Raw genomic sequence first — 54,990 nt, forward strand, 5'->3', positions numbered from 1 at the left:
CCTTCCATCTCTCCGTGCCGTGCCTGGTCTTCGGCGAGGACAGGACGGCACTTGGGCTACCGCGCTTCGACTTCCGCATCTGCGCGGTCAAGGCCGGCCCAATCCACACCGAGGCCGGCTTGACCGCCGCCGCCCCGCATGGGCTCGAAGGTTTTGACGCTGCCGACATTGTCATCATCCCAAGCTGGCATCGTCTCGGCGAGCCGCCGGCGCCGTTGCTGATGGAGGCGCTGCGCAAGGCACACCGGCGCGGCGCCTTGATTGTCGGACTGTGCCTGGGAACCTTTGCCATAGCCGCAGCCGGGCTATTGTCGGGCCGCCGTGCCGCCACGCACTGGGCCTATTGCGAACAGTTGCAAACACTCCACCCCGATGTCGCCGTCGACGCCACGGTGCTCTATGTCGACAATGGCGATGTCGTTACGTCGGCCGGCGTCGCCGCCGGCCTCGACTGCTGTCTCCACATCGTGCGTGGCCGCTATGGCGCGGAAGCGGCACTGCGGCTGGCCCGCCAGATTGTGCTTTCCCCGCATCGGCAGGGCGGGCAGGCGCAATTCATCGAGCATCCGGTGGCGAGGAGCGCTGATGCCGACCGTTTCGCCCAAGCCCTCGACGCGGTTCGTGCAACGCTCGGCGAGGCGCATAGTCTGGACAGCGTCGCCGAGGCCGCCGGCCTGACCCGGCGCACCTTCACCCGCCGCTTCCAGAAATCGATCGGCACCAGTTTCGGCGAATGGCTGACCGGCCAGCGGGTCGAACTGGCGCAGCGGCTGCTGGAAGCCACGGAGAAACCGATGGATATCGTGGCGTTCGAGGCCGGCTTCGGCAGCGCCACCTCGCTGCGCCAGCATTTCGCCGCTCGGCTCAGGACATCACCGGCGCAATACCGGCGCGAATTTTCCAGGCGGGCCGATCAGAGGGACGAACGTATGGCGCTGTCCTTCTGAGACAGAACGCCGAGGGCGCCGCATCGCGCGGCGCCCTCGGAATTTTGCCGGTTTCTAACTCAGGCAACGTCTTGCGGCGAAGGCGCACGCTTGCGGCCGGTGAGCATGGCGCGAACCAGATTCTCATGATGACGAACGCTGGCCAGCAGCACGCCGCCGACATGAAGTCCGACCAGCACGAGAATTCCATTGCCCAGGATCTTGTGCGTGTCCTCCACCCAGGCCACGCCCCACCAGGCGTCGGTGGTCTGCATCCAGCCGGTAAGCGCAATTCCCGCTACGCAAGCCAGAAGTGCCAGCACCATGGCGCCTCCAGCCGGATTATGGCCGAGATGACGCCTCTCGCGGCCCTTTGCCACGTCGGCGAGATACAGGCTGACGGTTTGCGGTCCGCGCACGAATTGACGAAAGCGCGTATACCCCGAACCCGCAAGCCCGGCGATCAGCCTTGAGGCAATCAGAACCCCAGCGCCATAGCCGGCCAGTTCATGCACCTTCATGATCTCTCCGGAGGAAAGCCAAGCCACCGCAACGCACAGGACCAAGGACCAGTGAAAGAGGCGGACATAGGGGCTCCACACCCTGATCAGGTTTTCTCGTGTCGACTCGACCGAGACTTCTCGTGTCGAATCGACCGAGGCTTCTCGTGTCGAAAAGGTGGCGTTCATGGCGGTCAGCCGTCGTCGGAATCGGCGCCGACCGACTCGAGCGTCTTGGGGTTGAAGACGGCTTCCAGCTTCTTGCCCTTGGCGTCGAGCGCCTTGGCTTCATAGCAGCCGTTTTCCGTCTTGATGCTGCGAACCTTCCAGCCTTCGCTTTCAAGCTTCTTTTGCAGCGCCTCGCGCGGCTGCCACTGGTCGGTCGGCACATCACACTTGTCGGCGGCAAAGGCCGGCCCGGCAAGAGCCATCACCAGCGCGGTCAAGGTCAAGGTCTTCATCTTCTTTTCTCCATCGGCCAATTCCGATGTCACGGACCCTGACCGTGAAACCTGACAGCTGCCTGAACACGCCCGGCGTCGCCCAAAAAGCCGCAGTTGGCTTTCATTCAGCTTCCTGTCAGCCTCATCCCGCATAGACGGGCGGGTTGCTGAACACGGAGGCGAAGTGCGCGTTCTGCTGATCGAGGACGATCCTGTACTGGGCGAAGCGGTGCGCGATCACGTTGCCGCCGACGGCCACGCGGTGGATTGGAGCAGGTCGCTTGGTGAAGCCGGCGATCACCTTCGCGTCGTCTCCTATGAACTCGTTCTCCTCGATCTCCATCTGCCGGATGGCAAGGGGCTCCAATTCCTGAAGCTGCTGCGCCGCGAGAGCAACGACACACCAGTCATCATCCTGACCGCCCGCGACCAGCTCTCCGATCGTATAGAGGGGCTGAACTCCGGAGCGGACGACTATCTGGTCAAGCCGTTTGATCTTGGCGAATTGTCCGCGCGCCTCGCCGCCGTCTCGCGCCGCTATGCGGGAAACCCCAATCCCTTGATCCGTTTCGGGTCTGTCGAGATCGACCAGGCCGCCCGCCGCGTTGTCGTCGGAGGGACGGAGGCGATGCTGACATCGCGCGAATGGGCGGTGCTGGAGCAATTCTTGCGCCGGCCCGGCATGACTGTCGGCAAGAACCAGATCGAGGACGCGCTCTATGCCTTCGGCGCGGAGATCGAAAGCAATACTGTCGAAGTGTATGTCAGTCGTCTGCGCAAGAAGATCGGGCGCGACGCCGTCACGACGGTAAGAGGGCTTGGCTACCGCCTGGCATCCTCATGAGACTGCTCAGCAGCCTTGCCGGTCGCCTCGTCGCTTCGCTGATCCTGGTCACGGTCGCCTTCGGCCTGGTCGCCGCCGGCACGGGAAGCATCACGCTGCATCGTGAAATCAACGAAGCCATGGACAGCTCGATGCAGGAAGCGGCGCGCCGGCTGCTGCCGCTGGTGATCGACGATCTTTTCGGACGCGAGGCGTCGCAATCGCCCCGCAGGCTGGCGGAGGCCGTTTCGGACGATGACGGCGGGCGTCTCATTTTCCAGGTGCGCGACGCCACCGGTCACGTTCTCATTCATTCTTACAACGCTCCGGCCGAGCCGCTCACGGCCGAGCTTGTTCAGGGTTTCTCGGAGGCATCGGGATGGCGCATCTACACAGAGCCCACGGTCAGCGGCACGGTTCTCATCCAGGTCGCCGAGCTTGATGCACGACGCAACGAGGAAACCCTCGAAGCCGCCACCGGCTTCCTGATACCAATGGTCATCCTGATCCCCTTGAGCGCACTTTTCGCATGGCTGACCCTGGCGCGTTTCCTGAGGCCTATCGAAACACTGCGCGGCGAGATCAGCGCCCGTCATGGCGACAATCTCGCTCCGATCCGAACCGAGGACTTGCCCTCAGAACTCGCCGCTATCGCCAAGTCGGTCAACAGCCTGATGCGGCGCCTGCACATGGCGCTTGATGCAGAAAAGGAATTCACAGCAAACGCCGCGCATGAATTGCGCACGCCGATTGCCGGCGCGCTGGCACAGACGGAGCGGCTGATTGCTGAAGCTCCGGACGAGGCGGCAAGAAAACGCCCGCGTCAGATCAAGGTGGCGTTGGGCGAGCTTGCCAGCCTGTCTGAAAAGCTGATGCAGTTGGCGCGCGCTGACGCCGGAGTGGCCGTTGCCGGCAACCCCGCCGACCTCGCCGCGGTCGCTGCACTGGTGGTGGAAGACTTCGAACAGCGCAGCGAAAACAAGGGCCGCCTTCGCCTCGAAACGCCTGACAAAGGCAAGGCGATGGCCGCGATCGACACGGATGCACTGGCCATCGTCCTGCGCAACCTCATCGAGAATGCCTTGCGGCATGGCACCGAAGGCGGAGCGGTGGTCGTGCACATAGACGAGGACGCCCGACTCAGCGTGGTCAGCCAAGGCCCGGTGGTTTCCGCGCCTGCTGGCCTGATCAGGCGGTTCGAACGCGGCGCAACACGTGCCGAGGGATCGGGCCTCGGCCTGGCGATCGTCAACCGGATCCTGCAACAGATCGATGCGTCACTGGCGCTGAATTCACCCGCATCAGGCCGACAAGACGGATTTGAAGCGACGATCCGGTTTCCCAAGGCATAGCATCAGCTGCGCCTGACCGCCCGTGCCGGATTGCCGACCACGGTGGTATTGTCGGGCACGTCGCGCGTCACCACCGCACCGGCGCCGACGATGGCGCCCTCGCCGATGCTGACGCCGCCAAGAATGATGGCACCGCCACCGATCCAGGCATTGGCACCGATCTCGACCGGCCTGGCGATCTCCAGTCCCGCTTGCCGCCCACTGGCCTCTTTGTGATGCTCGGCGCAGTAGATTTGCACATGGGGGCCGAGTAGCGTTCCCCTGCCGATGCGTATGCTTGCCGTGTCGAGGATGGTGCAGCCGGCATTGAGAAAGACGCCGTCGCCGAGAAAGATGTTGAAGCCATAGGCGCAGTGGAACGGCGCCTCGATGCGGGCGCCCTCACCGGCCTTGCCGAGCAACGCCTTCAGGCTTGGCCCGAGATTGCCGCGCTGCCGCGGCGGCAGGCAATTGTGCTCGAACACCGCGTCGCGCGTTGTCGCCCGCAACGCCTCGAGTTCGTCGTCGAGGCACGTGTACCATTGGCCGGCCGCCATCTTTGCGCGCTCGCTTTCAGCCATGACGGTGTCTCCAGTTGACGTCTTTGCCAAAGCACAATTGCAATGGACGGGAAAGTGCCAATGCCTCTGCAACACCGGGCGCAAAAACCATTCCAATTTTCGAAGTCATGCGCTGGCCAAATGCCGGACCTATGCTAGCCTGCTCTTGCCGGAGAGATCGAGGGGATCAACAATGCTCTATATTCTCGCACTCCTGATCGGCGTCATTGCCGGTCTTCGCGCCATGACCGCGCCAGCCGCCGTCGCCTGGGGCGCCTGGCTCGGCTGGCTGCCGGTTGCCGGCACCTGGGCGAGCTTCATGAGCATCGGCGCGACAGGCGGCGCCACCATCGGCGGCCTGATCGCCGGCGCCATCGGCGCGGTCATCGGCACGCTGGGCGGCGCCGAGGCGCGCGGCCGGCTCGCCGCCGCCTTCGGCAAGGATCCGCCCGCCGCCTTCATCGAGGATGCGGTGGCGATCATCGGCGGCCTCCTGATCGTGGCGGCGGTGGCATGACGGCCAAGACGTTCGACGCTATCGTCATCGGCGCCGGACAGGCCGGGCCGCCATTGGCGGGCCAACTGACGGAAGCCGGCATGAGCGTGGCGCTGATCGAGCGCAAGCTGGTCGGCGGCACCTGCGTCAACACCGGCTGCATGCCGACCAAGACCATGGTCGCCAGTGCCTATGCCGCGCAGCTGGCGCGGCGTGCGGCCGACTATGGCGTCACGCTCGGCGGCCCCGTCGGCGTCGACTATGCCAGGATCAAGGCGCGCAAGGACAAGGTGACGATCGACGCCCGCAGCAATCTGGAGAGTTGGATCGGCGGAATGAAGGGCTGCACGCTCTACCGTGGCCATGCGCGTTTCGAATCCTCCAACACGGTGCGCGTCGGCAACGAGCTTCTGACCGCCGAAAAAATCTTCCTCAACACCGGCGGCCGCGCCTCGGTGCCGGATTTGCCCGGCATTCACGACATCGACTATCTGACCAATTCGTCGATGATGGATCTCGACGTGCTGCCGCGCCATCTCGTCGTCGTCGGCGGCAGCTATGTCTCGCTCGAATTCGCGCAGATGTTCCGCCGCTTCGGCAGCGAAGTCACCGTCATCGAGAAGAGCCCCCGCCTGACCGGCCGCGAGGACGAGGATGTCTCGGCCGCCATCCTGTCGATCCTCGAAAACGAAGACATTACAGTCCATGTCGGTGCCGACGACATCAGCTTCGCCAAGCAGGGCAAGGACATCGCAGTGACCTTCTCGGCCGGCAAACCGCCGGCGGTCGGCTCGCATGTACTGCTGGCCCTCGGACGGACGCCCAACACCGACGACCTCGGCCTCGATAGAGCAGGCGTCGAGGTCGACCGGCGCGGCTTCGTCATTGTCGATGACCAACTGCGCACCAGCGTGCCCGGTATCTGGGCGATGGGCGACTGCAACGGCAAGGGTGCCTTCACCCACACCTCCTACAACGACTACGAGATCGTCGCCGCCAACCTGCTCGACAACGATCCGCGCAAGGTCAGCGACCGCATCGAAGCTTATGCGCTCTACATCGACCCCCCGCTCGGCCGCTGCGGCATGACCGAGGCCGCGGTGAAGAAATCCGGCCGTCGCGCACTGGTCGGCCAGCGGCCGATGAGCCGAGTCGGCCGCGCTGTCGAAAAGGGCGAGACGCAAGGCTTCATGAAGATCCTGGTCGATGCACATACCAGGGAAATCCTCGGCTGCTCGGTGCTCGGCCCCGGCGGCGACGAGGCGGTGCATTGCGTGCTTGACCTGATGTACGCCAAGGCGCCCGTCGACACGCTCGCGCGCGCCGTGCACATCCATCCCAACGTCTCGGAATTGCTGCCGACCATTGCCCAGGAGTTGAAGCCGCTGGTTTGAGAGCGCCTGCGGCAACCCATAAGGCCCTTCTTCTTCTGCATTGCTGGATGTGACCGCACGCGTCTTCACCGCCTTCGGCCATGGCGCAGCACTTGCCCTGCTGGCGGTCACCGTCGCTGAGGCTCCCGCAGAGTAACCTCTTGCGCCCATAGCGCGGCCGGCTGGACCAATCGACATCGGCGTCTTCAAACGGGCATGTCTCATACTCTTGATGGAGGACGTCATGCAGAAATCGATCGAGCGCATCGCCGGTGAAAGCGAGGGCGTTTCCTACGAATTCCCGCTGTTCCGCTTTGCGGGCGCGGACAAGGCTGCCCCTTCGGCCTATCTGCAGGCAGCGCTCCATGCCGGTGAATTGCCGGGCGTCGTCGCCATCGACGCGCTGATGCCGATGCTCAACAAGGCGGAGGCTGAAGGCCGCATCAAGGGCAACCTCACCATCGTGCCCTGGGCCAACCCGATCGGTCGCGCGCAGTATCATTTCGGCGAGCATCAAGGCCGCTTCCATCTGGGCACCCGCACCAATTTCAACCGCGGCTTTCCATTGCTCGCCGCGCCAGACATAGCCCTCTTGCACGACACCGCACTTGGGACGGCCGACCAGCGGCTGAAGAGCCGGCTGGTGCAGCTGTCGCTCGGCCATGACATCGTTCTCGACCTGCACTGCGACGACGAGGGCCTCGCCTATCTCTACGTCCACACCAGCCTTTGGCCCGCAATGGCCGATTGCGCCGCCGCCATGGGCGTCGATGCGGTCGTGCTGTGGAGCGAGGACACCGATGGCACCTTCGAAGGCGCGTCGATCATGCCCTACCAAAACGTTCCAGATGATGTGGCCAAGCTCGGCCGCCGCGTCGCCACCACGGTCGAATATCGCGGCATCCTCGATGTCGACGGTGCCTTGGCCGCCTCCGACGCCGAAGGGCTCTACCGGCTGCTGGTGGCGCGCGGCGTGATCGCCGATGCCACGCTGCCCGCGCCTGGCTCGTTCAAAGGGGTCGTCGCGCCGCTGGAAAACATCGATATGATGCCGGCGCCCCGAGCCGGTGCCGTGCTCTATGACGTGAAGCCCGGCGACCGCGTCGCCAAGGGTGCACGCCTTGCCATCATCCTCCATACACCGGGCGAAGCCGATGGCCGCACGGAGGTCTTCGCGCCGCAGGACGGCATCATCCTGACCCGCCGATCGCGGCGCATCATCCGCGCCGGCGAGGATCTGCTGAAGCTGGTCGGTGACAGGAAGAGCGCCGACGCCCGGTCAGGGACGCTGGAAGATTGATCTAGCCAGAAATGGCCTGCCGCGCCTTCGCCTCCAGCCATTCTGCCATCTGCCGGTAGGGCACCGGCCCGTGGCTGATGCGGGCGACGCCGAGTTCGGCCAGCCGCTGGCGCGGCGGCACATGCGCCAGCGCGATGATGTTGACCGGCAACGCGATTGCCTTGCAGAGCGCCTCGATGAGGCCCTCATCACCAAGGCCCGGCGCGAAAAAGCCGCTCGCTCCGGCCTTTTCATAGGCTCGCGCCCGTTCGATCGCCTGATCGAGCAGCGCCTTGTCGTGCGCATCCGGCTTGGCCTTGAGGAAGATATCGGTTCGGGCATTGAGGAAGGCCGGGATGCCGGAGGCCTTGACGGCAGCCGCTGCGGCTTCGATCCGCTTTGCCTGGACAGTGATGTCGTGCAGGCCAGTGCCGCCGACAATCTGGTCCTCGAAATTGAAACCGATGGCACCGGCCTGCAAGGCAAGCGTCACGGTGCGGGCGACGATGTCCGGGTCGACGCCATAACCGCCTTCAAGGTCCATGGTCACCGGCAGGTCGACCGACCCGACGATGCGCCTGATGTTGTCGAGTGCCAGCTCCAGCGGGATCTTCTCGCCATCGGCGTATCCGAACGCGGCCGCCACCGGCCAGCTTCCGGTGGCGATCGCCTTGGCGCCTGCTTTCTCGACGATCTTGGCCGAGCCCGGATCCCATGCATTGTAGAGGACGATTGGGTTTCCCTTGAGGTGGAGGGAATGGAACGTGCGCGCGCGCTCGATTTGCTCGGTCATCGGTGTTTCCCATGTTCCTGCTGTTGGATGACAATCTAGGCCGCGCTGTCGGCTCTGGCGATGTGCCATGAGATGCAGAAGCTGCGGCCACCGGACAGGCTTTTCAAACCTGTTGCGTATCCTCCCTTTCGCAGCTATGGATTTCGCCATGAACATGCGTTCGACCAAGACCATTTGGTGGTGGGCCTGCTGACAGCGGCCTGTTCGAACGCGCGTGCGCGAAAAGAGAGGGTGGCCGCAACGGAAAGTCCGGGCGGCCATTTGTTTTTTCCAAGCCATTCCCGGGTCCGTTGCCCCAAATAAGCTGATGGAGACGGCAATGACGATGAAGGTTCTGGATAACGGGGCGGAAAGTTTCGTGACCGCGGGTGGCGTGACCATCACCCGCGAGCGCCACGACCGGCCCTATGCGGGCGCGATCGACGCTTACGTCGACGGTCTGAATTCGCGCCGCGGCGCCGTGTTTTCCTCGAACTACGAATATCCCGGTCGCTACACGCGCTGGGACACCGCCATCATCGATCCGCCGCTGGTCATCTCGGCACGCGGCCGCGCCATGCGCATTGAGGCGCTGAACCGCCGTGGCGAAGCGCTGTTACCGGTCATCGGCAACGCGCTGGGTGGGCTCGCCGACGTCACCATCGCCGAGACATCGAAAAAGCTCATCCGCCTCGACGTCGCCAAGCCCGGCCGCGTCTTCACCGAGGAGGAGCGCAGCCGCGTTCCTTCGGTGTTCACCGTCCTGCGCGCCATCACTGCCTTGTTCAAGACCGAGGAAGACGCCAATCTCGGTCTCTACGGTGCTTTCGGCTACGACCTCGCCTTCCAGTTCGACCCGGTCGACTACAAGCTCGAGCGCAAGCAAAATCAACGCGACCTGGTGCTGTTCCTGCCCGACGAGATCCTGGTCGTCGACCATTATTCGGCTAAGGCCTGGACCGACCGCTACGACTATGCCGGCGACGGGTTTTCGACGGAGGGATTGCCGCGCGACGAAATCGCCGATCCGTTCAAGAGCCCCGACCGCATCCCGCCGCGCGGCGACCATGAGCCCGGCGAATACGCCAATCTGGTGCGCAAGGCGATGGACAGTTTCAAGCGCGGCGACCTGTTCGAGGTCGTCCCCGGACAGATGTTCTACGAGCGCTGCGAGACGCAGCCATCCGAGATTTCGCGCAAACTGAAGTCGATCAACCCCTCGCCCTATTCCTTCTTCATCAATCTGGGCGAAGGCGAATATCTGATCGGCGCCTCGCCCGAAATGTTCGTGCGCGTCAACGGCCGCCGTGTCGAGACCTGCCCGATCTCGGGCACCATCAAGCGCGGCGACGATGCCATCTCCGACTCCGAGCAGATCCTGAAACTGCTGAACTCCAAGAAGGACGAATCCGAACTGACCATGTGCTCGGACGTCGACCGCAACGACAAGTCGCGGGTCTGCGAGCCGGGTTCGGTGCGCGTTATCGGCCGCCGCCAGATCGAGATGTATTCGCGCCTGATCCACACCGTCGATCACATCGAAGGTCGGCTGCGCGAAGGCATGGATGCCTTCGACGCGTTTCTGTCGCATGCCTGGGCGGTCACCGTCACCGGCGCGCCGAAACTGTGGGCCATGCGCTTCATCGAACAGAACGAAAAGAGCCCGCGCGCCTGGTATGGTGGCGCGATCGGCATGGTCAATTTCAACGGCGACATGAACACCGGCCTCACGCTTCGCACCATCCGCATCAAGGACGGCATTGCCGAAGTGCGCGCCGGCGCCACATTACTCTTCGACAGCGTTCCCGAGGAAGAAGAGGCCGAAACCGAACTGAAGGCATCCGCCATGCTCTCCGCCATTCGCGACGCCAAGACAGGCAATTCCGCCAGCACCGAGCGCACCACCGCGCGCGTTGGCGACGGCGTCAACATCCTGCTTGTCGACCACGAGGACTCGTTCGTCCACACGCTGGCCAATTATTTCCGCCAGACCGGAGCCAATGTCTCGACCGTGCGCACGCCGGTGCCGGAGGAAGTGTTCGACCGGCTGAAGCCCGACCTCGTCGTGCTGTCGCCAGGACCGGGCACGCCGAAGGACTTCGATTGCGCCGCAACCATCAGACGAGCCCGCACCCGCGACCTGCCGATCTTCGGCGTCTGCCTTGGCCTGCAAGCCCTGGCCGAGGCCTATGGCGGCGAACTGCGGCAACTGCACATACCGATGCACGGCAAGCCGTCGCGCATCCGCGTCTCCAAGCCCGGCATCATCTTCTCCGGCCTGCCCAAGGAAGTCACCGTCGGCCGCTATCACTCGATCTTTGCCGACCCGGTGCGGCTGCCCGACGATTTCATCGTCACGGCGGAAACCGAAGATGGCGTCATCATGGCCTTCGAACACCGCAAGGAACCGATCGCGGCGGTGCAGTTCCACCCGGAATCGATCATGACGCTCGGCCACAATGCCGGGATGCGCATCATCGAGAACATAGTCGCCCACCTGCCGCGCAAGGCCAAGGAAAAGGCCGCCTGACAATCATGGCCGAAACCGAGGACACAATGGCGATCGCGGCCAAGGCGGCCGCGAAGCGCAAGGTCGCCAACCTTGCGTTCTGGTCGATCATCATTGCGGCAATCGTGCTCGGCTTGAAGCTCGTCGCCTGGTACGTCACCGGCTCGGTCGCGCTCTATTCGGACGCGCTGGAATCGATCGTCAACGTCATTGCGTCGATCGCCGCTTTCTGGGCGATCCAGGTCAGCTACAGGCCGGCCGATCAAGACCATCCCTTCGGCCACCACAAGGCGGAGTATTTCTCGGCGGTGCTGGAAGGCGTGCTGATCGTGCTCGCCGCACTTTTGATCCTCAACGAGGTCTGGCGCTCCTGGCAGACCCCGGCACCGCTCGAACAGCCCTGGGAAGGTCTTTCCGTCAACGGCGTCGCTACCGTTATCAATGCCTTCTGGGCGTGGACGTTGATCCGCGCCGGCAGGGCGGAGAAGTCACCGGCGCTGGTCGCCGACGGCAACCATATCATGACCGACGTGGTCACCTCGATCGGTGTCTTCGGCGGCCTGGTCGGTGCGGTCCTGACCGGCTGGCAGATCCTCGATCCAGCACTTGCCGTCCTCGTGGCGCTGAACATCCTGTGGCAGGGCTGGCACGTCATCGGCTCGTCGATGAACGGCCTGATGGACCGCGCCGTCGACACGCAGGAACACATGCGCATCCGCGACGTCATCTCGGCCAATTGCAAGGGCGCGATCGAGGTCCACGACCTCAAGACCCGCATCGCCGGCCGCGCCACCTTCATCGAATTCCATCTGGTCGTCGATGCCGACATGTCGGTCGGCGCCAGCCATGTCATCTGCGACCGCATCGAGGACGCCCTGAAGGCCGAAATCCCCTCCGTGCGGGTCACCATCCACGTCGAGCCCGACGACGAAGCCAAGCTGCCCAAGGGCACGACGGCGGTGCCGTTCGCGTGAGGCGGTTCACCAGGTCTCGATTGAGAGATCTTTGATACGCTCGAATTCCCGGACATTGCGGGTCATCAGTGTGAGGTTTCGAGCGCGCGCCTGCCCGCCGATCAACGCATCGTAGGGACCGATCGGAGTTCCCAACGTCGCAAGCGTTGCCCGAATCTCGCCGGCATGTCTCGCGTCTTCCCGGTCAAATTCGAGGACGGGGAACTGCAGAGCTTCTATGCGTGCCAAATTTTCGGGCCTTCGCTGGCTCTTTTCAGCACCATAGTACAATTCGTGCACCACTATCGCCGAGAGGGCAAAGTCCTGCGGCGTGTGCTGTTTGAGTAATGTCAGCAGACCCTCATCGCCCTTGATAACCGCGATAATGGCATTGGTGTCGAGCAGGTAGATCACTTGAAGACGTCATCCAAGGCGGGTCGATCCTGGCCGTCCTGACGTTCCAGCGCTGCCTCGGCGAAATCATTATCAAGCGGTCCGATCACTTGGTCGAGCCACGCCCAATCCTGCGCAAGCGGTTCCAGGATGACGGTTTGCCCGTGACGGCGAATCGAAACCTCATCTGTTTCGAAACGGAACTCCTTGGGCAGACGCACAGCTTGTGACCGGCCCGACCAGAACACTTTTGCCTTGTCCATCATGCTATCCTCAAATGAGATATAGCAAAGATATATCCCTTCATGACGACGTAGACAAGTCCGAACTCAAGGCGCGCAGGCCGATTGCGGCATTGGCTGCAGCCGATAGACCTTGTCGTCGGATTTGGTCTTGCCGTCGGCGGCCTTCGAACACAGGTCGACGATCGCGAGTGCGCTGTTGGGGTTGGCCAGCATCATCGTGCCGTCGGCGCCTCGCTTGAGAAAAATCTCCTTCTGCGCGATATCGCAGGAGAAATTGCTCATCTTCGAGCTCGCCGCGCAGCGCCATTGGTCGGCCTCGCCCTGACAGGAATAGGTCTGCGTCACCTCAGCCGATTTCTGCCGCGTGGTAACCGAGACGGCAATGTCGGCGCCATCAGGCCAGTTGGCTGCATCGCTCCCTGAAGCAAACGACGCCAGTTCGACCGGCCCGCGGAAAACCCGGATCGACTGCGTCAGTTGATCGGGATGCGAGCCGAGATGCGCTGCATCGTAGTCGCGCCCATAGCAGAACGCCTGGTCCGGCTTCAGCCGCTCGCGCAGAGGCAGCCCAAGCGCGGGGTCGACTGGATCGATGCGCGCGAACTCCGCCTTGCAGATCGCGGCCGGCATTGGGTCGAGGCGGAAATTGTCGTCCTCCGAACCCAGCGCCTGCCTGTCATATTCCGCTGCGCCCAACTCCTCTTCCGAATCGGCATCGAGATAGATGTCGGGCTGCAGATCCGAGAGGAGCAGCCGGCCCTTGTCGTCGACCTTCAGCGATGCAAGCGTCCGGTCGCACTCCATACCGCAATGGATGGCGCCTGCCTTGCCGTCCTCCGACGCATGATTGCACCAGCCGCCGGCCCATTCCGGCGCCTTGGCGCCGCGCACGGAGGTGGCGATGAAGGCATTGTAGGAAGTGTCGGAATTCACGGTCGGCTCTTCATTCGGCCGGCTGACCGGATCATGGCCGTAGTAGAAGAAGATCCGCGCCACCTTCTGCTTCGGGTGCGCCTTCAGATGCGCCGCATCATAGACGCGGCCGAAACAGGCATCAGTGTGGCTGGGACTGAGTTCGGTGAGCTTGAGCGCATCGTCCGCGGAGGCCGATCCTGCAAGCACGCCAAGCAGCGCCGCGCCAAACCCGGCGCCGGCGACTGTCTTCCATTCCCCTGCCCTGACCGCCATGTAATCTCTCCCCCGCATCGACAGGACGCAATGTCAATTTATGCTAGTATTGCGGCTGGAGTCACGCAATTCGCGGTGAGCCGCCAAGCGGGGGAGGATGCCATGCGCCGGCGCGATATGTTCCGCGCGATTCTTGCCGGAACCGGAACGGTTCTTGGTCTGCGGGCGGTGCAGGCCGCAGCGGTAACGGAGCCGGCCCGGCAAAAGGTCGCCTATCACTTGAGCGACGTCGACAAGGTCAACTTCGTGCTCGGCAACATCAAGAACCACTATGATGGCACCGGCGGCAATGTCGACATCGTGCTGGTCGTGCATGGTCCTGCGCTCGCCGCCTTCAAGTCGAAAGGCATATCGGCCGCGATTTCCGGGCGCTTCGCCGGCCTGGTGCAGCAGGGGCTGGAACCGCATGCCTGCGCCAACACCATGCAGGGCATGGATATTTCGCTCGCCGACCTGCTCGCCGGCTTCCATGCCGCCGACAAGGGCGGCGTCGTCAAACTCGCCGAACTGCAAGGCCAGGGTTACGCCTATCTGCGCCCGTGAGGCTTGAACACCGGGGTGGCAAGGGCCTACGAAGGGCAGGCAGACATCCCGGAGGAAGAACCGTGCCAGCCACCACACTCAGCATACCCGATCTCGCCGGCAAGGCGGTGCTGGTCACCGGTGCGTCGACCGGTATCGGCGCTGCGCTGGCGCTGGCTTATGCAGCGCAGAAATGCAAGGTGGCGCTGCACTACAATTCGAGCCGCGACGCCGCCGAAAGGCTCGGGTTGACGATCGCCGACAAGGGCGGCGAGGTGTTTCTCGTCCAGGGCGATTTTTCCGTTGCCGCCGATGTCGAACACGTCGTCGAAGAGAGCGCGCAGTATTTCGGCCGCCTCGACGGCCTGATCAACAATGCCGGCGGCATGCTTGGCCGCGTGCCCTACGCAGAGCAGACCGAGGCGCATTACGACGCGGTGATGGACCTCAATGCGCGTTCGGTATTGACCGCCTCGCGCAGGGCGATCCCGTGGCTGAAGAAACAGGGCGGCTTCATCGTCAACACCTCGTCGATCGCCGCGCGCAATGGAGCGGGCGGCGGCGCCGGACTTTACGGCTCGGCCAAGGCATTCGTCTCCAATGTGACGCGCGGCATGGCCAAGGAGCTGATCGGCTTCGGCATCCGCGTCAACGCGGTGGCGCCCGGCACCATTCTGACGCCGTTCCACGAGCGCTATTCGACCGACGACCAGATGAAAGGCATGATCGCCACCATTCCGCAGGGGCGTGCCGGCACGGCTGAGGATTGCGTCGGCGCCTATCTGTTCCTCTCTTCCGATCTTTTGAGCGGCTACATCACCGGCCAGGTGATCGAGGTGAATGGCGGCCAGTTGATGCCTTGAGCGGCTATCGGCATACTGGCTATCTGCATGTTCTTGTCGACAACCTCAAACGGAGACAACGGAATGTACGGACTGATCGGCAAGATGCGGGCGGCGCGCGGCCAGCGTGACGCGGTCATCGACCTCCTGCGCGCCAGCACCGGCGCCCTGCCGGGTTGCCTCAACTACATCATCGCCCGCGACCCCGCGGATGCCGATGCTATCTGGGTCACCGAAGTGTGGATCGACGCCGAAAGTCACAAGGCATCGCTGCAGCTTCCGGAAGTCCAGGCGACGATCGCCAAGGCCCGGCCGTTCATCGCCGGCTTTGAATTCCAGGTCGAAACCCATCCTGTCGGCGGCTTCGGGCTGGCCGACGCCAAGACCGGCTGACCAGGACAGACGGCAAAGCCGCCGCCCCAGAAGCTCAAAACCAAATCGGTCGAATCCGTCAGCAGTGCCGCTCTGCAACAGCCCATGTCAGCTTGGGCCGCTGCGGGAAAAAATACTTGACTCCCATACTCATATTTGAGAACGCGGGGACGCAATCAAGCATGAGACGGTGGAGACGAGTTGATGCGAACAAGGCTGACGACATGGCGCCTGTGGATCTCATTGTTGGGCGGCGCGGCAATGCTCGGCCAGTCCGGCGCTGCACATGCGCAGGACAGCGAAACGTCCACCATGCTCGGCAACATCGAGGTCACCGCGCAGAGCAACGAAATCCTGAAGCAGGATGGCTATGTCGCCAAGAAGGATCGCATCGGCACCAAGACCGACACGCCGCTGGCCAGGATTCCGCAGGCCGTTTCAGTGGTGACGCAGGCGCAGATCGAGGACCAGAAGCCGCGTACGCTGAACGAAACGCTCGGCTACACTGCCAGCGCCAACCCCAACAGTTTCGGCTTCGACACCCGCTACGATGCGTTCTTCCTGCGCGGCTTCCAGGCCTTCTACAACGGCATGTTCCGCGACGGGCTGCGCCAGTACAATGGGCCTTCGGCCTGGTTCAGGACCGAGCCCTACGGGATCGAGGGCGTGACAATCCTGAAAGGCCCGGCATCGTCGCTCTATGGTGTCAGCGGCCCAGGCGGCATCGTCAATGTCGTCACCAAGCGCCCCAAGGATGAGCCGTTCCGCGAGATCGAACTGCTCGCAGGCGAGCACAACCGGTTTCAGGCGGGCCTTGACGCATCCGGACCCGTGAACGAGGACGGCACCGTCCTCTATCGCTTCACCAGCCTCGGCCGCAAAAGCGATACCGAATTGCCTAGCTATCCCGACGACAAAGTCTATCTGGCGCCGGCTGTCACCTTCAAACCGGACGAGGACACCAAGCTCACCATTCTTGGCGAATATTCGAAATCGGTCACCGGTGGCACGGCCGCCTTCTACAATTCAGGCTATGGCGTGCTGTCCAATGTCTATGAGGGCGATCCGGCCTGGAACGATTTCACCCAGAGCCAGGGCCGCATCGGCTACGAGTTCGAGCATCGTTTCAACGATGTGCTGACGGTGCGCCAGAACCTGCGCTACAACGCCGTGGACACCGACATCGAGTACAGCGGCCACTATCCGGACGGTGCCGACTTGAAGCGCTACTGGGGCCACTACACCGAGACCATGAAGAACTTCGTCGTCGACAATATGGCGCAGTTCGAGTTCGACACCGGCGCGGTCAGGCACACCGCCGTCGGCGGCATCGACTATGCCTGGTCGGACTACGACGCCGGCAGCGGTCTGTCCTATGTCTCGGTCGACGACATCAAGGCGATGCCGGTTCCCCACTCCGGCGGACAGGAGATGAACCAGCTCGGCGTCTATCTGCACGACCAGATGGAGTGGAACGATTTCACCCTGTTCACCAGCGGCCGCTACGACTGGGTCGACACAACCTCCACCGCCGCCGACTACAGCACGTCGAAGCAGAAGGACAGCGCCTTTTCCGGCCGTCTCGGCCTGTCCTACCAGACCGAATGGGGCATCACGCCCTACGTCAACTATTCGACCTCGTTCTCGCCCAATATCGGCTTCGTGTATGACGACGTCACCAGCCCTGTCGGCCGTGTCGCCCGGCCGACCATCGCGACGCAGAAGGAGATCGGCGTCAAATACGAGATCCCGAATTACAATGCGACCGTCAGCGCCGCGCTGTTCGACATCGACCAGAAGGACGGCGTCGTCTTCGACGCCTCGACAGGCATCAACAAGCAGCGCCAGCTCGACCTGAATTCGCGCGGTGTCGAACTGGAAGCCAATGCCTCGCTCGACAACGGCTTCAGCTTCATCGCTTCCTATACCTATCTGCGCGTCAGGATCGAGCGTGGCGCCGAAGGAACCGATGGCAAGGAGCTATCAGCGACGCCGAACCACATCCTGTCGCTGTGGGGCCACTACCAGTTCGAGAACGGCACGCTGGAGGGGCTGGGGCTCGGCACTGGAGTGCGCGTCGCCGGCTCGAGCTATGGCGACGACACCAACACTTTCAAGAACAGCGCACGCGCCTTCGTCGACGCCTCGCTCTCCTATGATTTCGGCTATCGCAATCCGAAGTTGGAAGGCGTCAAGCTGCAGGTCAACGCCAAGAACCTGTTCGACAGCCAGAAGACCATCTGCTCGGCGGGCTATTGCTACCGCGACGAGGGCCGCTCACTGTTCGCCGGCCTGCGCTACCGCTTCTGACGAGAGCCTAGCCCGCCCTCGGATGGTGGCAGGCGACGAAGTGGTTCTTGTCGACGAGCGAAAGTACCGGACGCTCGTGGCGGCAGACCGAAGTCGCCGCCACGCAACGCGTATGGAAACGGCAGCCCGACGGCGGGTCGAGCGGGCTCGGCAGATCGCCCTTGAGCATGATCCGCTGGCCTGGCCGGTTGTCGACGTCGGGTACCGGCACTGCCGAGCGAAGCGCTATGGTGTAGTGATGCCGTGGCGCAGAAAAGACAGCGTCGACAGGCCCCGTTTCGACGATCGAACCCATATACATCACCGCCACCCGCGACGAGAACTGCCTGACCACCGAGAGATCGTGGGCGATGAACACATAGGTCAGGTTGAATTCGTCACGCAGGTCGCAGAGCAGGTTGATGATCTGCGCCTGGATCGACACGTCCAGAGCCGACACCGGTTCGTCGGCAACGATCAGCCGCGGCCGCAGCGCCAGCGCGCGGGCGATGCCGATCCGCTGGCGCTGTCCGCCGGAGAATTCATGCGGGAAGCGCTGGGCATGCTCGGGAAGCAGTTCGACGCGGACCAGCAATTCCTCGACGCGATCCGCCATTTCCGATCGCGCCAGTCTTTCATGCACGCGGAACGGGTCCGCCAGCAGATCGCCGACGCGGCGGCGCGGATTGAGCGAAGCGGCGGGATCCTGAAACACCATCTGCATCTGGCGCCGTATCGGCCGAAGCTGCCGTTGCGAGGCTTTGGTGATATCGCGGCCTTCGAATTCCAGTGATCCGGAACTGATTTCCGTGAGCCGGACGAGGCAGCGCCCCAGCGTCGATTTTCCGCAGCCGGACTCGCCGACGATGCCAAGCGTCTCGCCCGCGAAGATGTCGAGCGAGATCTGCTCCACCGCGTGGACGATCCGCCGCTGAAAGGGCGAGCGCCCGACCGGATAGTGTTTCGACAGATCGCTGGTCCGCACCAGCGGTTTCGGCCTGGTTTCGCTCATGCCGGCACGGCTCTGCCAGCCAGCGTCGGCCGCAGATCCTGTCGGCCGTCCCGCGGAAGAAAGCATGCCGACCGGTGCCCGCCCGCCCCACCAAGCGCAGGCTGGGCGGCACAGGCTTCGTGGCGGAATGTGCACCGCGGCCCGAACGCGCAGCCCTGCGGCATCTGGCTCAGTTTCGGCGGGCTGCCGGGAATGGCCGTCAGTCGCGCGGGACGCGGACCTTGCATCGGCGGGATCGAGCCGAAAAGCCCCCACGCGTAAGGGTGAAGCGGCTCGCGGAAGAGCTGCCCCTTGCTGCCCTCCTCGACAACCCGCCCGGCATACATCACCAGCACGCGGTCGGCGACTTCGGCGACCACGCCGAGATCATGGGTGACCAGGATGACGGCGGATCCGAACTCGTTGCGCAATCGGCCGATCAGCTCCAGGATTTGCGCCTGCACCGTCACGTCGAGCGCCGTCGTCGGCTCATCGGCGATCAGCAGTGCCGGATTGCACGACAGCGCCATGGCGATAACGGCGCGCTGGCGCATGCCGCCGGACAGCTGGTGGGGATAGCGGTCGACCGCGTTGTCGGGGCTCGGCAATCCAACCGCGTCGAGCAAGTCCACCGCCCGCTTGCGCGCAGCAGCGCGCGACACCCGCTCATGCGCGCGGATCTGCTCGATGATCTGGTCGCCGATCGTATGTACGGGCGTCAGCGCCGTCATCGGATCCTGGAAGATCATCCCGATCTGCCGGCCGCGAATGGCATCGAGGGCTCGGCGCTTGAGACCCAGCAACTCCTGGCCGAGAAAACGCACCGACCCGGTGACGACGACATTGGGACTGCTGATCAAGCCCAGAATGGCGAGCAAGGTCTGGCTCTTGCCCGAACCGCTTTCACCCACGACGCCGAGGATCTCGCGCTGCGCGAGCGAGAACGAGACGCCGCTGACGGCAGGCACCACACCGCCCTCGGTGCGGAACGAGACGCACAGATTCTCAACGACCAGCAGCGGCCTGTCGGGGGGCATCTTGTCAATGGGCATCTCTAACCCTCGGATCGATGAAGACAAAGACAACGTCGACGATGAAATTCGCCATCACCACGAAGAACGAGGCGTAGATGACCGTCGCCAGGATCATCGGCAGATCGAGCGTCTGCAAGGCGCCGTAGGTGAGCTTGCCGACCCCTTGCAGGCCGAACACCACCTCCGTCAGCAAGGCGCCGCCGCCGACCAAGGCTCCAAAATCCAGCCCGAACATGGTGACGAAGGCGACGAGCGAGGTTCTTAGGCCGTGATGCAGCAGCACCCGCCGCTCGCCGATGCCCTTGGCGCGCGCGGTGCGGATGAAATCCTCCTGCATGGTCTCGATGATCGAGGCCCGAAGCACGCGGCCGTAAAGTCCGATATAGAGCGTGGCGAGCGTGAACCAGGGAATGACAAGTGCCTTGAACCAGCCCCAGGGATCCTCGGTGAAAGGGATATAGCCGAGCGGCGGCACCCATGAGAACAGCCAGCTGTCATGCCAGCGGCTTTGCGTGACCAGATTGGCGACCTCGCCCAGCCAGAAGACCGGTATCGACACGCCGATCAGGCTGAGGATCATCAGCGTCCGGTCGAGCCACGTACCGCGCGTCGCGCCGGCGACAACACCGACGATCAACCCGCCGAGAACCCAGAAGACGGCAGCGCCAAGCACCAGCGACAGAGTGATCGGGATCGCCTCGAGCACCGTTGGAACGACCTTCTGGCCGCGATTGACGAAGGAGGTGAGGTCGCGGCTGATGAAGAGCCGCTTCATCATCAGCGCGTATTGCACAGGCAGCGGCCGGTCGAGGCCGAAATCGTGCCGCACCTGGGCCAGCGTTTCCTGTGATGCGTTGCGCCCGGCGATGCGCGCCGACGGGTCGGCGCCCGGGGTGGCGAAAAAGATCAAGAAGGCGACGACGCTGATGCCGAACATCACCAGCACCATCTGGCCGAGCCTGGAAATGAGCGCCGTCAGCATCAGACGACCCTGATCGACGACTTCGGGTCGAGCGCGTCGCGCACGCCGTCGCCCAATATGTTCAGTGCCAGCACCGTGATGACGATCGCCAACCCCGGCGCCAGGGCGACGATTGGACGTGAATAGAGAAGCCCCTGCCCGTCCTGGATGATGGTACCCCAGCTCGCATCGGGCGGCTGCACGCCGATGGACAGGAATGACAGCGAGGATTCGGTCATCATGTTCAGCGCCAGGATGAGCGGCACGAAGACGATGACCCGGGTGATCACATTGGGGAGGATATCGTAGAGCAGGATACGCCAGGGCGATGCGCCAATGCCGATCGCGGCCGTGACGAACTCGGCCTGCATCAACGACAGGACATGACCGCGAATGGGCCTGGCGACGTAAGGCACGTAGACGATGCCGATGATGAAGATCGGCAGCCAGAGACTGCCGGAGCGGATTTCGATCGGGCCGATGATGATGCTTTGGGTGATCAGGACGATCGACAGCGAAATCGCCAGCAGGAAGACGGGAAACGCCCACAGCACATCGAGAATGCGCGACAGCAAGATGTCGACCAGACCGCCGAAAAAGCCGGAGACGACGCCGAGCAATGTCGCCAGGCCAAGGCATATCAACGCCGCGGCGCCGGCGATCAGCAACGAATTACGACCGCCGTAAAGCAGGCGAGCGGCAACGTCGCGGCCCTGATTGTCAGCACCCAGCATATAGGGTCCGAAATCCCAGGTCGGGCCAAGCGGCGTGAACCCTAGGCCAAGGCCTTCGGTCGAAGGCTCCAGCACCTGCCTGGTCTGACCGTCTATGACGATCTCGCCATTGAGGTTGGTAGCGAAAGGATCGGTCTGCGCCACATGGCGGGCGTAGAGAGGGGCTGCCAGCGAAGCGGCGGTGATCAGCACCAGAACGCCGAACGCCATGATGGCAGCCCGGTCGGCCCTGAGCTTGCGCCATGCCGTCCGCCATGGCCCCTCGGCGCCCCGGCGGGTCCGAACCAGCACTTGCCCGCCAATGGAATTGTCCATGATGAGTATGAATTTCAGATCGGCGGGAAAAGCAACCGCGGCGGAGGATTGCGCATCGTTCCGCCGCGGATCGGACAGGGCCTGATCACTCAACCACTGATCACTCGACCCACGACTGACTCATGATCCAGTAGAATTGCGGGCTGAAGACGAAATTCTTCAGCCGCGGTGAGATCAGGTCGACGCGCTTCGGCGTGAACAGCACGGCCACGGGCGCGGCGTCGGTGACTGCCTTGTCGACGGCGGTCCACAGTTGCGCGCCCTTGGCAGGATCGGCGATCGTGGCGGCCTGAGCCTCGCCCATCTTCTTGTCGATCGACTTGTCGCAGAAGCCGGAAATGTTGATCGAGGCGTCCGAGCCGGGTGTGAACGAGGCGCAGCTGAACAGCACCTGCAGGAAGTCCGAAGGCGCGGGATAGTCCTGGAACCACTGCGAGATGGAAATCTGCACCTTATTGTTGGTGTTCTGGATGTAGGTGAACTGGATGTTCTGCGAGATCGGCTTGATCGAGGTCTTGTAGCCCAGCCCGTTCAGCACATCCTGCAGGTACACGCCGATCGACTTCGACACTTCGGTGTCCTCGGTGATGATCGTCACCTCCTGTCCGGCTGTTCCCGAGGCGGCGACCAACGCTTTGGCTTTCTCCAGGTCAGGCGCCGACCACTTTTCGCCGGGATTGGCCGTGAACGGGCAATAAGGCGCGTAGGACGGGAAATCCGGCGGCAGGATCTGGCAGGAAGGCTGCGCCAGATTGCTGCCGCCGAACAGCTTGACGATGGCCGCCCGGTCGATGGCGTAGTTGACCGCCTGCCGCACCCGGATGTCGTTGAACGGCGCGAGATTGGTGTTCATCGGCACATACCACATCGCCGTCAGAGGATGGACGGACACCTGCTTGGCATATTTCGTGCCCAGTTCCGCCAACCGGTCCGCCGGCGGTGGATCGAACATCCAATCAGCCTGGCCGTTTTCCACGGCGGTGACCGCCGCCTCGTCGGTGAGACCGAAGCTATAGTCTATCTCGTCGGGATAGCCGGCCGGCTGCGCCTCCTTGCTCCATTCCTTGAAATGCGGATTGCGCACCATCTTGAGCAGGCTGTTGGGATCGTAGCTGGCGATCATGTAGGGCCCGGTGCCCGGAATGGGCGCGGTCCCCGAATCCTTGAGGGGCGCCTCGGCGGGCAGGATCGCGGCGTGCGGGATCGAGATCTTCTGCAGGAAGTCCGGATCGGGCGCCACCAGATTGAAGGTGACGGTGCTCGCCGCCTCATCGGCGACGACCCCGCCCTCGAGCGTGCAGGTCGCCGGCGTCTTGAGGCATGTGTCGGCGCCGACAATGCCATTGTAGAGCGTGCCCGTCGTCGGGCCGCTGATCTTGAACATGCGCTGGAACGACGCCACGACATCGGCCGTCGTCAGGTCCGATCCGTCGGCGAACTTGATGCCCTTGCGCAGCTTGAAGACATATTTCTTGCCGCCGTCTTCCGGCTTGGGCAAGCTCTCGGCCAGGTCCGCCACCACCTCGAAACCGGTCTTGTCGCCGGTCTTGCGGAAGGTCACCAGCCCATCATAGAGGACATAGTTGATCTGGAAATATTGCAGCGTGTAGTTGATGTGCGGATCGATCGTGCCGGCAGCGGCGTTGGCGAGAAGCTTCAGCGTCCCGCCAGCCTTGCCTTCTTGCGCGGCCGCGCCTGTCACGGGTGCCATCAGCATCAGGCCAGCCAGGCCGACACCGGCCATCATTGCGCTAAAAACATTCCGGGACCGCATCGTCTTGCTCCTCTGGGGAAGTGGGTGATTGCAAACCACGATGTGCGCCAGGTGGCACACGCCGGACCGCGATCCATTGTACACAGCGTATGGCGCACGAAACCCGCCGGGATAGCTGTGAATTAAGATAGTTTTGGCCGTCCAGATGCGTCGCGAGCAACAAGCCGTGATCGTGCTGTGCTCATTTGTTGAGCATTTTTCGAACATGCCCGTTTGACAAACATTGGCTAGCGGGTAAGCTTTTGCTCATGCAAGGCGTATCCGGCGATTTCGAGAGCGAATTTCACACAGGCATGGGAATCGACGCCGCCATGGCGGCGGCGATGCGCGTGCTTGCGCCCGCCGGTTTCACCTCGCTGATCTACGACTACACGCCGGTCCCGGTCAGCCATGACGGCGAGTTGATCACGCCTTCGCTCATGGCCCTCGCCAACGTGCCGCCCGACATGCAGGACCTGTGGTGCAAGGGTGGCTACTATCAACTCGATCCGGTGCAGGAGGCTGCACTCGCGGTGTCGCGACCATTTCTGTGGTCGCACAAAGGGTCGCAGAGCCCGGTCATGCGACGCATCCTGCAGCGCAAGCATGACCCGGTGATAGGCTATCTCTTGGACACCAAGATGACATGCGGCGTGACGGTACCGATCCGCTTCGACGGCGGCGATCTCGCCACCTTCACCGCCATCCGCCTTGATCCGGAGCCGAATTTCGAAGCCGAGGCACAAGGGATGCTGCCCGGCATAGGCGACCTCGGTCACCTGTTCCACGATTGCGTCTATGCCGGGTTCGATCAGCGCACCAGGACAAGCCAGTATTTCCACCTGACATCACGGGAACGCCAGTGTCTGAGCCTCGCGGCTTGCGGATTGACGGCCAAGCAGATCGCCAATGAAATCTGCCGCAGCGTGCCGACCGCGACGCTGCATCTCAACGCCGCCAGCCGCAAACTCGGCGCCCGCAACCGCTTCCACGCCATCGCCCTGGCGGCACACTACCGGTTGCTCGGGCCGATCAGCCAGGGCCAGGACCTGTCCCGCCGGCAGCATCAAAACTAACGTTATTGCTAGCTGGTCGCTTGCCGGTCCGCCTCTATACCCTTTGCCACGAACACCGTCGGAGACCGCTGATGAGCGGCCGCCGCCGAGCCAGCCAGGCAGAGGACACGATGGACGAGCTTGCAATATCGGAAGGGTTCAGCGCCTACGGGCCATACAGGACCTGGTACCGCGTGACGGGAGACCTGGCGTCGGGCAGGCTGCCGCTGGTCGTTGCTCATGGTGGTCCCGGTTGCACCCACGACTATGTCGACAGCTTCAAGGACATTGCCGGCTTCGGCCGCGCGGTGGTCCACTACGACCAGATCGGCAACGGACGATCCACCCATCTGCCGCACAAGGGCGGCGACTTCTGGACGGTCGAATTCTTCCTTGGCGAACTGGATGCGCTGCTTGCCCATCTCGGCATCCAGCAGCGTTACGCCCTGCTCGGGCAATCCTGGGGCGGCATGCTCGGTGCCGAGCATGCGGTGCGCCGGCCTGCGGGCCTCAAGGCACTGGTGCTCGCCAACTCGCTCGCCTCGATGAAACTGTGGGTCGAAGGCGCGAGGCAACTGCGTGCGGAGCTGCCGGCAACGGTGCGACAGGCGCTCGATCGCCACGAAGCGGACGGGACGACGGACCATCCCGACTACCTCGCGGCGACCCGCGCATTCTACGACCGGCACGTCTGCCGCGTCGTGCCCTGGCCGGCGGAGGTGGCGCGCACCTTTGCCGCCATCGATGCCGATCCCACCGTCTACCACACGATGAACGGCCCCAATGAATTCCACGTTGTCGGCACCATGCGCGACTGGACTGTTATCGATCGCCTGCCGCTGATCGAAGCGCCGACACTGGCCTTTCGCGGCCTTTTCGATGAAGCCACGCCAGCCTGTGTCCAGCCCTTCCTCGACCATATTCCCACGGTCGAAGGCCATGTCTTCCCACTCTCGAGCCACATGCCGCATGTCGAGGAAAGGCAGGATTGCATGGCTGTCACCGAAGCGTTTCTGGCCCGCCACGACTAACCGTCGCTTCGCGCGGTAGCGAACGTCGATAGGAGATCGACAGTTACTCGTCGTCGCCCACGCTGCGAGCGTCCCGGCGCCAGTAGGCCGTGACCAGGTGCTGGTCGCGCGACAGGCTCCATTGCTTGCGCACGATCTTGCGGATCTCCCGGAAATCGCCGAATTCGCATCCGGCCCAGACATAAAGGCCGTCGGCAAGCGCCATGTGGCTGCGCTCCCGCAAGGCGGCCGGCAGCAGGCCGGCGGTGCCGGCTTCACGGCCGAGCCGGTAAAGCCAGGTGATGTCGATATTGTCGCCTTGCGCCAGCGCGATCCGGTCATCCGGGCCATCGACTTCGACCAGTGCTTCGGCGCGGGTTGACGGCGGCAGATGCTCGAGGATCCTGCCGATGGCGGGCAGCGCGGTGTCATCGCCGAGCAGAAGCAGGGTCTGAGCTACCGGGGCATCGCCGCCGCCGGGTCCGATCATGCCGATGACGTCCCCCGCCTGTGCGTTTTGCGCAAAAGTGGCGGCGGGCGTGTCCTGGCCAGGGTGCAGCACGAAATCGACATCGAGCCAGCCGCTTGCGGCATCCACCGCCCGGATCGTGTAGACCCGTATGGTCAGGGCATCGTCGCCCGCGGGCCAGACAAGCAGCCCGTCGGCACCTATCGTGGGCCAGACCGGCCGCCGCCCATGCGGCGGCAGCAGCAGCCGCATGTGCAGGCCGCCATGGGTAAACCGGACGAGATCCTTGCCGGCGAAGCGCAGGCGCTGCATATGCGCCGAGATCCGCGTCGACGCCAACACTGTGATCTCACGGAAGAAGACCGGCGTGCCGGCGTCTACGCCGTCGCCTTGCCAGCGCACTCCGCTGGCCGTGCCAAGATGTTCGGCGACATGGCCGGCAACCGTCATCTTCATGTAGGACAGGCAGGTTTCGTCCATCGCCGCGACACGGATCAGCATGCCGTCATCCTCGAGCGTGGCGCTCAACGAGCCGTAATGCAGGCGAAGCTCCCACCGATGGGCAACGCCGGTTTCGATCTCGAATTCGCCGTGCTCGGCACGCAGCCGCTCTATCGCCGACCTGGTTGCCTCATCGCTGATACGGGTCTGCGCGCTCAGTTGGTCCATCACCCAAGTCCTTCGAAACGATAGGGACAAGACACCGCGGCGCCTCGCCGCAACCGCCATGCCACAGCCGCTCCGGTATTTCCACCAAAACATGATTATAGGAGTCATATTTTTCTGGAACGTCTAGGAGCCGCTTGCCGCCGCTGCAACCTGGCCAAAGCATCCGGAACCGGCCACGGCCAGGTCGGATGTGCTCATCCGACTGCGCAGCGAGGTGGGTCCAGAGTCAGGCCGAGCAACGCACCTCAATCCAGCCTGTGCATCAGGTCTTCATCCAGCCAGCGACCGAAGAAATAGACCAGTTGCTTGTGCCACCACGGCCAGTCGTGGCTGACATCGCCACCCCAATAGTCGACCCAGGCGGGAATGGACTTGTCACGCAGGATCTGTTCCAGCCGGCGCGTCTCGACCAGCATCCGCTCCTCCCACGCGCCCTGCCCGCAGCAGAAGATCAGCCGCAGCGCCTTCAGGCGAGCAAGCAGCTTGGGATCGACGATGCCGGGCAGATAGTCGAGCGGCGAATTGTAGAAGATGTCGCCTTCAAGCGCCTTGCCGAAAAAGTCGCCGGCCGAATAGACGCCCGACAGCGCGATGACGCCACTGGCAAGCTCGGGAAAGCGGAAGACGAAGTTCGACGAGTGGTAGCCGCCCATCGAGCAGCCCGAGAACAGCGGCTTCAGCTTGCGCCCGCCATTGGCTTGCTCGGCTGTCGACAGGAATTCCGGCAGCGCCTCCTCGCGCACATAGCGGAAATAGGCCTCGTGGCGAGCGATACGATGCGCGGCGTCCGCATGATTGTCGAAGAAGGATTCCGAATCGACGCCGTCGACGGTGAACAGCTGGATGCGGCCGGTGTCGATGAATTCGGCCAGTGCGCCTACGCCGCCGGAATCCTCGAACTGGTAGAAGCGCCCCTGCGAGGTCGGAAACACCACCACCGGCCGGCCGGCGTGGCCGTAGCGCTTGTATTCCATGTCGCGGCCGAGCTTGTCCGAGAAACTCTTGTGATAGGAGATGTCCATCGCCTCACACCTTTTCCGCGTGGATGTAGGCGACCGCCTTGCGCAGCGCCGCTTCGTCCTTCGAGCGCATCTGGTAGGCGTAATTTCCCATGGCGCGGCTGAAAACCTCTTCGATGGCCTGATGGTGGACGATCTTGTCGCCATGGGCGGCTAACACGTCCTCATGGCTGTGCAAATAGCTGAGGCGTCGCTTGCGGCTGGCGTAGGCGGTGAAATACTTGCCCTCATAGGGCCCGCCGGCGGCATCCCTGACCACCATCTCGGCCCATGCCGCATAGACGTCGATGTCGAAGGTGTAGTTGATGGCATCGGTCATCCAGGCGCCGGGCGGGCGCATGTTGACCTCCAGCGCGATGACCCGGTCGTCCTTGGTCTCGAACAACTCGATGTGAAAGAAGCGCTCGCGCACGTCGAACGCTTTCAGGATCTTGCGGCCGGCCTCCTCGACTGCCGGGCTGATCCTGGGAAAGCAAACGTAGCTCATGTGGCGATCCTTGTTGACCACCTCCATGACGCTCTGGTCGTAACGATGGCTCGCCGCCAGCACCACCTCGCCGTCGCGATTGACCAGCCCGTCGAAGGTCACCACCAGCCCCTCGATGAACTGCTCCATGACGAACGTCACGTCCTCGGGCTTGACCCTGAAGAACTGGTCGAGCTCCCTGGCGTTGGAGATCTTGAAGGTGTTCGAGGCGCCCGAGCCGCTGTCCGGCTTGACCACCACCGGATAGCCGACGCGGCGGATGAAGGTCATGGCCCCAGCGCGGTCGGAGCATTTGCGCTGCGCTATCGTGTCGACACCGCTCTTGCGGAAGAAGGCACGCATGCGGCTCTTGCGCTTCAGATTCTTCACGAAATCGAGCTTGGTGCCATAGATGTTGAAGTCGGTGCGGATGTTGGCTTCCAGCTCCAGCCAGTGCTCGTTGAGCGATTCGAAACGGTCGATGCGGCCCCATTTGTGGATGAAATGGCCCATCGCCCGGAACACCGGATCGTAGTCTTCCATGTCGGCGACACGGTAATATTCCGAAAGCGCCGCCTTCAGCTTGGCGTCGAGTGCCTCATAGGGTGCGTCGCCGATGCCCAGCACCCTTGCTCCAGCCTTCTTCAAACGGTCGCAGAAATCCGCGCCATTGGCGGGAAAATGCGGCGAGAAGAACACGAAATTCATGGATGACCCCTCCCAGCGACAGGACATCGCAACCCCGTCGACGCCCAAGTCTGGCGCATTTGCCGCGCCTGGGGAAGAGCACGTGCGTTAGAGATTCCCCCCGCCATGCCAGGGCAACGAACTCGGGTTAACGGGTTCCTTCGGCGCCTTCGCCGGCGCGTAGGCTGACGGAAACGAAAAACCCGCCTGCGCGGCGGGTCACTGGCGCAAATCAGCACCATGGGCGAATATGTACCATAGCTGAGGTCACGAAATCAAGAAAAAATTCCTATCCTGCTACCGGCACAAAAGCTGCCGACACCGCCGAACTGGCTGTCGTCAGGTCTTTTGTCAACTTGAGTCCCACTTGCCTCCCACAAGCTGCTCCTATATGAGATCAGCCATGAACACGCGCGCCATCAACGCTTCCCGTCCGACCGGTTTTTCCGGCGAGGCCGTGCGCGCGCTGGCGTCGACCCTGCTTCTTCTCGGCCTTATCGGCGATCGCCGGGTTCGCTGAAGGAGCGCCCGGCGGTCGAACCGCCGCGCAAGCGCATGCTCCTTGGCAGTCACATCAAGCGAACGAAATTCTGGTAAAGGCGCCGCTCGCCATCAATCCACCTGAGGGTGGATCCATGAGCCGCCGGGAGAAACGACAATGAACGCACGAGAAGAGGTCCGCTCCGACGCCGCGGTAGCAGGCAAGGGTGTGGAAAGAAGCATCCAGAACGGGGGCATGCCTGACGCGGCCCGCAAATACCAGCCATATCCGACCGTCGGCCTCACCGACCGCACCTGGCCCTCGAAGGTCATCGACAAGGCGCCGATCTGGTGTTCGGTCGACCTGCGCGACGGCAACCAGGCGCTGATCGACCCCATGGGCCACGAGCGCAAGGCGCGCATGTTCGGCCTGCTGCTCGACATGGGCTTCAAGGAGATCGAGATCGGTTTCCCGTCGGCCTCGCAGACCGATTTCGACTTCGCCCGCTGGTGCATCGAGCAAGGCAACGTACCCGCCGACGTCTCGCTGCAGGTGCTGGTGCAGTGCCGGCCCGAACTGATCACCCGCACCTTCGAGGCGCTGAAGGGCGCCACCAACCCGATCGTGCATTTCTACAATTCGACCAGCGAATTGCAGCGCCGCGTCGTCTTCGAAAAAGACGTCGGCGGCATCAAGCGCATCGCCACCGATGCGGCCAAGATGATCACCGACATGGCGGCCAAGGCCGGCGGCGGGTTTCGCTTCGAATATTCGCCGGAGAGTTTTACCGGCACCGAACTCGAAGTGGCGCTGGAGATCTGCAACGCCGTCACCGAGATCGTCAGGCCGACGCCGGATAACAAGCTGATCGTCAACCTGCCGTCGACGGTCGAGATGTCGACACCCAACATCTATGCCGACCGCATCGAATGGATGTGCCGCAACCTCGACAACCGGGAGAACCTGCTGGTCTCGCTGCATCCGCACAATGACCGCGGCACCGGCATCGCCACCACCGAACTCGGCCTGATGGCCGGCGCCGACCGCGTCGAGGGGACGCTGTTCGGCAATGGCGAGCGCACCGGCAATGTCGACATCGTCACGCTGGCGCTCAACATGTACACGCAAGGCGTCGATCCGGGGATCGACTGTTCCGACATCAACCGGATGAAGGATGTCTACGAATATTCGAACCAGTTGAAGATCCCCGAGCGCCATCCCTATGTCGGGGAACTCGTCTACACCGCCTTTTCCGGGTCGCACCAGGATGCCATCAACAAGGGCATGAAGGCGTTGAAGAAGGCCAACACGAGCCTGTGGGAAGTGCCCTATCTGCCGATCGATCCGGCCGATGTCGGACGCAGCTATGAAGCTATCATCCGCATCAACTCGCAGTCCGGCAAGGGCGGCATCGCCTATGTGCTGCAGGCCGATTACGGCCTCAACCTGCCGCGCAATCTGCAGATCGAATTCAGCCAGGAAATCCAGGCGATCACCGATGCCGAGGGCAAGGAAGTGCCGGTAAGGCGCATCTACGAACGCTTTCTCGAGACCTATGTCGATCAATCCGGCGCGCGGTTGAAATTCCTCGATCACCACACCTATCCCAGCACCGAAATCAAGGGCCGGCGCGTTGTCGAGGCTGTCATCCTCGACAATGGCAAGGAAGTGACGATATCGGGCACCGGCACCGGTCCGATCGACGGCTTCGTCGATGCGCTGTCGCGCCATCTCGGCGTCGAGATGTCGGTGCTCGACTATTCCGAGCACTCGTTGCAGCGCGGTTCGAACGCGTCGGCCATTTCCTATGTCGAGATGGAATATCCTGACGGTAAGCTGTTCGGCGCTGGCATCAACACCAACATCGTCGCCGCCTCGCTGGAAGCGGTGATGTCCGCCGCCAACCGGATAATTGGCAAGAAAGCCGGCTGACGCACGACCAGAGCAGATCGGGACCGCCGCAAGCTGGTGATCGGTTCCGATCTTTCGGGACATTAACCACCGAACAATTATCCGGTGGGGTACGTGATCACATAATGGTTGTATACTTGTGTGGCGGTGCGGGACCTATATGATCGCGCCTCAACCTGTGCCGACTTCGAGAGGATCGACACTTGCAGCATGCCACGCCTGCCGCCCCCGCAGTGCGCGAGACACTTGAGCGACTGCTTGCCAGCCAAACGTTCGGACGATCCGAACGTGCGCGCAAGCTGCTTCGTTATCTTGTCGAACGTGAACAAGCCGGAGAAGCCGACAGGCTCAAAGGCTTCTCCATCGCCATGGATGTTTTCGGCAAGGATGGCGATTTCGATCCGTCCACCGATGCCGTCGTGCGGGTGCAGGCAGGCAGACTGCGCGAGCTTCTGCAGCACTATTTTGCCAATGAGGGCGTTGCCGAGCCTGTCCGCATCGCCATTCCGCGCGGCGGCTATGTTCCTGCCTATGAATTGAACGCCATAAGGCTGCCGGATCTGAAGCAGGACGGCGCTGCATCCGCCGATCGGCCCGACGACGCCAGCGTGCCGGATGCGGCATTGCTGGCTACCGAGACGCCATCACCCACGCCCTTGGTGGTACGCCATCTCCGCTTCTTCTGGATGGCGATGGTCCTGGTCATCGCCATGCTGGGCATACTGATCCTTCGTCAGGGCAGCAGTGCCTTGCTGGCAGGCGGCGACATGTCGGCAACGATCGAGACCGCCGGCACAACCGGAAGCATCGCGTCATCGGCAATGGCTGATGCCCTGCCGCAAGTCTATATCGGCCTCAAGGCTGAAGGCGCGTACGCCAACCGTGTCGCCGCATCGCTGCGTGCGGGCCTGAGCGGCTTCGATACGATCGACTTCATCGGGCGCGATGCCGTCGCCGATTCGGACGACGATGCCACAAGCTTCATATTCGATATCCTGCCCGGTGCCGGCACCGGTGACATCACAATCGAACTGCAAAGCGTGGCGTCCGGACGAGTGCTTCTTTCGCGCAATCTGACGCCTGCCGACAGCGCTCCTGCGGCGATCGAAGACCGTATCGCAGACATGCTCAGTTCAGCGCTTCCCGCCTCGGGCACGATCTACAACTATATCGAGCAGACCAGTACGCCAAATGGCCTGACGCAATGTTTGCTGCTCAACGACAAATATTATCTCGACCAGAACGCCAGGACGCATGAGACTGCCTATCGCTGCCTCGAGAAGCTGGCCAATGGCGGCACGAAATCGTCGCTCGTCTATTCGGAACTGGCCTCCCTTCATCTCGAGGCGGTCTCCGATCACTATGCCTATCCGCCCAATGCGACGATCGAGAAGGCGGTGGAGTTTGCCCATCGCGGCGTGCAGATGGGACCGACCAGCCCCTATGCGCATCGCTCCTACGGCTATGTCAGTTCGCGCCTCGGCAATACGGACGAAGCGATCCGCTGGATGCGCAAGGCCTATGAACTCAATCCGTATGATCTCGGCATGGCCGCCGCGTATGGCTACGGACTGATCTTCGCCGGCCGATACGCGGAGGGAACGCCGATCCTTGACCATGCGGCAGAGACCTTCAGCGGGCACTCGACATGGTGGGACTACGGGGTGTTCGTTGGCGAGTTCATGCTCGGCGACATGAACAAAGCCATCGCGGCCAGCATGGCATTGAGAACGACGGCAACGAAATCGCACTATCTGGCGGCGCGGCTGATCGGCGCCAAGGCCGCCGGACAGGACCATCTAGTGAGCACTTTGCTGAATCAACTGACCACCGAGTTCCCAAAATTTGCCGCCGATCCGCGCGCGACCTTCGTCGAGCGGAAATATCCGGCTGACCTGACCGACCGGCTGGTCCAGGCGCTGCGCGCTGCCGGGCTTGGCAACCCAAGCTGACACCAATCGACATCCGCAGGCCGGCCGCGCCACGTCCTAATAGTGGGTTTCCTGTCTCCAAACGCCGCTGCGGTTGGTCGCCGAAGTCTGTCCGCGACCGTACAAATCGCGAAAATTTTACTGGCTTCGTGTTGACTAGGAGCAATCCAGTCACAATTGGTGTTCCGCATCCTGATAACAGCAAAAAAATCAGCATTCATGACCGCATCGCTTTTTGTCGCCGAACAGGGTGCTGGCTCGAAGGCCATTGTCCTGCTGCATGGTTTCGGCGGTTGCCACGATGTCTGGCGCGAGGTGATTTCCTCCCTGATGCCTGCCACCCGCACGCTGGCCTATGATCTGCCGGGGCATGGGCTGTCGCTCGATTTTCCGTCGGCCGGTCCGGCCAAGGTGGCGGCAAGGGCCGTGCTCGCCGATCTCTCGCAGCGTCGCCTGAGGCGCTTTCATCTCGTGGGCCATTCGATGGGCGGTGCGGTGGCAGCGCTGATGGCGCAGGCCGAGCCCGAAAAAGTCGCCTCGCTGACGCTTCTGGCGCCGGGCGGCATTGGCCCGGAGATCAACGGACCATTGTTGCGTCGCTATGCCGGTGCAGCGGATCGGTCCGAGATCCGGGCCTGCCTCGTCGCCATGTCGGGACCATCAGCCCGGCCGCTCGATCACATCGTGGACACCCTCTGGGAAATGCGTAGGCGAGCCGGCCAGTTGGAAAAACTCATCGAGATCGCAGCCGCCATGACCAAGGACGATCGCCAAGGCGTTATCCCGCATGATCGCCTCGGCGGGCTGAAGATGCCGGTGATGGTAGCTTGGGGAACGGACGACGCGGTGCTGCCCTTTGCCCAGGCGGATGATCTGCCGGCGCATTTTCATGTGCACCATGTGCTGGAGGCCGGCCATATGCTGGCCGAAGAAGCCCCCGACCTCGTCGCCGAGATTATTCGCCGCAACACCAACCGTCGCGCCGCGTCGCGTCGCCAGAAATTCGCCGCAGCGGCCAGCTGATCCTTTTCGCGCACGATAGGCTTCGTCCGCGCCTCAATGCCGTCCATCTCGCCAGTGCATTTTGCCGGCGGCTGTGTTAACCCCGTGTTAACCAAACCCGCGAGGCAAACGCCGATGAAGGAAGCAGGCGAGAAGACCATCGATCAGTCGAATAAACTATCCGATGCCATCCGCGATGTGAAAAATGCCTTCGCCGACCGCGATGACGTCGTAGTCGATATGCGCGAGGCGCATCGCATGCGCCTTGATCTGCTTGCCGCCGAGCTGGCGCCGGTTTTTGCCGATGTTCCGGCCGACATGGACAATTTCGACTTTGTCGTCTCGTCCGGCTTGCAGCCGCGCCTGTGGATCGACGCCGTCAGCCATGTTGCCATGGGACGCGACCGCCGCACCTATCGCTTCCTCAAGGACACCCGCATCGGCCGGATGGTGCTTGCCGAATCGACCGAGATGAAAGCGGTTGCCGATTCCGTGACGCGCTATGTCGCCGAGCGCATCGTCGAGCGTCAGAGGATGATGGAAGGCGGGGTCGAGCCGGCTGTCGCCGGCATGAAACGGGCCGATGTAGCGGAAGCCGAACCGCCGCTGCGCGCAGCGACGAGCGGCAACGGCTGGGCGACCTTTCTGTCCGGGCTTGGCCTGATCGCCGCCGGTGCCCTGGTCGGCCTGGTGGTGTCGGTCGTCTTGTTGTGGGACCGTCTCGTCGGCATGATTGTCAGCTTGCGGCCATAACGGCTCCGGGCTCCGCGCCAAGCTCAAGCGTCTGCAGATCGGATGGCGGTATGGACGGCCCGGTCAGGCCGCGCCGCGTCAGCCGGATCCGCCAATTGCCCTTTTCGCCGTCGATGTCGAACAGATTGTACTGCGCCGCTGGGGGCTTGCCGCCCGGTGCCTGGCCTGCGGCAGCAACGCCGACCGCCGGGATCCTGACGCCTCGACCGCCGATGAAGAACAGCGACGGCAGATGCGAATGGCCGTGCAGGACAAGTTCGGCGCCATGGCGCCGAATGATCTTGTGAAAGCGGGCGATGCCGAACAGCCGCTTGTGCTGCGGGACCGCGCCACGCACCGGCGGATGGTGGATCATGATGGCGCGAAACAGCCCCTGTCGGCCCGTGGCATCAAGCAGCTTACGGAGCCGCTCCGCCTGGCCTTCCATGAAGAAGCCGTTGGCCATGAAGGGTGCTGTGGCGCGCGCCGTCGAGACGCCGATCAGCGCGACGTCGCCGCGCACCCGCAGATAGGGAAACGCGTTGCGGTCGACGGGCGTGTTGATGCCGTCGCCACTCATCCACGCCGCCCAGGATCGGCAGACCTTGTCGAAGGCGCCCGGTACATAGGCGTCGTGGTTACCCGGAACGACCGAAACGTCATGCGGCGGCCCCAGCGTCTCCAGCCAATGCCTGGCCATCTCGATTTCGCCGTCGAGCGCCAGATTGACCAGGTCGCCAGTGACGGCGAGGTGGTCAGGCGTGTTCGCCTTGATGTCGGCGACGATCGTGTCGATGACGGCGTCATGCATGTGGCGGCGGCGGTTGCGCTGCCAGTTGACATAGCCAAGCACGCGCTTGGACGCGAGATCGCGATAGGATACATCGGGGAGCGGCCCCAGATGGACATCGGAAATATGCGCGAGCCTGAACATTTCTCCTTCATATGCGAGGCGCGCCCCGCTTTCCACCTGCGGTTTGGCTGGTGATGAGGAGTGATCCCGAGAAGGCCTTTCGCCAGACTGGCTGGGCAGGTCTGAGGGCCAGGCTGTTCCATCTCTATTTCGTGCTGCGGCGCCCTATGACGCTTGGGGTGCGCGGCCTGGTCCACGACACCGCGTCCAATTCCGTCTTCCTCATTCGCCACACCTATGTTCCGGGCTGGCAGCTTCCCGGCGGCGGTGTCGAAGTAGGCGAGACGCTTGCCGAGGCGCTTGCACGTGAATTGGCCGAGGAGGGCAACATCGCGCTGACCGCCCCGCCGGTGTTCAAATCGATGCATTTCAACCGCCACGCCAGCCGGCGCGACCATGTCGGCTTCTACGTCATCGAACGCTTCAGCCAGACGGCACCCAAACTTCCGGACCACGAGATCGCCGAAGCCGGCTTCTTCCCGCTCGATCGCCTGCCGCAAGGAACGACACCTGCAACGCTGCGCCGGATCGCCGAGGTTTTTGGCGGCGAGCAGCCCTCGCCTCACTGGTAGATCAGGCCGCCGCCTTGCTGAACCGCGCCCGGTCATGCCGTGCGCCATAATCCAGTTTCGGCCCGACAGGCACGATCCGCGTTGGATTGATCGTTTCGTGGCTGCCGTAATAGTGCGCCTTGATGTGGTGCAGGTTCACGGTCTCGGCGACACCAGGCACCTGGTAAAGATCGCGCAGATAATTCGACAGGTTTGGGTAGTCGGCTATGCGATGCAGATTGCATTTGAAATGGCCGACATAGACCGGGTCGAAGCGCACCAGCGTGGTGAATAGCCGCCAATCAGCTTCCGTAAAGCGATCGCCGACGAGATAGCGTTGCTTCGACAGCCGGCCTTCCAGCGCATCGAGCGCAGAGAACAGCTCTCCAAATGCTTCCTCATAGGCGGCCTGCGTCGTGGCGAAGCCGGCGCGATAGACCCCGTTGTTGACCGCGGGATAGACCAGTTCATTGACCTTGTCGATTTCGCCGCGCAGCGCGTGCGGATAGAAATCGAGGCCGGCATCACCCCATTCGTCGAAGGCTGAATTCAGCATCCGGATGATTTCGGAAGATTCGTTGGAGACGATGGTCTGCTCCCTCTTGTCCCACAACACCGGCACCGTCACCCGGCCTGAATAGACGGGATCGGCCTTGGTATAGATCTGGTGCAGGAAGTCGAGGCCGTAAAGCGTGTCGCCAGTGGCGCCGTCCTCTGCCAGGAACGTCCATCCATTGGCGCCCATGAAATGATGCACCACCGACACCGATATTACGTCTTGCAGCTTCTTCAATGCGCGAAAAATCAACGTCCGGTGCGCCCACGGACAGGCAAGCGAGACATAGAGATGATAGCGGCCGGGCTCGGCCTTGAAGCCGCGCGTTCGGCCTGCGGCCGGCGCCCCGTCAACGGTGATCCAGTCGCGCCATTGCGATTGCGTCCGTACGAACCTGCCGCCGTTGTCCGTCGTATACCGACGATCCTGCCACTTGCCTTCGACCAGCAATCCCATGCAAATCTCCTTGTCTCTCGCCATTGCATGTAGGCACAGGGTTGCCCCGTCTAAGACGTCAGGTGCTGAACAGACCGTCACTTGGCCGAAACTGCGGACAGAAGCGGCCGATTGCAGCGGCGGGAAATTGGTGCTAGCGGACAATCCGCATGTTCGACTTTGCTTTAATCCGGTTTGACCGACGACGAAAGGGCGCCCGCGCTTGATGAAGCGCTGACTGGCGCATGCTGCCGTTTGCAGCAAACCTTTCCTCATTCTACCGGATCGCAAAGACCATGAGCCTTGCCGACGTGAAATACCTGCTGGAAACCCCGGCGCACAACCCCCAGATCGAAGCCATCAACGACGAAGCCTTCGGGCCCGGCCGCTTTGTGCTGGCCGCCTACAAGATCCGCGAAGCCGGAGGGCACGAACGCTCGTTGTCCTTTGTCGCCGTCGACGGCGACATTGTCGTCGCCTCGGTGCGCATGACCCGCATCGCCGCCGGCGCCGGTCGCGCGCTGATGCTCGGGCCGCTTGCTGTGCGGCCGGCCTTCAAGAATCTCGGCATCGGCCGCCGGCTGGTGGCGATCGCGCTGGAGGCCGCCGCGAAGACCGGTGCGCCCGCGGTCATGCTGGTCGGGGACGAGCCCTACTATGGGCCGCTCGGCTTCAAACGCATCCCACGCGGCCAGATTTCGATGCCGCGCCCTGTCGATCTTGACCGCTTGCTGTCGCACGAGATCGTGCCGGGCGCGGTGGCCAGGCTCTCGGGCGAGGTCTGCCACGCCGATCAGGCCAGGATTGCCGCGCTCGCGGCGATGGCTTGACCTTCCCCATCGATCTGGCGCCTGATCTGTCCCACTGTTCCTGAGATCAAAAGGATGACGCCATGAACCCGAACGGCCAGATCGCGATCGTTACCGGTGGCGGCTCCGGCCTTGGCGAGGCAACGGCGCGCGCGCTGGCTGCCAAGGGCGCCCGTGTCGCCATCTTCGACGTCGGTATCGACCGCGCTGCCAAGGTCGCGGCCGAGATCGACGGCATTGCCGTGCAGTGCGATGTCAGCAGCGCCGACAGTGGGACCGCCGCATTCGTCGACGTCGCCGAAAGGCTTGGCGAGCCGCGGATCCTGGTCAATTGCGCCGGCATCGCCATTGGCGTGAAGACGATCGGCAAGGATGGTCCCCATCCCCTCGATCAGTACCGCAAGGTGATCGAGGTCAATCTGATCGGCACGTTCAACATGATCCGCCTCGTCGCCGAGCGCGCGTCAAAGCTCGAGTCGCTGCAAGGCGGCGAGCGCGGCGTCATCGTTAACACTGCCTCTGTCGCTGCCTATGATGGCCAGATCGGCCAAGCGGCCTATGCGGCCTCCAAGGGCGGCGTCGTCGGCATGACGCTGCCGGTGGCGCGCGATCTTGCCCGTTCCGGCATCCGCGTCTGCACCATCGCGCCCGGCATTTTCAAGACGCCGATGATGGCCGGCATGCCGCAAGAGGTGCAGGATTCGCTGGGCGCCGCCGTGCCCTTTCCGTCGCGCCTGGGCGAACCATCCGAATATGCCGCTCTCGCCCTGCACATCATCGAAAACCAGATGCTGAACGGCGAGACCATCCGTCTCGACGGCGCCATCCGCATGGCGCCGAAATAGACGGACATGAGCACCGGCCCGTCCGCTGCCGGCAAGACCGGCCCGCTTGTCGGGCTGAAGGTGATCGAGATGGCTGGGCTGGGGCCCGTGCCGCTGGCTGGCCTGATGCTGTCGGAGATGGGCGCCGAAGTGCTGCGCATCGAACGGGAGGGGACCAGCCGACCGCTCCTGTCACTCCCGGATGAGTACAATATCGATCGCCATGGCCGCACCATACTGCGTCTCGACCTGAAGCGCCGGGACGGCGCCGATCTGATGCTGCGTCTGGCCGAAAAGGCGGACGTGTTGCTCGAAGGATTTCGCCCCGGTGTCATGGAACGGCTTGGCCTCGGCCCGGAAGCGATGCTGGCGCGCAACCCGGGGCTGATTTACGGCCGCATGACCGGCTTCGGCCAGGACGGCCCGCTCGCCGGCCGCGCCGGCCACGACATCACCTATCTCGCCTATTGCGGCGTGCTGCACGCGATCGGCCACGCCGACAGCCGCCCCGTCCCGCCGCTCAACCTAGTCGCCGATTATGGCGGTGGTGCCATGATGCTGGTTTCCGGTCTGCTGGCTTCCCTGTTCCAACGCTCGCGCACGGGCAGCGGCGAGGTCGTCGACGCCGCGATGGTCGAAGGCGCCTCGATGCTGGCGGCGCCCTTGCACGCTTTCACCGCGGCCGGGTTGTGGAGCGAAAATCGCGGCGCGAACCTGCTCGATTCCGGCGCACCCTTCTACGACACCTATGAGACATCAGACGGACGCCATATCGCTGTCGGTTGCCTCGAGCCGCAATTCTTCGCCGAATTCGCCAGACTGCTGCCGCTCGACGAGCGCTTTGTGTCCGGTCAGTACGACAAGACACTGTGGCCGCCGATGCGCGCGGCCATCGCCGATCGGGTACGGCAGAAATCGCGCGACGACTGGGACCTGCTGTTTGCCCAAACCGACGCCTGCGTTGCGCCTGTCCTGTCGCTGCATGAGGCCAAGCAGCACCCACACAATCGGGCGCGCAACGCCTTCGTGACCGCGGGTGCATTTGAGCGCCCTGCCCCGGCGCCACGTTTTTCCGGCTCACAGCAGACACCGGCGACCAAGCCTGCCGACAGCGATCTCGCCCCGTCGACGGTGCTGGCACGTTTCGGGTTTTCGAAAAACGAGATCGACGACCTTGTCAAATCCGGTTTGTTCGACAGATAATTGGAGAAAGAGAATCCACTTATTGCGGTGATGCCATGGACGAGCCGAAGAAGGGCGTGATCCGCGAGACGGACGCCGAAGCGATCCGGTTGGCGAAGACGCTTCTGCGCAACGCCCGCTTTGGCGCGCTGGCGGTGATCGAACCGCAAACCGGCTCGCCGCTGGCCAGTCGGGTCGGTGTGGCCACCGACATCGATGGCGCGCCGCTGATCCTGGTGTCGATGCTCTCGGCGCACACCGGTGCCATGCTTGCCGATCCGCGCTGCTCCCTTTTGCTTGGCGAACCCGGCAAGGGCGACCCGCTGGCGCACCCGCGCCTGACACTGGTCTGCAAGGCGGCACGGCTCGAGCGCGGATCAAGCGAACATGCCCGCACCGAGCGCCGCTATCTCAACCGCAACCCGAAGGCGAAACTTTATGCCGGTCTTGGCGACTTTTCGATCTTTCGCCTCGAGCCGCAACGCGCCAGCCTCAATGGAGGTTTCGGCAAGGCCTATCATCTCGATCAGTCGGATCTGCTCACCAGCGGGCCGATCGTCGAGGAACTGGCGGCGAGCGAGCAATCCGCCATCGATCACATGAACGCTGACCATCTTGACGCGATCGCCGTGTATGCCCGGCATTTCGCGACAGCATCCGGCAACGACTGGACCGTCACCGGTTTCGATGCCGATGGTATGGATCTGATGTCGGGCGATCATGTTTGCCGGGTCTTCTTCCCACAACCATTGGCCGCAGCGCGCGAACTACGACACGTTCTGGTCGAAATGGCCAAGGTTGGCCGGGCCTCGGCCGATACCGGGACTGGCCTTAATTTTGCTTGATTAAAAGCAACACTTGAGATTTAACTGAAATGCTCTACCTTTTGTTGGTGACGCTGAATCGCCAGCGCCGGTTCACAAGTGAGTTTATGGAATCAGACGCCATCGCCCCCATGGCGTCGGGATGAACAAGAAGCATGGGGCATCAATGGTCTCGACAAAGCTAATCGTCAACGCGGAATCTGCGGCCGAATTTCTCATGCTGATGGGCAATGAGAAGCGGCTGTTGATCATGAGCTATCTTGCCGACGGTGAAATGTCGGTCGGCGCCATCGCCGAGAAGGTGATGCTCAGTCAATCGGCACTATCCCAGCACCTGGCCAAGTTGCGCGCGCTCGACCTCGTCGACACCCGCCGTGACCGCCAGATGATTTATTATTCCTGCAAATCCGACGCCGTGCGCGAACTGCTTGTCATGCTGGACGGCATTTTCGGCAGCGGCAAGGATGACTTGTCCCAGATGGCGCACCGTTTGCGCCGTGCGGGAACCTGACCGTGCTGTAGCCGCTGACCTCGTCGGCGATTTCAGAGCAACCTGCGCCCATCCGGGCGCATGGAGCTGGCTGACCATCTCGAATTGTGCTTTCCAAACCAAAGGCTAGCGTAGCGAAATCGGTCTGGATTTCCGGCCGATTCGATGGCCGCGAGGAACGCATGGATCCCATTCGCATCGACGACCCGCAAGATCCGCGGGTCGCTGCCTATCTCGACATCCGCGAGCGCGATCTCGCCGGCCGGCAGGGCCGCTTCGTCGCCGAAGGCAAGGTGGTGCTGGACCTGCTGCTCTCGGCCGGACGTTTTGGCGCCGAATCGGTTCTGGTTCTGGAGAACCGGCTGGCCGGCCTCGGCGACATCCTGCGCAAGGCGCCGGCCGACCTTCCGGTCTATGTCGCCACCGGCACGGTGATGGACGCAATCGCCGGATTTCACATGCATCGGGGCATCCTGGCCATAGGCCGCAAGGGGACGCCCCAGTCTGCCGAGGCCCTTGTGGATGCCCTGCCGGCCGGGGCGCTTGTCGTGGTGCTCGTCGGCATCGCCAATCATGACAATATAGGTTCGATCTTCCGCAACGCCGCCGCCTTTGGTGCCGACGCCATACTGCTGGATGAGACATGCTGCAATCCGCTCTACCGCAAGGCGATCCGCGTTTCGGTCGGCGCCGCGCTCAAGATCCCTTTCGCATCGTTCACCGACGCCGCCGGCTTCACGGCAATGCTCGCCCGGCGGAACTTCGAACAATTCGCACTGACGCCACGCGGGCAGACCGACATCCGCGATGCGCAACGGAGCGAACGCCTGGCGCTCTATCTTGGCACTGAGGGCGAAGGCTTGCCGGAAAGCCTGCTCGCGCGCTTGCACACCGTGCGGATCACCATGTCGGAAGGTTTCGACAGCCTGAATGTCGCAGCCGCATCAGCCATCGCTCTGCATCATTTTTCGGCAAAAGAGACCTGATTTCAACTTGTCGCGTCAGCCTTCTGCAGCGCCCGCACGCGGTCGGCAAGACTGCGGTTGCCGGAGCGTACATCCGAAGGGGCCGCCAAGGCCTTGGCGATCGGCGAACCAGGCCCCTCGAGCTTGGCCGTCAGGTAGACGACCTCCGCCGCGAGTTCGTTCATCTGCTCGCGCAGGGCGGAGCTGCCGTCCGCGGGATTGGACGCGGACAGCGCCGTGAGATCCGCCTTCAGACGCTTGTTCTCGAGCGCCAGCGCCGTCAACCTCGCCTCTAGGCGCTCCCGGTCGCTGTCAAGCTTGGCGATTGCTTTGTCGAGGTCGTCGCTCTTGGCGGTTTCGCCGGCCTTGCCGACCAGCCGCAAGCCCGGTTCGCTGTCTTCGGCTTTCGATTTTTCGCGCATGCGCGCCAGTTCCTTTTCGCGGCGGTCAAGCTTGTCCTCACGGTCGGCAAGTGTCGCCAGCAGCCGTTCGACCTTCTTGTCGAGCTCAGCGGTCCTTTTCTTCTCGGCTTTCAGCGCTTCGCGTGCTGCCTTGCTTTCGGCCGCGATCTCCTGGCCGCGCCTGTCCGCCTCCTTGCGCTGACCGCGCAGCAGCGCAATGTCGCTGGCGAGTTTCTGCATTTCGGATTCGCGCGCGACGAGCTCGATCTGCCGGCTGCTGGAGGAAAAACTGGCGTCGTCATACATCTGCTCCAGTTTTTCCAGCTCGAGCGCGCGTTTTTCCAGCTTGCGTTCGGTTTCCTTGAGTCGCTCCGAAAGCTGCTGCAACTCGCTCTCGCGCTGATGCAACGCCTCGTTCTTGGCGCCGAGCTCGGTCAGCGCCTGGTTCTTGTCCATGCGCTCGACCGCCAGCCCCTTCAGGGCCTCGCGACCGCGATTGATCTCCACGAGTTGTTCAGCTGCCTTCTCGCGCAACGTCTTGGCGATGATTTCGAGGCGGCGTGTCGACATGGCGTACTCGGCGCGGATGCGATCCTTGTCCGCCTGGATTTCGGTTTGCGTCAGAGGGATCGAGGCTTCGATACGTTTTCGCGTCAGGGTGACGGCGCGACGCCATATGGCCGGAGCCACCATAAGCGCCAGAAAGCCGGCGCAGAGAAAGCCGAGGACGAAGAACAGGACCGACTGGACCAAGTGACTACCCGTTGTGGACGGCAACCATCAAACCAATGCATGTCGCCCAAACGTGGGAACCGGTTTTGGGAACCGACATGCAACAAGATCAAGCAAAAGCGCATCGAGCGCTTTTGACTGTGCCACGTTGACATGGCGGAAATCCAGCGTTGCGGCAAGGGTTTGCCGCAACGTTGCCAGTTTTACGCATGTCGCCGAAAGCGGCCCCGGTTTTGGGAGAACGACATCCATAAGCCAAAGAATAGGCTCAGAAGGGATTCCAGGTAGCGCGCTCGGTAAGCTTCAGATAGCCGAGATTGATGCCGAGCCGGGCACCGACGCCGGTACGGATCGGCACCAGGAGCACATTGTTGTTCTTCAGCACGTTGAAGCCGACGCCCGCCACCACATAGGCCGAACCGGCGACGCCGCCATAGCGGTTGTAGAGACTGCCCACATCGTCGAGATTGTAGACCAACATCATCACCCGCGACCCTTCGCCGCCGAAATCCCAGCCGAGCGACGGGCCTTGCCAAAATACTTTGTGATCGCCGGCATTCTTGGTGTAGAGCGTGCCTTCGCCATAGGTCAGGCCGCCGATCAGCGCGCCCGAGCCCTCTTCGCCCAGCAGATAGCCATTGGGCAGGCCGTAGGAAGCAAAGATCTTCTCGATGACCGTGGCGAGCCCGCCCGATGTCGCGCCGAAAAACTTGTGACCGGAATCGACAATCTCCTGAGCGGTATATTCCTGGGCCCGCAGGGCCGAAGTCGAGAAAACGAGAACGCCTATGAGCGCGATCGCCATTGAGATGACACGGACAAAGGTCCGGTCGCGGACGCGGAAAAAATTGCGGCCATAGAATCGGGAAAACATGCTTCCAATCTCCGTCAGGGAGCACCTTCGCCGACGCCTCGCACCCCGTACGGCTCTTTTAGCCGGCCGTTAGGGGTAACTGTTACGGGCAAACTATGCCGTAATCCTTTTTCAACCATTAAGCTCCCACATGAACATGGCGGTTCAAAGGCTGTTTGGGGTCGCTCAAGTGGGGTCGGCAGCCTGTGTGAACGCCATTTGCCATAACCACAATTTGGATTTGTTGCTGCACGCACGGGCGCTGTGTATTCAGAAAGTCCGAGGAGAGAGCGTGATTCGTGCGGGCAGGCGACGATCGATCGCTCGGCCGTGAGTTATAAAATTTTGCAGGGATTTTCGCCGATGTCCGATCTGTTCACCCTTTCCGCACCCGACCTGGCAGCGCTGTTGTGCAGCCGGGTCTGCCACGACATCATTTCGCCGGTCGGCGCAATCAACAACGGGCTCGAACTGCTCGACGAAGGCGGTGCCGACGAAGACGCCATGAAGTTGATCCGTCAGAGTGCCCGCAACGCTTCGGCCCGCCTGCAGTTCGCCCGCATCGCCTTCGGTGCCGCCGGCTCGGCCGGCATGCTGATCGATACCGGCGATGCCGAAGCGGTCGCCATCGCCTTCCTCAAGAACGAGAAACCGGAACTGACCTGGAACGGAACCCGCGCGCTGCTGCCCAAGAACAAGGTCAAGCTGCTGCTCAACCTGATCCTCGTCGCCAACGCCGCCATTCCGCGCGGCGGCAAGCTCTCCGTGACGCTGGAAAATCTCGAGACCGAGCCGCGTTTCGCGCTTGCGTCGAGCGGCCCGATGTTGCGCGTGCCGCCGAAATTCCTCGAGCTGCATTCCGGTCATAAACCGGAGGAACCGATCGACGCCCATTCCGTGCAACCCTACTACACGCTGCTTCTGGCGCGTGAAGCTGGCATGACGATATCGATCCACGCGACACCGGAAGAGATCGTGCTTTCGGCAGCCTGATAGCGTCGTCGAGAAACACCGAAGTATTTTGCCAGCGAAATCTGTAGTTTCGGGCTCAACGACATGAAATGCTTTTGGTTGCCAGGGCGGCAATGAAGCATTCGCGAATAAAAGCCAGCAGCCGCCATCTTTGCAAAAATTTTACCTAACGCCTTTTCGGCTTCTTTACCAGATTGGCCTATGCTGCGTCTGAATGCCCCGGATGCTACCGGACGGCCAGACGGCAGAGAGGACCCGGATATGAAACGCTGCATGTTCGTCGACGATTCAAGCGTCATCAGGAAGGTTGCAAAGCGCATCCTGGGCGGTTCCGAAATGGTTATTATCGAGGCCGCCAGCGGACTTGACGCGCTGGAGATGTGCGCCGCCGATATGCCCGACATCATCGTCGTCGACGGCGCCTTGCCTGACATAGCGGCGGTCGATCTTATCCGTCGCGTGCGTGCCATGGAGAGCCCGATAAAGCCGCAGATCCTGGTTTCACTGGTCGAGCTCGATATCGCTTCGATCATGCGGGCCAAGCGCGCTGGAGCTCAGGGCTATCTTTTGAAGCCGTTCAACCGGTCGCAATTGCTCGAGCGTTTTCGCGCCTTGAGGATCGCGCCTGATTCGGTCGCAGTGAGCGTTTCCAGGAAAAGTGCGTGACGGTTTTCAGCTGGTAATTGCGTAAATCAGACGCTTATCAGCCAATCACGCAAAAAACCCGGCAAAGCCGGGTTTTTTATTGAATAAGTTCGAAAGTATTCTTCGCTCAGGCGCTGACGCGGATGTCCTCGGGTTCGCGCAGCACATAGCCGCGGCCCCAGACCGTCTCGATGTAATTCTGGCCGCCGGATGCCGCATCGAGCTTCTTGCGCAGCTTGCAGATGAAGACGTCGATGATTTTCAGCTCAGGCTCGTCCATACCGCCATAAAGGTGGTTGAGGAACATTTCCTTGGTTAGCGTCGTACCCTTGCGCAGCGAGAGCAGCTCCAGCATCTGGTATTCCTTGCCGGTCAGGTGCACGCGCTGGCCGCCGACTTCGACGGTCTTGGCGTCGAGGTTGACCACCAGGTCGCCCGTGGTGATGACCGACTGGGCGTGCCCCTTGGAGCGCCGCACGATAGCATGAATGCGGGCGACCAGTTCATCCTTATGGAACGGCTTGGTCATGTAGTCGTCGGCGCCGAAGCCGAGGCCGCGTACCTTGTCCTCGATACCGGCCATGCCGGAGAGGATGAGGATAGGCGTCTTTACCTTGGAAAGACGAAGCGTTCTCAACACCTCGTAGCCCGACATGTCAGGCAGGTTGAGATCGAGAAGGATGATGTCGTAATCGTAGAGCTTGCCTAGATCGACGCCCTCTTCACCGAGATCGGTCGTGTAGACGTTGAAACTTTCCGATTTCAGCATCAGCTCGATGCTTTGTGCGGTTGCACTGTCATCTTCTATCAGCAGAACACGCATTTCATTCCCCTTTTCTGCTGCCGGACCATTTCACGACCCGTCCGGACCCGGAGCAGTGGTTGCCTTGTGCCGAGGCTGCCATTAAATGGTTAACAAAACCTAATTTCCCGTCCATGACGGTACCAGATTTTTTAACCTCTTTCTACACCCTCTTGAATCCAATAACGAATCTCAGAACCAAATTCCTAATGCAACACATCAACAATCTGGACTAAGTGACTCCAGGGACTCATCGACGTCGCTTCGCATCGGCAGCCGGAATTTTTACCCGGCCTTAAGTCCTGACCCGTATGATTAACAATGCCCGTAAACGAATGGTTACCGCCGGCAAAAAACTTTAGGGTTTTGTTTCCCATAGTTCGGGGAAAGGCGGTGGACACGGGTGCGGCCTGGGCCCTTCCAGGTGGTTTGGACGATAGATGCGGGTGTGCGTTTCCGGGAGTACCGAATCATGAAGTCACGTGAAAACCTCGTTCGGCTGAAACAGTTTCAGGTGAATGAGAAGCGGCGGCAGCTGCTGCAACTCGACATGATGATCGCAGAGTTCGAACGCATGGCCGTCGAGCTGGAGCTTCAGATCACCGCTGAAGAAAAGAAGGCCGGCATAACCGACATCAACCATTTCGCCTATCCGACCTTCGCCAAGGCTGCGCGTTTGCGCCGCGACAACCTCAGAAATTCGCAAAGTGACCTCGCTCAGCAGCGAAGCACTGCCGAATCATTACTCGGCGAAGCTGAAGCGGAGCTTTCCAAGGCGGAAATGCTCGAGTCACGCGACACCAAGGTCCGCGAAGCCGAGATCGGCGGCCGCAGTGCCATGATCGGCTGAAGCTGCCCTGCCGCCCTCTGCATTAGCGCTTCTCGGCTCCAGGCCTTGGCGGGGAAAGTTGCCAAGAGAACTGCAAGCCACCTAGGCGGCCCAGTCCCCTTCGTTTCCGGCAATTGCCTTTGCCCGCGCATCCTTGATGTCCGGTGCATGCTGCTCCGCCCATGACCGGATCTGGGTAAGCAGCCCCGCCAGATTCTGGCCGAGATCCGTCAGTTCATATTCGACGCGCGGCGGGATGACCGGGAATATCTCGCGCCGCACCAGTCCATCACGCTCGAGAACGCGCAGCGTCTGCGTCAGCATCTTCGGCGTGATGCCTTCGAGCTTGCGCGCAAGCTCGCCGTTGCGCAGCCGGCCTTTGCGCAGCGCGCAAACCACCAGATAGACCCATTTGCTGGCCAGCATTTCCAGCACTGTGTGCGATGGGCACGTTCGCCGGAACGCATCATAGCCGAAACCGTGGTCGTCATCACTATCCATGGGGTTCGTATATATCATGAAGGTACATACTAGACAAGAAGCCATTACTATCCAAATGATAGTGACGCCAACCAAACAGGAGATATCCCAATGCGCGCCGCTATCCAGAATTCCGTCGGCGGACCCGACGTTCTCTTCGTCACCGACCAGCCCAATCCGACGCCAAAGGCAGGCGAAGTGCTGGTCCGGGTCAAGGCGGCCGGCATCAATCCGGTCGATGGTGCCGTTCGAGCCGGCTACTTCCCATTGCTCGGCGAGCCGCCCTTTATCCTGGGGTGGGATATCTCGGGAACTGTTGAAGCGCTGGGCGCCGGCGTTTCCGGCCTGCGGATCGGCGACGAGGTGTTCGGCATGCCGCGCTTTCCCAAACAGGCCGCGGCCTATGCCGAACTGGCCGCTGTTCCCGCCGATGAAATCGTGCTGAAGCCAAAGGGCGCCGACCATAACCAGGCAGGCGCCCTGCCGCTGGCAGGCCTCACCGCCTGGCAGGGCCTGGTCCGCCATGGCGGGCTGGAATCGGGCCAGCGCGTGCTGGTTCACGCGGCAGCCGGCGGCGTCGGTCATCTCGCGGTGCAGATCGCCAAGGCGCGCGGTGCTTACGTCATCGCCACCGCGAGCCCGCAAAAACTCGACTTCGTCCGCAAACTCGGCGCCGACGAGGTCATTGATTACACCAAGGGCGATTTCACCGACCATGTTCGCGACATCGATCTGGTGCTGGATCCAATGGGCGGCGACCACGCCGAACGCTCGCTGAAGGTGCTCAAGCGTGGCGGCGTGCTGGTGTCATTGCTCGATGTCAACGACGACACCAGAGCGCAGGCCAGTGTGCGCGACATCCGGGTCGAGCGTATGCACGTCGTGCCCGACAGGGAGGGCCTGCTGGAATTGGCTCGCTTGATCGATGCGAACAAGCTCGCCGTCCATGTGGCGAAGAGCTTCCCGCTTGACCAGGCAGCAGGTGCTCACGCTCACCTTGCGACCAAGCCGATCGGCAAGGTTGTGCTGTCGATCTGAGTTCCACGGGCTCGCTTCGGAAAACAAGGGCGCGCGTCGTCGCGCCCTTGTGGCGAAACGCCCGCGGCGCGATCGTCTCGCTCGACCGTGACACAAGAGAGGCGATGTTGAAGAAGCGGACACGCGCTCGCCAAGTCATACCGGAATAACCAATTCGAGCAGTACCTCTTATCGGTCCTTAAGGTTTTTAATCCAAGCTGGCGAAGTGCTGATGAATACTTTGACTCCTGGATCTTGGGACAAAACCCGTGGAACATTCTGGCGGCGTCGAGGAAAAGCGCAGATGGGTTCGAAGGAACGTCAATTTCCTTGTTCGCCTCATCTTTCCGTCACATGGCTTGCGCGAGGTACAGAGCGCCAATTTCCGCATGCTGGACCTGTCCGAGGGTGGAGCGGCGCTGTATGTCGGCAGCTTTTCCGGCAGGCCGGATTACTTTTACCTGCAATTTGGCGATGATAAATCCGAACTCGTAAGCTGTTATCTGGTTCAAAGAACACAGCACGCGCTGAGTTGCCGATTCACCAGTCCCCTGCCAACCGCACAGATCGACGCTATCATCGCTCAGAAAGAGATGGACCTCACCATCGAAAGTCTTTTTTCGGAGACGAAAGAGGATTTGGTCGACAACTTTCTTGGCTCGTTTGTGACGTAGATTTCGCCCTGCCCGATCACAGGGCGCGGCCTTCGTCTCGCACGTTTAAGAAGAAAGGCGCGAAGAAGCGCGCGATCACGTCTCGCCCTCCGCAGGTCGGCGAGCACGTCCATGCAGCGAGAAATCGAGAACGGCGAAAAGAAGCGGTTGCGCCGCCCCTTAACTCACGATCGCCGTTCCTGAAGCGAATTGCTAATGTCGGTATTGCTGGATGCGCGTCGTGCGCAGCCCGGCAAGGCCATATTCGTCGATCGACGCCTGCCAGGACAGGAATTCCTCGGTGGTGAGCTTATAGCGTTGGCATGCCTCGTCCAGGCTCAAGAGCCCGCCGCGCACTGCCGCAACCACTTCCGCCTTACGCCGGATAACCCAGCGACGTGTATTCGTCGGCGGCAGATCGGCAATCGTAAGAGGGCTGCCATCAGGCCCAATAACATATTTGACTCTCGGTCTAACCAGATCGGTCATCGTACTCTCTACAAAAAACTCAAAGACCCAATCCCCGCCACGTTACCGCCACAGCTTTAAAAATTGCCTAAGCAGACCCTAATGACTAGGTAAGGATCATGAACGCCGCGTTAGTCTTTTCGCCGGCATTTGAACCATCTGCCCGCAAACCCTGGTTTGCCGGGGAAGAAACCAATGTTCGCCGGGGCAAAGCATCCCCTCACGCGGATCGATCGCAGCCGATGAATCGCCCCGCACGCTGGCGCGCCGGTAAAGCTTGACCTATATTCTCGACATTGGCATTGAGACGCCGCGTAGAACGAAAGCATCATGAACAGTCTCGATCTTCCCGGACGTCCCGAAACCAACCGCATCGTCGTCGCCATGTCGGGCGGTGTCGATTCATCGGTCGTCGCTGGCCTGCTGAAGCGCGAAGGCTATGATGTCGTCGGCGTCACCTTGCAGCTCTACGACCATGGCGCGGCGACGCATCGGGCTGGCTCATGCTGCGCCGGGCAGGACATCGACGATGCCCGCCGCGTCTCCGAGACGCTCGGCATCCCCCATTATGTGCTCGACTATGAAGAGCGCTTCCGCAAGGCCGTCATCGATCCCTTCGCCGAAAGCTATGTCGCCGGCGAGACGCCGATCCCTTGCGTTTCCTGTAACCAGACTGTGAAGTTCGCAGACCTCCTGGCCACCGCCAAGGAGCTTGGCGCCGACGCGCTGGCCACCGGCCACTATATCCGCTCCGGTGCCAACGGCGCCCACCGCGCGCTCTACCGGCCGGTCGACGCCGACCGTGACCAGAGCTATTTCCTGTTCGCCACCACGCAGGCGCAGATCGATTATCTGCGCTTTCCGCTCGGCGGCCTGTCGAAGCCGCAGGTTCGCGCCATTGCCGAGGAGATGGGGCTGACGGTTGCCGCCAAGCAGGACAGCCAGGACATCTGCTTCGTGCCACAGGGCAAGTATTCCGACATCATCGCCAAGCTGAAGCCGACCGCCGCCAATCCAGGCGACATCGTCCACATCGACGGCCGCGTGCTCGGCCGCCATGAGGGCATCCTGCGCTACACGATCGGCCAGCGCCGCGGCATCGGCATCGCTTCCGGCGAGCCGCTTTACGTCGTCCATCTCGATGCCGACCGCGCTCGCGTCGTGGTCGGCCCGCGCGAGGCGCTGGAGACGCACAAGATCTATCTGCGCAACATGAACTGGCTTGGCGACGGACCGCTCACGGACGTCCCCGCCGGCGGCCTGGAGCTATTCGCCAAGGTTCGCTCGACGCGACCGCCGCGCCCGGCCGTGCTGCATCATCGTGCCGGCGCCACATGGGTGGAACTGGTCGACGGCGAGTCCGGCATCGCGCCGGGCCAGGCCTGCGTGCTCTACTCCGATGACGGCAACGAGGCCCGCGTGTTCGGCGGCGGCTTCATCGAGCGCTCGGAGCGTGGCGCCGAGGCCGAAGCCATGCTGACCCGGCTTGCTGCCCAGCCGGCGCAGGTCCCCGCGGAATAGGGGCCCCGTCCTCTCGGAGACCGTTTCGGAAGCGCAGAAGACGCACTCGATTGGCCGCCGGAGTAGAATCTCCAAACGGTTCAGGATTTGGTGTGCGTGACGGTGCCCGCTGTCAGGATGCGCAGCACCCTGATCGCTTCCTCGCCGCTGGTGCGCGGCTCGGCACGGGTCTCGATGCACTGGATGAAATGTTCCAGCTCGCGCGTCAGCGGCATGCCCTGGGCAACCGCGACATAGGATGGCTCATTGGTGGTGAAGGCCCATTGGCCGCTATCCTGCCACACCGCATGGCGGTAGACGGCAAGCTTGCGTTCCCATGGCTCGACATCGTCGAACACCGCCATCGCCTTGGTGCCGACCACGGTCAGCCGCCGCTCGCGATAGGGATTGAGCCGCGAGGTGAAGAGATGGCTGCGCAGTCCGTTGGGAAAGCGCATGTGCAGATGCGCGAAGTCGCTGAGATTGTCGAGCAGCGCGGCCCCCTCGCCGCGCACGTCGATCGGCTCGGTGCCGGTGATCGCCAGGATCATCGACAGATCGTGCGGCGCCAGGTCCCACAACGCGTCGTTCTCGGTGTGGAACTTGCCGAGGCCGAGCCGGTGCGAGTGGATGTAGCGGACTTCGCCGAGCTCGCCCTTGTCGATCAGCCCTTTCAGCGTTTCGAAGGCGGGATGGAACCGTAGGACATGGCCGACCATGAAGACGCGGCCATTGTCCTTGGCCGCCTGCACCGCGCGTTCGGCATCCGGCACCGTCAGCGCGATCGGCTTTTCCACCAGCACGTCCTTGCCGCTCTCGACGGCGCGCACGGCAAGATCGGCATGGAATTGCGGCGGCAGTGCCATGACGATGGCGTCGATATCGTCCCGGACGAATAGCTGGTCGGGCTCGATCGCCAGGCAGTCCTGCTCGCTGGCAAAGCCTTCGGCACGGGCCCGGTTGGCGTCGGAGACCGCGTGCAACGCGCCGAGCGCCTTGAGGGTGCGGATGTGGTTGCTGCCCCAGTATCCGCAACCAAGGACTGCAATGCGCGGCTTCATCTGTTTCAAACTCTAAAAACTCGTGGCCGAGACATAGCGACGTGCCCCTGCGAACTCAACCCCGACGGCGGCAACCAAATGTCTGCGCGGCAAAGCTTTTCGATAATGACGATAAGCCGGCAAGCCGGTTGTTTCGAAGCTTGACAGGCTCGCCCTCCCAACCTTATATCCGCGCGACCTTGGCGAACGCCCCCGACATGCCTTTCGATTTGAGGCGGATTTCGGGCCTTTCGCCGCCCTGGCGGGGTAGCTCAGTTGGTTAGAGCACGGGAATCATAATCCTGGGGTCGGGGGTTCAAGTCCCTCTCCCGCTACCATCACAATCTCATAACTATCTGCATATTTTCTGGCACGAGTGTGAGCGAGTCCATGAGTTCGCCGCCGGTCGACCACCTGCTTGAAGGGTAGTGTCTCGGTTTGGAATTTTGACCGCGCCGTTTTCGCATCCGGCCCCGATCTCCTATATGCTTGGCGCAATGCGCGGGAGTGGCAATGAAGCTTGAGTGCACCCTTACTTGCCCAGAATGCGGGCATCGGTCTGTGGAAACGATGCCGACCGACGCCTGCGTTCACTTTTACGAATGCAAGAACTGCGGCGTGCTCTTGAAGCCGTTGGCGGGTGATTGCTGCGTTTTCTGCTCATATGCCGATCTGCCATGCCCGCCGCGTCAGGAGAATGGCCGTGCCCATCGCCGCCGGCAAACGCCCGCTCCTCTTCAAAATTCAAACCGAGACGCCGGAAGATGACGGCTGACCGGAACCCCTGGCGGCCTCCTGCATCACGATGGCGACAATCGCGCCAGAGACAAACGTCAATGCGGCGATCGATGTGATCGCCCATGAGAGGCCGAAGCGATCGGCGATGAGGCCTGCGGAGAGCGCCCCGATCGCGTAGCCGAGATCGCGCCAGAACCGGTAGACGCTGAGCGAGCGGGCGCGCCAACTGGGATGCGAAGCGTCGGAAACGGCAGCGATCAGACTTGGATAGACCATTGCGGTTCCAAGGCCGAGCAGAAGGCTGCCGACAAGCCACCATTCGAACCGGTTCGTGGCCGCGGTGAGAAACAAGCCGCCGGCCTGGATCCACATTCCGGCGACGATCAGGCCCTTGCGACCCCAGCGATCGCTCAAGGGGCCGGTGACGATCTGCAGGATTCCCCATGTCGCGGGATAGACCGCCTTCAGGATGCCGATGCGCTCGATGCCAAGTCCGAAGGACACGAAGAACAACGGGAAAATACCCCAGCTCATGCCGTCGTTGAGATTGTTGACGAGGCCGGCTTGCGAAGCCGCGAACAGATTGCGGTTCCGGAACGAGGTCAGCGCAAACACCTCCCGGAAGCTGATCGGCGCGGATTGCCGTGCGTGAGCGGATACCTCAAGCCTGAGGTGGTCGCGTGTGTCGCGGATAAGCAGCACCGACAACACTGTGCCGACGACGGCATAGCCGATCCCGAGATAGATCGGTACCGGGCGCAATCCGTATTGCGAGGCAAGATAGCCAGTCAGGAACGCGGTTACGCCGACGGCAAGATAGCCGGCGAATTCATTGAGGCCGACGGCGAGGCCACGCGACTTCGGACCGACGAGATCGACCTTCATGACCACCGTCATCGACCAGGCGAGTCCCTGATTGATGCCGAGCAGCGCATTGGCCGCAATCACCCATCCCCAGCTCGGGGCCCAGATGATCATGAACGGAACCGGCAAGCCGACGAGCCAGCCGAGGACGAGAACGCGCTTGCGCCCCCAGCTGTCGGCGAGTTGGCCGGAGACGAGATTGGCAAGCGCCTTGACCACGCCGAAGCTGACGATGAAGGAGACGACGAGTGTCGTCGACGTGATGCCGAACATTTCCGACCCGATGAGCGGCACGACCGTTCGCTCGATCCCGACCATGCCGCCGACAAACGCATTCACCAGCATGAGGAGAGCAAACTGCCGCCAGTTTTCCCTAAGCCCAAGTCTGACGGTCGAGCCTGCTGATTGTGA

The 54,990-nt window shown here is 62.4% G+C and carries 56 protein-coding genes and 1 tRNA gene (1 of these 57 cut by a window edge); 33 read left to right on the forward strand and 24 right to left on the reverse strand.

Annotated features, from left to right (window positions below; translation table 11 throughout):
* Positions 1–947, forward strand: partial view of a GlxA family transcriptional regulator gene (locus tag NKJ90_RS22445; protein ID WP_023760680.1) — the 3' portion only. Its footprint begins 46 nt before the window's first position; 947 of the gene's 993 nt are visible here — the last part of the coding sequence; its start codon lies beyond the left edge, outside the window; it ends in the stop codon at positions 945–947.
* A gap of 59 nt (positions 948–1,006) precedes the next feature.
* Here the strand turns inward: NKJ90_RS22445 and NKJ90_RS22450 are convergent, their stop codons facing one another.
* Complete coding sequence (locus tag NKJ90_RS22450) at positions 1,007–1,615, reverse strand: cytochrome b/b6 domain-containing protein (protein ID WP_084025525.1); 609 nt, start codon at positions 1,613–1,615, stop codon at positions 1,007–1,009.
* A gap of 5 nt (positions 1,616–1,620) precedes the next feature.
* Positions 1,621–1,887 (reverse strand): PepSY domain-containing protein, encoded by a 267-nt coding sequence (locus tag NKJ90_RS22455; RefSeq protein WP_023760678.1) that lies wholly within the window; start codon positions 1,885–1,887, stop codon positions 1,621–1,623.
* 166 nt (positions 1,888–2,053) lie between these two features.
* Here NKJ90_RS22455 and NKJ90_RS22460 point away from each other — a divergent pair, with 166 nt between their 5' ends.
* Together NKJ90_RS22460 and NKJ90_RS22465 are read left to right on the forward strand one after the other, a co-directional pair.
* Positions 2,054–2,713, forward strand: coding sequence for a response regulator (locus NKJ90_RS22460; RefSeq protein ID WP_352486791.1), 660 nt, complete (start codon positions 2,054–2,056; stop codon positions 2,711–2,713).
* Positions 2,710–4,044 (forward strand): ATP-binding protein, encoded by a 1,335-nt coding sequence (locus NKJ90_RS22465; protein ID WP_023760676.1) that lies wholly within the window; start codon positions 2,710–2,712, stop codon positions 4,042–4,044. The genes NKJ90_RS22460 and NKJ90_RS22465 overlap by 4 nt, the downstream gene beginning before the upstream one ends.
* A 2-nt stretch (positions 4,045–4,046) precedes the next feature.
* Here the strand turns inward: NKJ90_RS22465 and NKJ90_RS22470 are convergent, their stop codons facing one another.
* A complete protein-coding gene (locus NKJ90_RS22470) occupies positions 4,047–4,604 on the reverse strand; it encodes a sugar O-acetyltransferase (protein ID WP_352486792.1) in 558 nt (185 codons plus the stop codon).
* A 172-nt stretch (positions 4,605–4,776) separates the two neighbouring features.
* Here NKJ90_RS22470 and NKJ90_RS22475 point away from each other — a divergent pair, with 172 nt between their 5' ends.
* From NKJ90_RS22475 to NKJ90_RS22485, 3 genes are all read left to right on the forward strand, one after another.
* Entirely contained in the window at positions 4,777–5,100 is a 324-nt protein-coding gene (locus NKJ90_RS22475; RefSeq protein ID WP_352486794.1) for a hypothetical protein, read from the forward strand.
* Positions 5,097–6,473 (forward strand): FAD-containing oxidoreductase, encoded by a 1,377-nt coding sequence (locus NKJ90_RS22480; RefSeq protein ID WP_023760674.1) that lies wholly within the window; start codon positions 5,097–5,099, stop codon positions 6,471–6,473. Before NKJ90_RS22475 ends, NKJ90_RS22480 begins: the two co-directional genes overlap by 4 nt.
* A gap of 223 nt (positions 6,474–6,696) precedes the next feature.
* Positions 6,697–7,752, forward strand: coding sequence for a succinylglutamate desuccinylase/aspartoacylase family protein (locus NKJ90_RS22485; protein ID WP_023760672.1), 1,056 nt, complete (start codon positions 6,697–6,699; stop codon positions 7,750–7,752).
* A gap of 1 nt (position 7,753) precedes the next feature.
* On the opposite strand, the gene NKJ90_RS22490 is transcribed toward NKJ90_RS22485, so the two are convergent.
* Complete coding sequence (locus NKJ90_RS22490; protein WP_023760671.1) at positions 7,754–8,524, reverse strand: isocitrate lyase/PEP mutase family protein; 771 nt, start codon at positions 8,522–8,524, stop codon at positions 7,754–7,756.
* Positions 8,525–8,843: 319 nt separating this feature from the next.
* On the opposite strand from NKJ90_RS22490, the gene NKJ90_RS22495 reads away from it, so the two are divergent.
* Both NKJ90_RS22495 and NKJ90_RS22500 read left to right on the forward strand, forming a co-directional pair.
* Positions 8,844–11,033 (forward strand): anthranilate synthase, encoded by a 2,190-nt coding sequence (locus NKJ90_RS22495; protein WP_023760670.1) that lies wholly within the window; start codon positions 8,844–8,846, stop codon positions 11,031–11,033.
* 5 nt (positions 11,034–11,038) lie between these two features.
* On the forward strand, positions 11,039–11,986 hold the full coding sequence (locus NKJ90_RS22500) for a cation diffusion facilitator family transporter (protein WP_023760669.1): 948 nt from the start codon (positions 11,039–11,041) through the stop codon (positions 11,984–11,986).
* Between the two features lie 6 nt (positions 11,987–11,992).
* Here the strand turns inward: NKJ90_RS22500 and NKJ90_RS22505 are convergent, their stop codons facing one another.
* From NKJ90_RS22505 to NKJ90_RS22515, 3 genes are all read right to left on the reverse strand, one after another.
* On the reverse strand, positions 11,993–12,379 hold the full coding sequence (locus NKJ90_RS22505; protein ID WP_023760668.1) for a type II toxin-antitoxin system VapC family toxin: 387 nt from the start codon (positions 12,377–12,379) through the stop codon (positions 11,993–11,995).
* Complete coding sequence (locus NKJ90_RS22510; protein WP_023760667.1) at positions 12,376–12,621, reverse strand: antitoxin; 246 nt, start codon at positions 12,619–12,621, stop codon at positions 12,376–12,378. The genes NKJ90_RS22505 and NKJ90_RS22510 overlap by 4 nt, the downstream gene beginning before the upstream one ends.
* Before the next feature lie 66 nt (positions 12,622–12,687).
* Complete coding sequence (locus NKJ90_RS22515) at positions 12,688–13,791, reverse strand: hypothetical protein (protein WP_023760666.1); 1,104 nt, start codon at positions 13,789–13,791, stop codon at positions 12,688–12,690.
* Positions 13,792–13,893: 102 nt separating this feature from the next.
* Here NKJ90_RS22515 and NKJ90_RS22520 point away from each other — a divergent pair, with 102 nt between their 5' ends.
* The 4 genes from NKJ90_RS22520 to NKJ90_RS22535 all read left to right on the forward strand — a co-directional run bounded on the left by NKJ90_RS22520 (position 13,894) and on the right by NKJ90_RS22535 (position 17,837).
* The gene (locus tag NKJ90_RS22520) at positions 13,894–14,334 is read left to right on the forward strand and encodes a DsrE family protein (RefSeq protein ID WP_023760665.1); all 441 of its coding nucleotides are present in this window, start codon (positions 13,894–13,896) and stop codon (positions 14,332–14,334) included.
* Between the two features lie 62 nt (positions 14,335–14,396).
* Positions 14,397–15,176: an SDR family NAD(P)-dependent oxidoreductase gene (locus NKJ90_RS22525; protein ID WP_023760664.1), complete on the forward strand. Its 780-nt coding sequence runs from the start codon at positions 14,397–14,399 to the stop codon at positions 15,174–15,176.
* 63 nt (positions 15,177–15,239) lie between these two features.
* Positions 15,240–15,548 carry a putative quinol monooxygenase gene (locus tag NKJ90_RS22530; RefSeq protein WP_023760663.1) on the forward strand — a complete coding sequence of 103 codons (309 nt, stop codon included), beginning with the start codon at positions 15,240–15,242 and terminating at the stop codon, positions 15,546–15,548.
* Positions 15,549–15,731: 183 nt separating this feature from the next.
* Entirely contained in the window at positions 15,732–17,837 is a 2,106-nt protein-coding gene (locus NKJ90_RS22535) for a TonB-dependent siderophore receptor (protein ID WP_023760662.1), read from the forward strand.
* Positions 17,838–17,844: 7 nt separating this feature from the next.
* Here the strand turns inward: NKJ90_RS22535 and NKJ90_RS22540 are convergent, their stop codons facing one another.
* The 5 genes from NKJ90_RS22540 to NKJ90_RS22560 form a co-directional block, all read right to left on the reverse strand.
* Entirely contained in the window at positions 17,845–18,828 is a 984-nt protein-coding gene (locus tag NKJ90_RS22540) for an ABC transporter ATP-binding protein (RefSeq protein WP_023760661.1), read from the reverse strand.
* On the reverse strand, positions 18,825–19,844 hold the full coding sequence (locus NKJ90_RS22545; protein WP_023760660.1) for an ABC transporter ATP-binding protein: 1,020 nt from the start codon (positions 19,842–19,844) through the stop codon (positions 18,825–18,827). The genes NKJ90_RS22540 and NKJ90_RS22545 overlap by 4 nt, the downstream gene beginning before the upstream one ends.
* Before the next feature lie 4 nt (positions 19,845–19,848).
* Positions 19,849–20,823: an ABC transporter permease gene (locus tag NKJ90_RS22550; protein WP_352486796.1), complete on the reverse strand. Its 975-nt coding sequence runs from the start codon at positions 20,821–20,823 to the stop codon at positions 19,849–19,851.
* Positions 20,823–21,851: an ABC transporter permease subunit gene (locus tag NKJ90_RS22555; RefSeq protein ID WP_032907773.1), complete on the reverse strand. Its 1,029-nt coding sequence runs from the start codon at positions 21,849–21,851 to the stop codon at positions 20,823–20,825. The genes NKJ90_RS22550 and NKJ90_RS22555 overlap by 1 nt, the downstream gene beginning before the upstream one ends.
* A 100-nt stretch (positions 21,852–21,951) precedes the next feature.
* Positions 21,952–23,625 (reverse strand): ABC transporter substrate-binding protein, encoded by a 1,674-nt coding sequence (locus tag NKJ90_RS22560; protein ID WP_023760657.1) that lies wholly within the window; start codon positions 23,623–23,625, stop codon positions 21,952–21,954.
* A gap of 248 nt (positions 23,626–23,873) precedes the next feature.
* Between NKJ90_RS22560 and NKJ90_RS22565 the strand changes: the two genes are divergently transcribed.
* Together NKJ90_RS22565 and NKJ90_RS22570 are read left to right on the forward strand one after the other, a co-directional pair.
* Positions 23,874–24,680: a helix-turn-helix transcriptional regulator gene (locus tag NKJ90_RS22565; RefSeq protein WP_023760656.1), complete on the forward strand. Its 807-nt coding sequence runs from the start codon at positions 23,874–23,876 to the stop codon at positions 24,678–24,680.
* A gap of 110 nt (positions 24,681–24,790) precedes the next feature.
* Positions 24,791–25,690, forward strand: a complete 900-nt coding sequence (locus NKJ90_RS22570; protein WP_023760655.1) for a proline iminopeptidase-family hydrolase — start codon at positions 24,791–24,793, stop codon at positions 25,688–25,690.
* Between the two features lie 43 nt (positions 25,691–25,733).
* Here the strand turns inward: NKJ90_RS22570 and NKJ90_RS22575 are convergent, their stop codons facing one another.
* From NKJ90_RS22575 to NKJ90_RS22585, 3 genes are all read right to left on the reverse strand, one after another.
* Positions 25,734–26,807, reverse strand: coding sequence for a siderophore-interacting protein (locus NKJ90_RS22575; protein ID WP_023760654.1), 1,074 nt, complete (start codon positions 26,805–26,807; stop codon positions 25,734–25,736).
* A gap of 245 nt (positions 26,808–27,052) precedes the next feature.
* The gene (locus tag NKJ90_RS22580; protein ID WP_023760653.1) at positions 27,053–27,829 is read right to left on the reverse strand and encodes an esterase family protein; all 777 of its coding nucleotides are present in this window, start codon (positions 27,827–27,829) and stop codon (positions 27,053–27,055) included.
* 4 nt (positions 27,830–27,833) lie between these two features.
* A complete protein-coding gene (locus NKJ90_RS22585; protein WP_023760652.1) occupies positions 27,834–29,000 on the reverse strand; it encodes an ATP-grasp domain-containing protein in 1,167 nt (388 codons plus the stop codon).
* 637 nt (positions 29,001–29,637) lie between these two features.
* On the opposite strand from NKJ90_RS22585, the gene leuA reads away from it, so the two are divergent.
* The 4 genes from leuA (at position 29,638) to NKJ90_RS22605 (ending at position 35,057) form a co-directional block, all read left to right on the forward strand.
* Entirely contained in the window at positions 29,638–31,392 is a 1,755-nt protein-coding gene (gene leuA, locus NKJ90_RS22590; protein WP_084025521.1) for a 2-isopropylmalate synthase, read from the forward strand.
* 182 nt (positions 31,393–31,574) lie between these two features.
* A complete protein-coding gene (locus tag NKJ90_RS22595) occupies positions 31,575–33,323 on the forward strand; it encodes a tetratricopeptide repeat protein (RefSeq protein ID WP_023760649.1) in 1,749 nt (582 codons plus the stop codon).
* A 198-nt stretch (positions 33,324–33,521) separates the two neighbouring features.
* A complete protein-coding gene (locus NKJ90_RS22600) occupies positions 33,522–34,325 on the forward strand; it encodes an alpha/beta fold hydrolase (protein WP_023760648.1) in 804 nt (267 codons plus the stop codon).
* 114 nt (positions 34,326–34,439) lie between these two features.
* Complete coding sequence (locus NKJ90_RS22605; protein ID WP_023760647.1) at positions 34,440–35,057, forward strand: hypothetical protein; 618 nt, start codon at positions 34,440–34,442, stop codon at positions 35,055–35,057.
* Here the strand turns inward: NKJ90_RS22605 and NKJ90_RS22610 are convergent.
* Positions 35,041–35,970, reverse strand: coding sequence for a metallophosphoesterase family protein (locus tag NKJ90_RS22610; protein WP_023760646.1), 930 nt, complete (start codon positions 35,968–35,970; stop codon positions 35,041–35,043). The genes NKJ90_RS22605 and NKJ90_RS22610 overlap by 17 nt on opposite strands.
* Before the next feature lie 53 nt (positions 35,971–36,023).
* Between NKJ90_RS22610 and NKJ90_RS22615 the strand changes: the two genes are divergently transcribed.
* Positions 36,024–36,521: an NUDIX domain-containing protein gene (locus NKJ90_RS22615; RefSeq protein WP_031260660.1), complete on the forward strand. Its 498-nt coding sequence runs from the start codon at positions 36,024–36,026 to the stop codon at positions 36,519–36,521.
* Position 36,522: 1 nt separating this feature from the next.
* Here the strand turns inward: NKJ90_RS22615 and NKJ90_RS22620 are convergent, their stop codons facing one another.
* Positions 36,523–37,512, reverse strand: coding sequence for a glutathione S-transferase family protein (locus NKJ90_RS22620; RefSeq protein WP_023760644.1), 990 nt, complete (start codon positions 37,510–37,512; stop codon positions 36,523–36,525).
* Between the two features lie 275 nt (positions 37,513–37,787).
* On the opposite strand from NKJ90_RS22620, the gene NKJ90_RS22625 reads away from it, so the two are divergent.
* The 6 genes from NKJ90_RS22625 (at position 37,788) to NKJ90_RS22650 (ending at position 42,606) form a co-directional block, all read left to right on the forward strand.
* Positions 37,788–38,321 carry a GNAT family N-acetyltransferase gene (locus tag NKJ90_RS22625; protein WP_023760643.1) on the forward strand — a complete coding sequence of 178 codons (534 nt, stop codon included), beginning with the start codon at positions 37,788–37,790 and terminating at the stop codon, positions 38,319–38,321.
* A gap of 62 nt (positions 38,322–38,383) precedes the next feature.
* The gene (locus NKJ90_RS22630; protein WP_023760642.1) at positions 38,384–39,145 is read left to right on the forward strand and encodes a 3-hydroxyacyl-CoA dehydrogenase; all 762 of its coding nucleotides are present in this window, start codon (positions 38,384–38,386) and stop codon (positions 39,143–39,145) included.
* 6 nt (positions 39,146–39,151) lie between these two features.
* Positions 39,152–40,327 carry a CaiB/BaiF CoA transferase family protein gene (locus NKJ90_RS22635; RefSeq protein ID WP_023760641.1) on the forward strand — a complete coding sequence of 392 codons (1,176 nt, stop codon included), beginning with the start codon at positions 39,152–39,154 and terminating at the stop codon, positions 40,325–40,327.
* A 35-nt stretch (positions 40,328–40,362) separates the two neighbouring features.
* Positions 40,363–41,151: a HugZ family pyridoxamine 5'-phosphate oxidase gene (locus NKJ90_RS22640; protein ID WP_023760640.1), complete on the forward strand. Its 789-nt coding sequence runs from the start codon at positions 40,363–40,365 to the stop codon at positions 41,149–41,151.
* Positions 41,152–41,296: 145 nt separating this feature from the next.
* Positions 41,297–41,641, forward strand: a complete 345-nt coding sequence (locus NKJ90_RS22645) for an ArsR/SmtB family transcription factor (protein WP_023760638.1) — start codon at positions 41,297–41,299, stop codon at positions 41,639–41,641.
* A gap of 161 nt (positions 41,642–41,802) precedes the next feature.
* Complete coding sequence (locus NKJ90_RS22650; protein ID WP_023760637.1) at positions 41,803–42,606, forward strand: TrmH family RNA methyltransferase; 804 nt, start codon at positions 41,803–41,805, stop codon at positions 42,604–42,606.
* A gap of 2 nt (positions 42,607–42,608) precedes the next feature.
* On the opposite strand, the gene NKJ90_RS22655 is transcribed toward NKJ90_RS22650, so the two are convergent.
* Complete coding sequence (locus NKJ90_RS22655; protein ID WP_023760636.1) at positions 42,609–43,739, reverse strand: coiled-coil domain-containing protein; 1,131 nt, start codon at positions 43,737–43,739, stop codon at positions 42,609–42,611.
* A gap of 247 nt (positions 43,740–43,986) precedes the next feature.
* Positions 43,987–44,523 carry a DUF1134 domain-containing protein gene (locus NKJ90_RS22660; RefSeq protein ID WP_245266769.1) on the reverse strand — a complete coding sequence of 179 codons (537 nt, stop codon included), beginning with the start codon at positions 44,521–44,523 and terminating at the stop codon, positions 43,987–43,989.
* A gap of 411 nt (positions 44,524–44,934) precedes the next feature.
* On the opposite strand from NKJ90_RS22660, the gene chpT reads away from it, so the two are divergent.
* A complete protein-coding gene (gene chpT / locus NKJ90_RS22665) occupies positions 44,935–45,564 on the forward strand; it encodes a histidine phosphotransferase ChpT (RefSeq protein ID WP_023760634.1) in 630 nt (209 codons plus the stop codon).
* Positions 45,565–45,804: 240 nt separating this feature from the next.
* Positions 45,805–46,209: a response regulator gene (locus NKJ90_RS22670; RefSeq protein ID WP_023760633.1), complete on the forward strand. Its 405-nt coding sequence runs from the start codon at positions 45,805–45,807 to the stop codon at positions 46,207–46,209.
* Between the two features lie 106 nt (positions 46,210–46,315).
* Here the strand turns inward: NKJ90_RS22670 and ctrA are convergent, their stop codons facing one another.
* The gene (gene ctrA, locus NKJ90_RS22675; protein ID WP_006203583.1) at positions 46,316–47,011 is read right to left on the reverse strand and encodes a response regulator transcription factor CtrA; all 696 of its coding nucleotides are present in this window, start codon (positions 47,009–47,011) and stop codon (positions 46,316–46,318) included.
* A gap of 451 nt (positions 47,012–47,462) precedes the next feature.
* Between ctrA and NKJ90_RS22680 the strand changes: the two genes are divergently transcribed.
* The gene (locus NKJ90_RS22680; protein ID WP_023760632.1) at positions 47,463–47,840 is read left to right on the forward strand and encodes a flagellar export protein FliJ; all 378 of its coding nucleotides are present in this window, start codon (positions 47,463–47,465) and stop codon (positions 47,838–47,840) included.
* A gap of 81 nt (positions 47,841–47,921) precedes the next feature.
* Here the strand turns inward: NKJ90_RS22680 and NKJ90_RS22685 are convergent, their stop codons facing one another.
* Complete coding sequence (locus tag NKJ90_RS22685) at positions 47,922–48,320, reverse strand: winged helix-turn-helix transcriptional regulator (protein WP_023760631.1); 399 nt, start codon at positions 48,318–48,320, stop codon at positions 47,922–47,924.
* Positions 48,321–48,410: 90 nt separating this feature from the next.
* On the opposite strand from NKJ90_RS22685, the gene NKJ90_RS22690 reads away from it, so the two are divergent.
* Both NKJ90_RS22690 and NKJ90_RS22695 read left to right on the forward strand, forming a co-directional pair.
* Positions 48,411–49,337 carry an NADP-dependent oxidoreductase gene (locus NKJ90_RS22690; protein ID WP_023760630.1) on the forward strand — a complete coding sequence of 309 codons (927 nt, stop codon included), beginning with the start codon at positions 48,411–48,413 and terminating at the stop codon, positions 49,335–49,337.
* A 248-nt stretch (positions 49,338–49,585) separates the two neighbouring features.
* Positions 49,586–49,990 carry a hypothetical protein gene (locus tag NKJ90_RS22695; RefSeq protein WP_023760629.1) on the forward strand — a complete coding sequence of 135 codons (405 nt, stop codon included), beginning with the start codon at positions 49,586–49,588 and terminating at the stop codon, positions 49,988–49,990.
* A gap of 192 nt (positions 49,991–50,182) precedes the next feature.
* On the opposite strand, the gene sciP is transcribed toward NKJ90_RS22695, so the two are convergent.
* Positions 50,183–50,458: a CtrA inhibitor SciP gene (sciP, locus tag NKJ90_RS22700; RefSeq protein ID WP_013529904.1), complete on the reverse strand. Its 276-nt coding sequence runs from the start codon at positions 50,456–50,458 to the stop codon at positions 50,183–50,185.
* Between the two features lie 309 nt (positions 50,459–50,767).
* Between sciP and mnmA the strand changes: the two genes are divergently transcribed.
* Entirely contained in the window at positions 50,768–51,958 is a 1,191-nt protein-coding gene (mnmA, locus tag NKJ90_RS22705) for a tRNA 2-thiouridine(34) synthase MnmA (RefSeq protein ID WP_023760628.1), read from the forward strand.
* 80 nt (positions 51,959–52,038) lie between these two features.
* Here mnmA and NKJ90_RS22710 read toward each other — a convergent pair whose 3' ends face one another.
* On the reverse strand, positions 52,039–52,998 hold the full coding sequence (locus NKJ90_RS22710) for a Gfo/Idh/MocA family protein (RefSeq protein WP_023760627.1): 960 nt from the start codon (positions 52,996–52,998) through the stop codon (positions 52,039–52,041).
* Between the two features lie 240 nt (positions 52,999–53,238).
* Here NKJ90_RS22710 and NKJ90_RS22715 point away from each other — a divergent pair.
* A tRNA-Met gene (locus tag NKJ90_RS22715) sits at positions 53,239–53,315 on the forward strand.
* Between the two features lie 175 nt (positions 53,316–53,490).
* Positions 53,491–53,745, forward strand: coding sequence for a GDCCVxC domain-containing (seleno)protein (locus NKJ90_RS22720; protein ID WP_084025519.1), 255 nt, complete (start codon positions 53,491–53,493; stop codon positions 53,743–53,745).
* Here NKJ90_RS22720 and NKJ90_RS22725 read toward each other — a convergent pair.
* Positions 53,722–54,924: an MFS transporter gene (locus NKJ90_RS22725; RefSeq protein ID WP_502904930.1), complete on the reverse strand. Its 1,203-nt coding sequence runs from the start codon at positions 54,922–54,924 to the stop codon at positions 53,722–53,724. The genes NKJ90_RS22720 and NKJ90_RS22725 overlap by 24 nt on opposite strands.
* Between the last annotated feature and the right edge of the window lie 66 nt (positions 54,925–54,990).

The sequence above is a fragment of the Mesorhizobium sp. M0051 genome (assembly GCF_040323235.1).
Lineage (GTDB): Bacteria > Pseudomonadota > Alphaproteobacteria > Rhizobiales > Rhizobiaceae > Mesorhizobium.

Coding starts and splice junctions, on each gene's coding strand:
- NKJ90_RS22450 (WP_084025525.1), bottom strand. CDS start 1,615: ATGAACGCCACCTTTTCGACACGAGAAGCCTCGGTCGATTCGACACGA.
- NKJ90_RS22455 (WP_023760678.1), bottom strand. CDS start 1,887: ATGAAGACCTTGACCTTGACCGCGCTGGTGATGGCTCTTGCCGGGCCG.
- NKJ90_RS22465 (WP_023760676.1), top strand. CDS start 2,710: ATGAGACTGCTCAGCAGCCTTGCCGGTCGCCTCGTCGCTTCGCTGATC.
- NKJ90_RS22470 (WP_352486792.1), bottom strand. CDS start 4,604: ATGGCTGAAAGCGAGCGCGCAAAGATGGCGGCCGGCCAATGGTACACG.
- NKJ90_RS22475 (WP_352486794.1), top strand. CDS start 4,777: ATGCTCTATATTCTCGCACTCCTGATCGGCGTCATTGCCGGTCTTCGC.
- NKJ90_RS22480 (WP_023760674.1), top strand. CDS start 5,097: ATGACGGCCAAGACGTTCGACGCTATCGTCATCGGCGCCGGACAGGCC.
- NKJ90_RS22485 (WP_023760672.1), top strand. CDS start 6,697: ATGCAGAAATCGATCGAGCGCATCGCCGGTGAAAGCGAGGGCGTTTCC.
- NKJ90_RS22490 (WP_023760671.1), bottom strand. CDS start 8,524: ATGACCGAGCAAATCGAGCGCGCGCGCACGTTCCATTCCCTCCACCTC.
- NKJ90_RS22495 (WP_023760670.1), top strand. CDS start 8,844: ATGACGATGAAGGTTCTGGATAACGGGGCGGAAAGTTTCGTGACCGCG.
- NKJ90_RS22500 (WP_023760669.1), top strand. CDS start 11,039: ATGGCCGAAACCGAGGACACAATGGCGATCGCGGCCAAGGCGGCCGCG.
- NKJ90_RS22510 (WP_023760667.1), bottom strand. CDS start 12,621: ATGGACAAGGCAAAAGTGTTCTGGTCGGGCCGGTCACAAGCTGTGCGT.
- NKJ90_RS22515 (WP_023760666.1), bottom strand. CDS start 13,791: ATGGCGGTCAGGGCAGGGGAATGGAAGACAGTCGCCGGCGCCGGGTTT.
- NKJ90_RS22520 (WP_023760665.1), top strand. CDS start 13,894: ATGCGCCGGCGCGATATGTTCCGCGCGATTCTTGCCGGAACCGGAACG.
- NKJ90_RS22530 (WP_023760663.1), top strand. CDS start 15,240: ATGTACGGACTGATCGGCAAGATGCGGGCGGCGCGCGGCCAGCGTGAC.
- NKJ90_RS22535 (WP_023760662.1), top strand. CDS start 15,732: ATGCGAACAAGGCTGACGACATGGCGCCTGTGGATCTCATTGTTGGGC.
- NKJ90_RS22540 (WP_023760661.1), bottom strand. CDS start 18,828: ATGAGCGAAACCAGGCCGAAACCGCTGGTGCGGACCAGCGATCTGTCG.
- NKJ90_RS22545 (WP_023760660.1), bottom strand. CDS start 19,844: ATGCCCCCCGACAGGCCGCTGCTGGTCGTTGAGAATCTGTGCGTCTCG.
- NKJ90_RS22550 (WP_352486796.1), bottom strand. CDS start 20,823: ATGCTGACGGCGCTCATTTCCAGGCTCGGCCAGATGGTGCTGGTGATG.
- NKJ90_RS22555 (WP_032907773.1), bottom strand. CDS start 21,851: ATGGACAATTCCATTGGCGGGCAAGTGCTGGTTCGGACCCGCCGGGGC.
- NKJ90_RS22560 (WP_023760657.1), bottom strand. CDS start 23,625: ATGCGGTCCCGGAATGTTTTTAGCGCAATGATGGCCGGTGTCGGCCTG.
- NKJ90_RS22565 (WP_023760656.1), top strand. CDS start 23,874: ATGCAAGGCGTATCCGGCGATTTCGAGAGCGAATTTCACACAGGCATG.
- NKJ90_RS22570 (WP_023760655.1), top strand. CDS start 24,791: ATGGACGAGCTTGCAATATCGGAAGGGTTCAGCGCCTACGGGCCATAC.
- NKJ90_RS22575 (WP_023760654.1), bottom strand. CDS start 26,807: ATGGACCAACTGAGCGCGCAGACCCGTATCAGCGATGAGGCAACCAGG.
- NKJ90_RS22580 (WP_023760653.1), bottom strand. CDS start 27,829: ATGGACATCTCCTATCACAAGAGTTTCTCGGACAAGCTCGGCCGCGAC.
- NKJ90_RS22585 (WP_023760652.1), bottom strand. CDS start 29,000: ATGAATTTCGTGTTCTTCTCGCCGCATTTTCCCGCCAATGGCGCGGAT.
- leuA (WP_084025521.1), top strand. CDS start 29,638: ATGAACGCACGAGAAGAGGTCCGCTCCGACGCCGCGGTAGCAGGCAAG.
- NKJ90_RS22600 (WP_023760648.1), top strand. CDS start 33,522: ATGACCGCATCGCTTTTTGTCGCCGAACAGGGTGCTGGCTCGAAGGCC.
- NKJ90_RS22605 (WP_023760647.1), top strand. CDS start 34,440: ATGAAGGAAGCAGGCGAGAAGACCATCGATCAGTCGAATAAACTATCC.
- NKJ90_RS22610 (WP_023760646.1), bottom strand. CDS start 35,970: ATGTTCAGGCTCGCGCATATTTCCGATGTCCATCTGGGGCCGCTCCCC.
- NKJ90_RS22615 (WP_031260660.1), top strand. CDS start 36,024: ATGAGGAGTGATCCCGAGAAGGCCTTTCGCCAGACTGGCTGGGCAGGT.
- NKJ90_RS22620 (WP_023760644.1), bottom strand. CDS start 37,512: ATGGGATTGCTGGTCGAAGGCAAGTGGCAGGATCGTCGGTATACGACG.
- NKJ90_RS22625 (WP_023760643.1), top strand. CDS start 37,788: ATGAGCCTTGCCGACGTGAAATACCTGCTGGAAACCCCGGCGCACAAC.
- NKJ90_RS22630 (WP_023760642.1), top strand. CDS start 38,384: ATGAACCCGAACGGCCAGATCGCGATCGTTACCGGTGGCGGCTCCGGC.
- NKJ90_RS22635 (WP_023760641.1), top strand. CDS start 39,152: ATGAGCACCGGCCCGTCCGCTGCCGGCAAGACCGGCCCGCTTGTCGGG.
- NKJ90_RS22640 (WP_023760640.1), top strand. CDS start 40,363: ATGGACGAGCCGAAGAAGGGCGTGATCCGCGAGACGGACGCCGAAGCG.
- NKJ90_RS22645 (WP_023760638.1), top strand. CDS start 41,297: ATGGTCTCGACAAAGCTAATCGTCAACGCGGAATCTGCGGCCGAATTT.
- NKJ90_RS22650 (WP_023760637.1), top strand. CDS start 41,803: ATGGATCCCATTCGCATCGACGACCCGCAAGATCCGCGGGTCGCTGCC.
- NKJ90_RS22660 (WP_245266769.1), bottom strand. CDS start 44,523: ATGGCGATCGCGCTCATAGGCGTTCTCGTTTTCTCGACTTCGGCCCTG.
- chpT (WP_023760634.1), top strand. CDS start 44,935: ATGTCCGATCTGTTCACCCTTTCCGCACCCGACCTGGCAGCGCTGTTG.
- NKJ90_RS22670 (WP_023760633.1), top strand. CDS start 45,805: ATGAAACGCTGCATGTTCGTCGACGATTCAAGCGTCATCAGGAAGGTT.
- ctrA (WP_006203583.1), bottom strand. CDS start 47,011: ATGCGTGTTCTGCTGATAGAAGATGACAGTGCAACCGCACAAAGCATC.
- NKJ90_RS22680 (WP_023760632.1), top strand. CDS start 47,463: ATGAAGTCACGTGAAAACCTCGTTCGGCTGAAACAGTTTCAGGTGAAT.
- NKJ90_RS22685 (WP_023760631.1), bottom strand. CDS start 48,320: ATGGATAGTGATGACGACCACGGTTTCGGCTATGATGCGTTCCGGCGA.
- NKJ90_RS22690 (WP_023760630.1), top strand. CDS start 48,411: ATGCGCGCCGCTATCCAGAATTCCGTCGGCGGACCCGACGTTCTCTTC.
- sciP (WP_013529904.1), bottom strand. CDS start 50,458: ATGACCGATCTGGTTAGACCGAGAGTCAAATATGTTATTGGGCCTGAT.
- mnmA (WP_023760628.1), top strand. CDS start 50,768: ATGAACAGTCTCGATCTTCCCGGACGTCCCGAAACCAACCGCATCGTC.
- NKJ90_RS22710 (WP_023760627.1), bottom strand. CDS start 52,998: ATGAAGCCGCGCATTGCAGTCCTTGGTTGCGGATACTGGGGCAGCAAC.
- NKJ90_RS22720 (WP_084025519.1), top strand. CDS start 53,491: ATGAAGCTTGAGTGCACCCTTACTTGCCCAGAATGCGGGCATCGGTCT.
- NKJ90_RS22725 (WP_502904930.1), bottom strand. CDS start 54,924: ATGCTGGTGAATGCGTTTGTCGGCGGCATGGTCGGGATCGAGCGAACG.